At 42.8% G+C, this 45,866-nt stretch carries 34 protein-coding genes (1 of these 34 running past the window's edge); 16 read left to right on the top strand and 18 right to left on the bottom strand.

Going from position 1 to position 45,866, the window contains the following annotated elements:
• Positions 1–980 precede the first annotated feature (980 nt).
• From ACVW0P_RS08900 to ACVW0P_RS08890, 3 genes are read left to right on the top strand one after another with little or no spacing between them, the layout of a single operon-like run.
• Entirely contained in the window at positions 981–4,496 is a 3,516-nt protein-coding gene (locus ACVW0P_RS08900; RefSeq protein WP_457131754.1) for an RHS repeat domain-containing protein, read from the top strand.
• A gap of 5 nt (positions 4,497–4,501) precedes the next feature.
• Positions 4,502–8,236, top strand: a complete 3,735-nt coding sequence (locus ACVW0P_RS08895; RefSeq protein WP_457131753.1) for a DUF6443 domain-containing protein — start codon at positions 4,502–4,504, stop codon at positions 8,234–8,236.
• A 5-nt stretch (positions 8,237–8,241) separates the two neighbouring features.
• Complete coding sequence (locus ACVW0P_RS08890) at positions 8,242–8,727, top strand: hypothetical protein (protein WP_457131752.1); 486 nt, start codon at positions 8,242–8,244, stop codon at positions 8,725–8,727.
• A 363-nt stretch (positions 8,728–9,090) separates the two neighbouring features.
• Here ACVW0P_RS08890 and ACVW0P_RS08885 read toward each other — a convergent pair whose 3' ends face one another.
• The 3 genes from ACVW0P_RS08885 to ACVW0P_RS08875 all read right to left on the bottom strand — a co-directional run bounded on the left by ACVW0P_RS08885 (position 9,091) and on the right by ACVW0P_RS08875 (position 10,315).
• Positions 9,091–9,351, bottom strand: a complete 261-nt coding sequence (locus tag ACVW0P_RS08885) for a DUF6934 family protein (protein WP_457131751.1) — start codon at positions 9,349–9,351, stop codon at positions 9,091–9,093.
• 331 nt (positions 9,352–9,682) lie between these two features.
• Positions 9,683–9,889 (bottom strand): hypothetical protein, encoded by a 207-nt coding sequence (locus ACVW0P_RS08880; protein ID WP_354432076.1) that lies wholly within the window; start codon positions 9,887–9,889, stop codon positions 9,683–9,685.
• A 180-nt stretch (positions 9,890–10,069) separates the two neighbouring features.
• Positions 10,070–10,315 carry a hypothetical protein gene (locus ACVW0P_RS08875; protein WP_457131750.1) on the bottom strand — a complete coding sequence of 82 codons (246 nt, stop codon included), beginning with the start codon at positions 10,313–10,315 and terminating at the stop codon, positions 10,070–10,072.
• Positions 10,316–10,506: 191 nt separating this feature from the next.
• On the opposite strand from ACVW0P_RS08875, the gene ACVW0P_RS08870 reads away from it, so the two are divergent.
• Positions 10,507–11,253: an HAD-IIB family hydrolase gene (locus ACVW0P_RS08870; RefSeq protein ID WP_457131749.1), complete on the top strand. Its 747-nt coding sequence runs from the start codon at positions 10,507–10,509 to the stop codon at positions 11,251–11,253.
• A gap of 190 nt (positions 11,254–11,443) precedes the next feature.
• Complete coding sequence (locus tag ACVW0P_RS08865; RefSeq protein WP_457131748.1) at positions 11,444–11,599, top strand: hypothetical protein; 156 nt, start codon at positions 11,444–11,446, stop codon at positions 11,597–11,599.
• Positions 11,600–11,738: 139 nt separating this feature from the next.
• Here ACVW0P_RS08865 and ACVW0P_RS08860 read toward each other — a convergent pair whose 3' ends face one another.
• Complete coding sequence (locus tag ACVW0P_RS08860; protein WP_457131747.1) at positions 11,739–13,043, bottom strand: hypothetical protein; 1,305 nt, start codon at positions 13,041–13,043, stop codon at positions 11,739–11,741.
• Between the two features lie 347 nt (positions 13,044–13,390).
• On the opposite strand from ACVW0P_RS08860, the gene ACVW0P_RS08855 reads away from it, so the two are divergent.
• The 3 genes from ACVW0P_RS08855 to ACVW0P_RS08845 all read left to right on the top strand — a co-directional run bounded on the left by ACVW0P_RS08855 (position 13,391) and on the right by ACVW0P_RS08845 (position 15,842).
• Complete coding sequence (locus ACVW0P_RS08855) at positions 13,391–14,236, top strand: metallophosphoesterase family protein (RefSeq protein ID WP_457131746.1); 846 nt, start codon at positions 13,391–13,393, stop codon at positions 14,234–14,236.
• Between the two features lie 221 nt (positions 14,237–14,457).
• Positions 14,458–14,616, top strand: a complete 159-nt coding sequence (locus ACVW0P_RS08850; RefSeq protein ID WP_354432072.1) for a hypothetical protein — start codon at positions 14,458–14,460, stop codon at positions 14,614–14,616.
• A gap of 44 nt (positions 14,617–14,660) precedes the next feature.
• A complete protein-coding gene (locus tag ACVW0P_RS08845; RefSeq protein WP_354432071.1) occupies positions 14,661–15,842 on the top strand; it encodes a glycosyltransferase in 1,182 nt (393 codons plus the stop codon).
• Here the strand turns inward: ACVW0P_RS08845 and ACVW0P_RS08840 are convergent.
• Positions 15,832–17,877 (bottom strand): tetratricopeptide repeat-containing sensor histidine kinase, encoded by a 2,046-nt coding sequence (locus tag ACVW0P_RS08840; RefSeq protein ID WP_457131745.1) that lies wholly within the window; start codon positions 17,875–17,877, stop codon positions 15,832–15,834. The genes ACVW0P_RS08845 and ACVW0P_RS08840 overlap by 11 nt on opposite strands.
• 177 nt (positions 17,878–18,054) lie before the next feature.
• On the opposite strand from ACVW0P_RS08840, the gene ACVW0P_RS08835 reads away from it, so the two are divergent.
• From ACVW0P_RS08835 to ACVW0P_RS08805, 7 genes are all read left to right on the top strand, one after another.
• A complete protein-coding gene (locus tag ACVW0P_RS08835) occupies positions 18,055–18,819 on the top strand; it encodes a hypothetical protein (RefSeq protein ID WP_457131744.1) in 765 nt (254 codons plus the stop codon).
• Between the two features lie 123 nt (positions 18,820–18,942).
• Positions 18,943–19,584, top strand: coding sequence for a hypothetical protein (locus ACVW0P_RS08830; RefSeq protein WP_457131743.1), 642 nt, complete (start codon positions 18,943–18,945; stop codon positions 19,582–19,584).
• A gap of 62 nt (positions 19,585–19,646) precedes the next feature.
• Positions 19,647–20,375 carry a LytR/AlgR family response regulator transcription factor gene (locus ACVW0P_RS08825; RefSeq protein WP_457131742.1) on the top strand — a complete coding sequence of 243 codons (729 nt, stop codon included), beginning with the start codon at positions 19,647–19,649 and terminating at the stop codon, positions 20,373–20,375.
• Between the two features lie 66 nt (positions 20,376–20,441).
• Positions 20,442–22,055, top strand: a complete 1,614-nt coding sequence (locus ACVW0P_RS08820) for a tetratricopeptide repeat protein (protein WP_457131741.1) — start codon at positions 20,442–20,444, stop codon at positions 22,053–22,055.
• A gap of 263 nt (positions 22,056–22,318) precedes the next feature.
• Positions 22,319–25,096, top strand: a complete 2,778-nt coding sequence (locus ACVW0P_RS08815) for a TonB-dependent receptor domain-containing protein (RefSeq protein ID WP_457131740.1) — start codon at positions 22,319–22,321, stop codon at positions 25,094–25,096.
• 35 nt (positions 25,097–25,131) lie between these two features.
• Positions 25,132–26,397 (top strand): right-handed parallel beta-helix repeat-containing protein, encoded by a 1,266-nt coding sequence (locus ACVW0P_RS08810; RefSeq protein WP_457131739.1) that lies wholly within the window; start codon positions 25,132–25,134, stop codon positions 26,395–26,397.
• A gap of 5 nt (positions 26,398–26,402) precedes the next feature.
• Positions 26,403–27,464 carry a phytase gene (locus tag ACVW0P_RS08805; RefSeq protein WP_457131738.1) on the top strand — a complete coding sequence of 354 codons (1,062 nt, stop codon included), beginning with the start codon at positions 26,403–26,405 and terminating at the stop codon, positions 27,462–27,464.
• Between the two features lie 104 nt (positions 27,465–27,568).
• Here ACVW0P_RS08805 and ACVW0P_RS08800 read toward each other — a convergent pair whose 3' ends face one another.
• From ACVW0P_RS08800 to ACVW0P_RS08780, 5 genes are all read right to left on the bottom strand, one after another.
• Positions 27,569–28,600 carry a cytochrome d ubiquinol oxidase subunit II gene (locus ACVW0P_RS08800; RefSeq protein WP_457131737.1) on the bottom strand — a complete coding sequence of 344 codons (1,032 nt, stop codon included), beginning with the start codon at positions 28,598–28,600 and terminating at the stop codon, positions 27,569–27,571.
• Entirely contained in the window at positions 28,597–29,922 is a 1,326-nt protein-coding gene (locus tag ACVW0P_RS08795; RefSeq protein WP_457131736.1) for a cytochrome ubiquinol oxidase subunit I, read from the bottom strand. Before ACVW0P_RS08795 ends, ACVW0P_RS08800 begins: the two co-directional genes overlap by 4 nt.
• Positions 29,923–30,150: 228 nt before the next feature.
• Positions 30,151–30,456: a phosphoribosylpyrophosphate synthetase gene (locus ACVW0P_RS08790; protein WP_457131735.1), complete on the bottom strand. Its 306-nt coding sequence runs from the start codon at positions 30,454–30,456 to the stop codon at positions 30,151–30,153.
• Positions 30,419–30,937, bottom strand: a complete 519-nt coding sequence (locus ACVW0P_RS08785) for a DoxX family protein (RefSeq protein ID WP_457131734.1) — start codon at positions 30,935–30,937, stop codon at positions 30,419–30,421. The genes ACVW0P_RS08790 and ACVW0P_RS08785 overlap by 38 nt, the downstream gene beginning before the upstream one ends.
• A gap of 166 nt (positions 30,938–31,103) precedes the next feature.
• Positions 31,104–32,747 carry a PAS domain S-box protein gene (locus tag ACVW0P_RS08780; RefSeq protein WP_457131733.1) on the bottom strand — a complete coding sequence of 548 codons (1,644 nt, stop codon included), beginning with the start codon at positions 32,745–32,747 and terminating at the stop codon, positions 31,104–31,106.
• Between the two features lie 313 nt (positions 32,748–33,060).
• Between ACVW0P_RS08780 and ACVW0P_RS08775 the strand changes: the two genes are divergently transcribed.
• A complete protein-coding gene (locus tag ACVW0P_RS08775) occupies positions 33,061–33,498 on the top strand; it encodes a hypothetical protein (protein WP_457131732.1) in 438 nt (145 codons plus the stop codon).
• 293 nt (positions 33,499–33,791) lie between these two features.
• Here ACVW0P_RS08775 and ACVW0P_RS08770 read toward each other — a convergent pair whose 3' ends face one another.
• From ACVW0P_RS08770 to ACVW0P_RS08735, 8 genes are all read right to left on the bottom strand, one after another.
• Positions 33,792–35,204, bottom strand: coding sequence for an efflux transporter outer membrane subunit (locus tag ACVW0P_RS08770; RefSeq protein ID WP_457131731.1), 1,413 nt, complete (start codon positions 35,202–35,204; stop codon positions 33,792–33,794).
• A gap of 219 nt (positions 35,205–35,423) precedes the next feature.
• Positions 35,424–38,624: an efflux RND transporter permease subunit gene (locus tag ACVW0P_RS08765; protein ID WP_457131730.1), complete on the bottom strand. Its 3,201-nt coding sequence runs from the start codon at positions 38,622–38,624 to the stop codon at positions 35,424–35,426.
• A 118-nt stretch (positions 38,625–38,742) separates the two neighbouring features.
• A complete protein-coding gene (locus ACVW0P_RS08760) occupies positions 38,743–39,879 on the bottom strand; it encodes an efflux RND transporter periplasmic adaptor subunit (protein WP_354432053.1) in 1,137 nt (378 codons plus the stop codon).
• A 321-nt stretch (positions 39,880–40,200) separates the two neighbouring features.
• Complete coding sequence (locus ACVW0P_RS08755; protein WP_457131729.1) at positions 40,201–40,803, bottom strand: TetR/AcrR family transcriptional regulator; 603 nt, start codon at positions 40,801–40,803, stop codon at positions 40,201–40,203.
• 115 nt (positions 40,804–40,918) lie between these two features.
• Entirely contained in the window at positions 40,919–41,386 is a 468-nt protein-coding gene (locus ACVW0P_RS08750; protein WP_354432051.1) for a MarR family winged helix-turn-helix transcriptional regulator, read from the bottom strand.
• A gap of 50 nt (positions 41,387–41,436) precedes the next feature.
• Positions 41,437–44,007 (bottom strand): DUF5686 family protein, encoded by a 2,571-nt coding sequence (locus tag ACVW0P_RS08745; RefSeq protein ID WP_457131728.1) that lies wholly within the window; start codon positions 44,005–44,007, stop codon positions 41,437–41,439.
• Positions 44,008–44,019: 12 nt separating this feature from the next.
• Positions 44,020–44,325: a hypothetical protein gene (locus ACVW0P_RS08740; RefSeq protein ID WP_457131727.1), complete on the bottom strand. Its 306-nt coding sequence runs from the start codon at positions 44,323–44,325 to the stop codon at positions 44,020–44,022.
• Positions 44,326–44,535: 210 nt separating this feature from the next.
• Positions 44,536–45,866, bottom strand: the 3' portion of a protein-coding gene (locus ACVW0P_RS08735) for a BamA/TamA family outer membrane protein (RefSeq protein WP_457131726.1). It continues 1,243 nt past the right edge of the window; the window shows 1,331 of its 2,574 coding nt (coding positions 1,244–2,574); its start codon lies off the right edge, out of view; it ends in the stop codon at positions 44,536–44,538.

Below are 45,866 nucleotides of genomic sequence, written 5' to 3'. Positions count from 1 at the left end.
GGGTCAGTTTGCCCCGAAATACCATGGTCAGTTTGCCCCGAAACAGTGGGTCAGCTTGCGCCGAAATGGTGTGGTCTCATTCATCATAATCTCCACTTAGGTACGTGAAATACTATCAATTGAAAACCCCATCAGTAAATATTACTACTAATTCTGCAATGATGTAATTATCATAAACTCCAAAAAGTGATTTTTCAAAATTTATCGCCATAATTTCCCGCTCATTCCCTGATTGACTTATATCAATAAATTGCGATTTAGTAATCAACTATATTCGTTCCAAGCTTTCCAGCTCAATTAAATCATTTTTTAAATATCCTACGCTTCCATTTTTCCCACATCGATGAATTTTTGCCGAAATAAAGATTCGACGATATACAAATTTTATCATTTCCTGGGGCATAGTTGGGTCAGCATAAAGTTTACAACTTTTTGTTGCCCCAATAGCCCCGGAACGTGTAAAATCCCACAAATGTTAGTGTAATTGCTGTGTTAATTATATAGTTTTCTGGCGCTAAATCTCAGATTGCGATACCTTCTACCGCATAAGGCTACATCATTGCTTCGAGATCAGGCAGGAACCGATGCCCCTTCTGGAGCTTGGAAAATAATAATTTATTATTAATCATCCACCATTGTCTGTCGCTCCAAATATATTGTTTGAATAACTATTAGGATTTGTTGGATTTTATAGGAGAATCGCTGACGCCGATATAAATGCGACTGCTAATTTACCTTATTAATTTTATTGCAAATGCTCCAACTCAGATAACGACTTTATTTTTTGTTTGATTATCATATGATAACATTAGGTTAATTTAAAATTATTCATCCTAATCTATCTTTGTAGACACCTGAAGTTATCATATGGATCCAACCTTACTTTTTGAGAACGTTTTCTTCCTAATTCCGAATATATACCTTAGTGAACATTCCTGTGTAACCAGTCTGTTAATTTACACCTAAATTTTATTGTCACAATGAAAAAAAGATCCCTGCTTATCTTAAGCGTGTTTTTATCGCTTGCGCATGTTTTATCAGCTCAAAGTATTGAGGCTGAACTGCAACAGGATATAGCCCGCAAAGCATCCAATCCTACATCACCTGCAGAAGCCAGTTTAGGTATGTTTGGTGGAAATAGTGTTGATAATTTTGTCGGTGTTCCCGCGATTCAAGTGCCCGTGTATGAGATCAAACTGAAAGGTCTAACAGTACCAATTGTCTTAAAATATAATAATTCTGGTATTAAAGTAAATGATGAGGCTAGTTGGGTTGGGTTGGGCTGGAGGTTAGAGGCCGGTGGAGTGATAACACGATCTAAAAGGGGGCTGCCCGATGACCTTTGGAGGGCGCAACCACCAACCTACAAAGAGTTCGGTTTTTTGTTGGATCACGGACAGGCTGCTAACGATTTTACGGATGTTGGTAAATCACAGGATGAAATAAGAAACCAGTTTAGTGTATACGATGGATTGTTAATAAAAGATGGCCCCAATCACTGGTCAAGTCCCCGAATGGCTGGCCAGGAAGGCAGGAAGTCTGATACCCAGCCAGATCTGTTTCAATTTACCTTTGCAGGTAAATCCGGAAAATTCGTTTTTGGAACGGACCAAAAACCAAAGTTATTTAGTTATGAACCATTTATTTTCGACTATACTTTGAACCAAGACGGTAACCCAGGTTGGGTCGATAATTATGGCTCACCTTATCTTTCCAAAGGGATAACTTCTTTTTACGTAACTGATGAATCGGGTAATAAGTATACCTTTTCGGAACTTGAAGTTTCAGAATATGTCACGCGAGGCCATAGAGTGCGGACTAACTGTGATATTGGCCCCGATGGAGAGAATTTTTATCAGTATTTTCCATTTACAACGGCCTGGTATCTCACTAGCATCGAAACTGCGGTAGGCGAGATTGTTTCGTTTAATTATCAAAATGAAGCCCTTGAAACCTACCAGGTTGAAGAAACGGTTAAAAATCCAACTTCATTTTCCGATGGTAACCTTTATCGTTCGGGTTTTAGTACCACTCAAAGTAAAGTTATCAATAAACGTTTGTCTTCGATTGAAACCCCGTACGAAACAATAACTTTTGTAGCAGGCGTAGGACGAGTTGATTTACCTTCTTCCAAAACTTTATCAGATATTCAGATAATTTCTAAGTTTAATAACAAGCTTATTAAACAAACGCATTTTTCGTACGACTATTTTCAAAGTCCGGTAAATTCGGTAAGTGACGGCGCACTAAAGGTAACATACTATGCAAATTCTTATTATCGTTTAAAGCTTAGATCCGTGCAAACAACCGTGCCGGGTGATCTGCATATTGGGAAATACGACTTTTTTTATGATGAACAATCTACTTTGCCCGCCAAATATTCTAGGCAGCAAGACTTTTGGGGATATTACAATGCCAATAATGCAAGTCATCTGTTTCCAAAGCTATATATAAGTCCTGCACTGACGGGCCCGGACAGATTTTCGGTATTTCAATTAAGAGATCTAACGGATCCACAGTACTTTGTACTTGACGGCGCTGATCGTAATTGCAATCCTTCGACTGTTTCATCCGGAACTTTAAATCGAATCGTATACCCAACGGGTGGTTACACTATTTACGAATACGAACCACACGATTTTTTATACAGGGGGCGCAAATTTAGCGGGGGGGGACTCCGTGTGAAAAAAATCACAGATTATGACGGGCTATCTCACAATAAAGATATTACAAAGGTTTATAAATATTTGCAATCCTCGGATACTACAAAAACTTCCGGTGTGCTTTTTAACCTGCCAATTTTTGCGTATAAAGAAAATGATTGCTCGAGTGATGGATTATCGTCAAGCAAGATACCTATTGATTATGCCAACAACAGCTTGCTAAATTTCAAAAGTAACACGATTAGGATGACTAACCCCATGTCCATTATGGGATTGGGAGATGAAATTACAGTGGGATACTCGGATGTCAGGGAGACAATTACCAATTCGGGTTATACCTGGCTTAAATACGCCACCCCTTTAAGGTACGGAGATCAAAATGATTTGTCAGGTGCCGGGTGCAATATAAGTGAGGTTAGCTTTTGTGATGGAATTTATTCTACTCCAATGATAAAAACAGGACGTTCTTTCACATTTTCCATCTCCGAGCCCCCTATTGGCCCTGATTTTACCAATCAGGATCTTTCGCCAAACAGTTATCCATTTATACAAAACAGTAATTATGATTGGAATCGCGGTTTGCTGATGAGCAAAGAAGTTTATGATGTAAATAATGTTTTAAAACGGAAAACGGATTATTCTTACAACCTATTCTCACCGGAAACAGGGATTTACAATGTCACTGGATTTTTGTATACCCATGGGTTTAATTTTAATATTGGAATTTATGCTGGTGCTAACGCAGGGCCAGTTGTTGCCCAATCACTCGTGTATTACAATAAATATAAGATTATTACGAACGTTAACAAATTGCCGGCGACCGTTACTCAAACAGATTATCTTGCGGGAGGAAAGGTTATTTCCAGCAGCACCCTCACCTATTCGAAACGAAAGTTCTTAAAATCAAAAGATATTATGGATAGCCAAGGTATGATCAATAGAACCACATATCGATATCCATTTGACTATGGCGTGATTACTAATTCAGTGTTAACGGAATTTAATGCGATTTCATCGTTGGTCAAAAAGAATATCATATCGGTTCCTTTAGAAACAGTCCAAACGATAATAAAAAATGGGTCTGGAAAAATAACCGGAGCAAAAACGACAATTATGAATTTTTACGGAAATAATGTACTCCCGAGTAAAGAAATATATCTCAACTTACAAGCGCCTATCAGTGAGAATCAGTATACTAATGCGAATGTAACTTTTGAAGAAGGTTGGGAGACGCCCGTTATCGATCCATTTATGTCCGGGAAAGTTTATTTTTCCAAGTATGACGACATGGGGAATGTATTAGAGTTCAGTGATGAACGGGGCGTTCCAAATGCAGTCACCTGGGGTTATAATAGGCTTTATCCTACTAGCAGTACGCACAATGCCAAATGGTCGGATGCGTATCACGAAAATTTTGAAGAGTTCATGGGTAGCGGGTTAAGTATTTTAAACGATTGTAGAACAGGCCATTTCAGTAAAGCAAATGGCTTTTCAAAAACACTTACTGGTATTACGAACAAAAAATATGTTTTGACCTACTGGAAAAAAACAAGTAATAAATGGGAATATGTTTCGATTAAAAATATTGACATTTCCAATAACAGCTATACGATTAGCATAAACGGGACTTACCAAGTAGATGATATTTGCTTCTATCCACAAGAGGCGCAAATGACGACCAGTACATACGAACCACTGGTAGGGCTCACCAGCGTTACAAACCCAAATGGCATTACAGTTTATTATGAGTACGATGATTTCAATCGTCTTAAATGCGTTAAAGATGAATCGGGAAACATTGTCAAATTGATGGATTATAATTTAAGAAACTAAAACCTATGAAAATTAAATTATATCGTACACATTTAGCTTTGATACCAGCGTTTCTATTAATCTTATTTCACACAAAAACATCTTCAGGTCAGTCGACAGATCAGAATTATGTCATGGTTCGGGCGCCAAACCGTGAAATAAAAACAGAGGAAAAATTTGCATTGCTTTCTGGAAACCGTGATTCGGTACAAACTGTTATATCCTATAAAGATGGTTTAGGTAGACCGCTACAAACGATTTTGAAACAAGCATCGCCCTCTTCTAAAGATGTTGTGCAACAAAATGTTTACGATGCAATTGGTAGAGAAGCCAAGCATTTCCTTCCTTTCGTTTATAGCGGGGTTGCAGACGGTTCCTATAAAATTGACGCGCTTTCGCGTCAGGCCTTGTTCTATAATCCCGCGGGTTCATCAGGCACGCAGCAAACGAACGGTGTTGTTCGTACTTCATATCCTTTTTCGGAAACAGGGTTCGATTCATCACCGTTAAGCAGGGCTGTTGAGCAGGCTACTGTTGGTGACTCATGGCAGTTACCCGTTACCGGTGTAGGTAATTCCAACAGCATGGGCCATACTTTAAAGTCGATCTATGCAACCAATGACCAGCTGGTTTTTAATGCAGGGTTATTAACCAATAATCCTGGTTATCATCAAGTTGCCTTTTTTAGTATAGATATCAACAGTGATCAAAGCCGTACACTAACCAGAGCTAATAATAATACCGCAGCATATGAAACAGGTTCGCTTTTCCTGTCGATAAAACGTGGAGAAAATTGGAAACCCGGCGACGGCTGTATCGGAACTACTGAAGATTATCAGGATAAAGCCGGACGGGCTATTTTGAAACGCATTTATAATCTCAAGGGCGCTACTGTGGAGTGCATCTCTACATATTTTGTGTATGATGATTTTGGCAACCTCTGTTTTATTATTCCACAGCTGGCCAATCCTGATAATGCAGGTACGCCAATAAGCGCTGCTTTTATGACACAGTATTGTTACCAATACCGGTATGATGAACTGCAACGCCCGACCCAATCTAAAGTGCCCGGGAGCGGATGGGTATATACGATTTATAACAATTTAGACCAGCCTGTGGGAAACCAGGATTCGGTTCAGCGGATGAAGTCGCCCCAGGAATGGACTTTTATCAAATATGATGTTCTAGGCAGGCCAATTATTGCAGGTGTATTTCAGCATATAGGTAGTAACCCGGGAATCGACCAGCGGGCAATTTTGCAGGCCACATTAACCTATCCTTACACTTTTTATGGTGAAAGCAGGACGTCCGCCATCACTGCTACCGGCTACACCAATACCACCTGGCCAACATCCTGGAGTAGTTTATTATCTACAAATTATTATGATGACTATGCCAATATTCCAGGTTTCCCACTGCCTTATGACAAACAAAGCAATCCTAGCTTTAACAAGAACATTAAAGGGAAAATTACGGTAAGTAAAATTGGCGTGCTTGGCAGTACTACAATGTTATGGTCTGTAGCTTATTATGATAATAAAGGAAGATCTCTACTAACCTATAAGCAACATCTTTTAGGCGGAACGTCAGGTTATAGCCTTTATAATTTTGATACAGACAGCACCCTATACGCTTTTGACGACCAGGTTATGTCCAATATTCGTAAGCATTATTCAAAAAACAGCACGAACAATGGCGCTGTTGTACAGCTTACCGCAATAGATTACCTTTCTTACGATTATCTTGGCAGGCCTGTACGGCGCCAGCAGTCTTTGCGGCATCTTAACCTGGCTGCACAACCTACCATAACTTTATCTCAACTTGAATATAACGAGATAGGTCAGGTAAGGAGTAAAAAATTACACAGCGTTAATGGCGGTAGCAGCTGGTTGCAGAATATTGATTACCGGTACAATCCGAGGGGTTGGCCGGTAAGTATCAATAACGCCGGGCTCATTGCCGATGGAGGAGTTACCAACAGCGATACGAATGACCAGTTTGGCCTGGAGCTGAGCTATGAAAATACAACAACAGGTAAACCGCAATACAACGGCAGCATATCTGCCGTAAAATGGAAAGCGGGCCCGGTGAACGGTACGGCACAGCCACAGCTCCGTTATGATTATAATTACGATGCCATAAACCGGCTTACCGCGGCCGAAAACCGGACGCCCGCAGAGAATTTTTATAGTGAGTATGTCGCTTATGATGTGATGGGCAATATCAAAGGCCTTGGCCGTTACGATAAAGTAGCAGGCGTACGGACAAAGATAGACACCCTGACCTACACTTATACCGGCAACCAGCATACAAGAATAGATGACGGAGCGGGAACATCGGGTTTTAACGACGCAGCAAAAGTTGCCAATGAATATACTTATGATGGCAACGGTAATGCTGTAAAGGATCTGAACAAGGGTATTAGCAGTATTATTTACAATGCGCTTAACCTGCCGCAAAATATTACAATTAGTGCCGGTACGGTTGCTTATACCTATGATGCTGCCGGCCGGAAACTAAGAAAAGTGCTTACAACAAGCACCAATACCTACTCTACAGACTATATAGACGGGATACAGTATACCGATGGCGCGATAGAATTTATCCAGACGGGGGAAGGAAGGGCAAGGAAAAGCGGAACAGCTTATATTTATGAGTATGACCTGAAAGACCATTTAGGGAATACACGGGTAACCATTAAGCCCGATGCTGTAAATGCTACTCTGGCTGTGATGTTACAGCAAAACAACTATTACGGTTTTGGGTCAGCCATTACATCGCTCAATTATACCGTTATGCCCAAAAATCAATATCTTTATAACGGTAAGGAATTACAGGAAGAAACAGGCGTGTATGATTACGACGCAAGGTTTTACGATCCTTTGATAGGCCGGTGGAATGTCATTGATCCATTGGCTGATAATTACGCGGGTACATCTCCGTATAATTATGCTTTTGATAATCCTTTGAGTTACGTCGACCCGACTGGTATGGGGCCTGAGGATTGGTATTTACCCGCTAGTGCTCATGGGGATTTGACGCAGGCGGAATGGTTCGCAGGCAACGGGGCAAAAAGTGGCTATACACATATCAACGCGCCGCAGGGGTTTGCAATAAACCCGACAACGGGCCAAACTGTGAATTTTGGTGCAGATGGTACGAAATCAGAGTATACACCTCAATACGCGCAGGGTATTACCATAACAGCAACAAGAATAGGGCCGTCAGCAGGTGCAAAAGCATTAGACATTGCTACGGATTTCATACCGATAGTTGGCCCGAGTAAGGATATTTATAAGGGTGTTAGAGATGGTAACTATTGGCAGGCGAGTATGGGGGCGGCCTTTTTAGTATTTGACTTAGCCACACTTGGCGAAGCAAGTGCGGCTAAAGGGGTTATAACAGCCGCAATTAAAGAGAGTACTGAAATTGTGGCTCGGGAAGGTGCTGAAATTGCGATTAGGCAAACAGAAAAATCAATTGTTATCGGGGAGGGGATGAGTAGGGTAAAAACAGCAGCAAAATCTTTGGATGCGAAGTGGTATCAGGCTTGGTCAAAAAATTTCCCTAATAGAGCAATGACTGAAATAGAAATGAGCGCTGCAAAGGCAAGAAACGCAAGATGGCTTAAGTCAAAAATCAAACAGGGTTACAAAGTATATGATATAGGTATTGATGCGACGCGAACAGCAAGAAGTCCGTTTTATCAGATCGAAAAGGAAATTGTTCAGAAAATGGGCACATCAGTTATTGCATTATAGCGAATATGAATAAACATTTAAAGACTGTTATCAAAGAGAAATTCAAATTTTTGGAAAAGGAATTTGATTTCGAGCTGACCAAGAGTAAGCGTGAATCTTGGGGTTTTGAATCGCTGTATATTAATGCTACAACAGCAGTAAAAATATCCTATGAAACACGTGAATCGTACCTTTTCATAATGTTGTATAAACTTGTCAATGGTGATTTTATAGAGAATCCGGTTATGATTAAAATTAGTACTGATTTATATGGTTATGGACTCGACGATATTCTTCTAATAAAAGATCCCTCTGCTTTACTTCTTCCAATGTATAAATATGCAGACGGAACGCCTTACCAGAACCGTGATTATGGTTTATCGATTTATATAAATGATTTTGCAGTTAATCTTAAGAAGTTTGCGGGTGATATATTAAAGGGAGATTTTGAAATTTTCCCAAAGCTGGATAAAGTAGTGAAAGAGCGGCTTTTAGCTAATAATGACAAATAAAAATAATTTCAGTATCTATTGTATAACCCATTGATAATCTTTAAATAATCATTATTTCTCCAATTAAAATAGGCAACCACTATTCTTTACTCTGTATAAATTTACTAAATCACTAATCGGGTTGTAAAACATTAGGATTAACACAATCTAAGAAGCTTATAATATTTTGATGGATATGTGATCGGCATGAACTTTTTAAATGTAAACTCTTTTAAGTTGCCGTAACGACAAAAGGATCTGTGTCATAACTTTTAACCTGGCCGCTTACTATAGCAGGGCCAAATCCCTTTTCTTTTGCTCCGCGTTTTATTGTTGTTGACATAATTCTCCTTTCCTAATTCAAATATAACCAATCACCTTATTTTAACCAAAATGCATCATAATTGATGGTATTGGCAACGGTCGCCAAGACAATATCCCTGTCTGATTGTTACTGTTAGCAGCATCATCCAAAACTCCCGTAACAGTATGTGCATCACCGAATGCCAGGGTATATATTGGTGGCTCCGTGTCTGGGATTTTTAAAAAAATAACCAATTCTCTTATTCTACCTTTAGGGCCTTCGCTGTAAAATTTATAGGCTTGATAGTCATTTGTAAAGTAATCATATCGCTCTAAATTCATTTGTAAAATATTGCCTACTGTTTGTAAAATGCAAATATAACTGCTTTAGTTTTCTATAAAATCGTATATTTGTATAGTCGTTAGGGCGTGTTACCTATGTAACTACCTTAAACGAGAAAAGCTTTACAACTGTTTGATTTTCAGTTGATCTAAGGATTAGGTTCGAGCCCAGGTGGGCGCACAAGCAAAAAGCCGCTTCTTTATTGAAGTGGCTTTTTTGTTTTGGTAGCCGGGTAATTACGCTGCAAACTTAGCCCAATCATGTTTTACACGGGTCGTATTTGATTTATTGTCTGATAAGCTTGAACGCTCAACTGGTATTAAAGTAGACTTACAGCCCCTTAAAGCCCGATTTTATCCTGTTTCTTTTCTTTTGCAGGTAGTCTGTCGCGTGGTCTGTGAGTTCAGCTGCAACAGTATCTATTTCGCTTTTATTGCGACTGTAAAAATATTTGGCGGCGCCTGCCACCAAAGCCCCAAGGGCCACCCCAATAATTAAGAGCCCTTTTTTATTATCTTTTTTTAATGGATCTTCCATGTTATGTAAACTTAAGTTTATATACAGCCGTTAATACTTAGCAATTTAACTGCTTTTGTGCTTTTAATACAACTGTTAAAAATAATAATTGTTTAAAGGAGAGGGGTAAGGTGAAAGCATAATATATTTGGGTCGAAGTTAAAAACGTCGACCGATAGAGATAAAGATTAGAGATACCAATTAAGATCGGTCTTTATGACTATTCAGTCTGTTATCATCTTTTGCGACGTAATAAAAAATAGAACCGAAGAGTAACATCACCCCGCCAAAATAAGCCGGTATCTTTACAGACCATCCACCTTTAAAAGTTGTAATACTTGCAGAACCGCCGCTATCATCAGCGTTTTGATGGTTTTTATAAAGGACATTACCCAAAATGATCAATAACAAACCTGCCACGATCAAAAAAATGCTAACTTTTTTCATAATACTTCTTAATTAAATCCTGAGAGGAAGTACCGGCGAGACATTATTGAATGGGTACTTACGGAGAGGGTATTATTACTACAAGCCAAAATGGATTGTGTTTCAGATCATAAAAAACAATTGAAAAAATCTTTGGTTCAAATTGAAAGGAACATTTTTTTGTTCCCGGCACTCCTTCTTAAAAGTGAACGATGAAAAAATTAATTGTATTTGATTTAGACGGCACCCTGGCCGAAAGTAAAGCCGCCATTGATGAAGAGATGGCTAACTTGTTTAGCGAGCTTTTAACCGTAGCTAAGGTAGCCATTATATCTGGCGGCGATTGGCCCCAGTTCCAAAAGCAGGTTATAGGCCAGCTGCCTGCAGGCAGCGACTTGAGCAACCTATCTATATTGCCTACCTGCGGCACTAAGTTTTACGCGTTTGACGAGACCGGATGGAAAAAGCTATATGCCGAGGATTTTACTGATGGCGAGAAGCAGAAGATAATTACATCCCTTCAAAAAGCGGTAGCTCAATCGGGTTTCCAGGCTGCTAAAACCTGGGGCGAACAGGTGGAAGACAGGCAAAGCCAGATCACCTTTTCGGCATTGGGCCAAAATGCCCCGCTCGAACCCAAAAAGGCTTGGGACCCCGATTTTGAAAAGCGGAAAAAGATCAGGAAAATACTTGTAGGGATGATTCCCGAGTTTGCGATAAACCTGGGTGGCGCAACTTCTATAGACGTGACCAAGCCCGGTATTGATAAAGCTTACGGGATGCGCAAATTGAGGGATATCCTGAAAATAAACGTTGCACAAATGCTTTTTATGGGCGATGCGCTTTTTGAAGGGGGCAACGATTTCCCGGCCCGTGCATCGGGTGCCGATTGTATCCAGGTACGCGACCCTATAGAAACTAAAAGAATAATAGAAGCAATTATATCCTGCCAAAAATAGTATGAAGGCAGGCGGGCCGCATGTGTCTTAATATAGCCGATAAATCCGATTATGGGGTAAGCTGAAAGCCTAATGTACCTTGGGCAAGGTAGAAAGTTAGGCCAGTGGTAGGGACGCTTACAGAATGATTGTCTAAAAATTGCAGATTATTTGAAAATGGTGTATATTTAAATGTTGTAATATAAACGCGATGAAACCAATTAAAAAGTTTAAGACATTCGAAGAGTTAAAAGCGGATGAAAAGCAAGCGGCAGATAATTCGTTAAGTTTAAAAAAACACAACGCCTTTGAACAATTTGTTAAATCTGTCAGGGCTCCCTGGGCAATTAATGACCATTCTAAGTAACAGATGAAGGATAGCCTTACAAATAGCTTGTTGACTATTTGTAAATTACTGAAAAAGTTTGATGTTCAATACCTGCTTATTGGCGGAACAGCCGTTACACTAAATGGGTATTATAGACTTTCCGTAAATGGGCGAGATGTTAAAAATCTATGTGATCGTACTTCTTATCCTTTTTGAAGTTAGGTAGATAAATTGACCCATACATTTCAAACGTATCCGTTTGTATCGGAAGTGTTTCCTTTAGTAAATTATTTTTTATCTCGTCATTATATCGAAAGTAACTTTCTAAATCTTCTTTACTAAATCCAATATTAACAGGCAGTTTTCTGCGGAGCTCAATTGCCCGATTTCTTGGCTCAGGATGGGTTGTAAATGTGCTTTTTGGTGGATTGAAAAAGTTGTGGCATGTGTCATATATATCTAAATATAAAAAGAACGCAAATCCTGAACATGCCAATTCATGCCTTTTTTCTAAACTAATAATAGGAGCCATTATAGAATTATAATCAGCTTCAAGTTCGTCAAGATGCCTGTAACTGTAAAATGGACTATTATCTTCAAAAGGTGAACGATTATCTGACTTAGCGTTAATCGTTAATCTATCGTCTGATAAATGGCCGAGATAATGATGCGCAAATTCATGACCAATTACAAATTCTAACTGAGAGTTCGTTAAAAAATTAAGGTGTTTATTCAATTTACCTGGTAATCTACCTCTGCTGTCAAGTTCAAAGTCAAAAGTTTCCTTACCCATCATTGTTCTCACACCAATCATTAATGCTGTATGCAAATCTTCGATAGCGACACCGTGACCAGAACCATAATAAAATAAGTTCATATAATATAGAAAATATTTCAATCCAATTGATACAGTGATAACATTACCAAATTTAGTTTTTCTGCATACTCCATTTGCTTCATTAATACTGATTAATCCATAGGAGGTAAGTTTGCATATTTTTGATTTGTCATCTGGTAAGCTGTTTAAATAATTTTTAAATAATTTTGAATTGAAAAAATTACTGAAGTTCCATTTGTCTTTATAATATTTTCTTAATTGAAAAAAAACTTTATTTAATCTAACATTAAATACCACCTCAGACGCCCGTAATATAAGAAGCATATCGTCTAAATTCCGAGGGTTCGATATTCGCGCAATCTCAGCTTTGTTGCATATTGGATAAAATTCTATTTCATCATCTGTTAGATTGGTTATTTCCGAAAGAGGTGTTTTACACAATATTCTCAATATAGAATTGGTTTCAGGATCCAATAAATAATTTTCTTTAATCTCCTCATAAAGTGGATGATTATATAATTGTGTTTGAAAGTCTTCAAAATAATCCTGTGGAGTGTCTTTTATTAATTCAATATTGAGGAGAAACTTTTTATATAATTCAGTTTCTAAAAGCTTGGTTTGAAGTGGATGAAGTTTAGGTGTCATGGAACAATGATTGCGTTATCTCCTAAGGTATATTATTTGCTTCTTAAAATATATACAACTAATATATTTATTTCATGCTCGGCGGTTTTCTATAAATATTTTCTTCATATCCTCATTACCGCAAGCCTCCCGCTTGTGGTAACTGCACAACCCCATGTAAACTAAACCCGATTGCACGAAAAGCCGCTTCTATCATTGGCTTGGAGTAAAGCAGTGAAACTTGAACCTATTACCACTGCCTATTTTCAAAATTTCAGCCTCCCCACCTCAAACCATAACATTCCCTTAACCCAAAAGCCCTAAACACCTCATACCTTTGTAAGCAAATACAAAGTACGTTTACCAGCATGTTTAACCGCCGAAAGTTTATTGCTACCAGCACCACGGGTTTGGCAGGGGTGTTTTTGCTACCTGCTATCAACAGCTTCGCTAACGTAGGCAATGCCTATACCAAGAAGCCTGCAAAACTAAAACTGCGGTTCGCGCTGGCGTCTGATATCCATTATGGGCAGCCGGGTACCAACTTTGCCGAAAATACGGGCAATATGGTTAAATGGCTTAACGACGACCACGCCAAAAACCACCTGGACCTGGTGATCATCAACGGCGACCTGGTGCATAACCGCCCCGACCTGCTCCCCGAGATTAAAACCCAATACCTGGATAAGCTGAACGTGCCTTACCAAACCATCCCCGGCAACCACGATTTTGCCGATGCCGCCGTTTGGAAAAGCGTTTTTAATTACGAAGACCGCTACACGGTAGAGCATGGCGACATCGCCTTTGTATTAGCCAACACTGCCGATACCAAGGGCAAATACGTTTGCCCCGATAACGCGTTCATTAAAGCATCGTTGGATAAGTTTGCCAACAAAAAGATAGTGTTTGTGATCCTGCACATCCCGCCCGTTAAGTGGCAAAAAGACGAGGGCTTTTTAGACTGCCCCGAAACGGTGAACCTGCTGCACAGCTACCCAAATGTAAAGGCCACCTTCCACGGGCACGATCATTTGTTAGATGGGGTGCGCTACACGGGCAACAAGTTCCCGCACTTTTTCGATTCGCACATTGGCGGCGACTGGGGAACCGACTACCGTGGCTACCGTATTGTGGAGGTAACCGAGCAGGACGAAATTTTCACCTACCAGGTTAACGCCAGCCAAAACCCAAGGCTAAATTCAAATAAGCTTTAGCCTCACCCTGCCCTTGCCATAGGATGGGTTCAGAAAGATTTTTAAGTCCCTTGGAGAGAAGTTTGGGGAAAGGCTACTTGCCCATCATCCACCGCAACACTGCATTCGCATTCCCGCACCATCCACCCGCACCCTTCCCCAACTCTAATTTATTTAATAACACGCCCCTAACATTCCTGTTATACTAAGCCCGTAGCTTTATACTGTTAAACATAAAACAAATGGAAATGGGATATTCATCGCTTGATCTGGCAATGCTACTTATTGCGGCATTTGTAATATGGGCCGCATCGCGCGTTCCGGTAAAACGTACCGACGGGCCAAAAAGGCTGATGAGGCCGCGGCTAAAACAAAAGAACCAGCACCAGCACTCTATGTAGTTTTGCTGTTTGGGCGGGTAAGTTTATTGTGAAAAGGAGAACCTTTGAGAAAAATTAAGGTCGCGTTTTTTGCCGATATATTGGTGGAAGACTTTGATGGCGCCGTGCGCACCATTTATCAGCTGATAAAACGGATAGATACCACACGGTTCGAGTACCTGTTTATTTACGGTGCCGGGCCGGATAAAATATTAGGTTTTGATGGGTTCAAGGTACCCAGGGTATCGGTGCCGCTTAACGCCAGTTATTCGGTAGCCCTGCCTGTACTTGCTCAAAAAAAGCTGAACAATAAGTTAAAGGCCTTTGGTGCAGATGTTGTCCATCTCTCTACACCGTCGTTTTTAGGTAATTTTGGGCTGGATCACGCCAACCGGAATGGCCTGCCGGTCATCAGTATTTACCACACGCATTTTATATCCTACGTTGATTATTACTTTAAGTACACGCCTATATTTATCAAAGGGCTTAAACAGCGCATCGCTAAAGGCCACAAAAGCTTTTATAACCGTTGCGATAAGGTGTATGTACCGTCGGACAGTATCAAGGCCGAGCTTTGCGATATGGGTGTCTTCCCAACAAAAATGAAGATCTGGAAACGGGGGATAGATACGCGCCTGTTTTCGCCATACAAGCGGGGGCGCAACCTTATCCGGCGCTTAACGGGTAACACAAACCCTACCATCATTTTTGCCAGCAGGCTGGTTTGGGAAAAGAACCTCGAAACCCTTTTTAATATTTATGACCTGGTGCAGGAGCGGGGCGTACCTGTTAATTTTTTAATTGTGGGCGATGGCACCGCGCGCCAGGCCTGCGAAGAACGGATGCCTAAAGCAGCCTTTACGGGGAAGATAGAGCACCAGTACCTGTCGATATTGTATGCTTCCGCGGATGTGTTCCTGTTCCCTTCCGTGTCCGAAACTTATGGCAATGTGGTGGTAGAGGCCATGGCGTCGGGCCTGCCATGTGTAATTGCTGATGGCGGCGGCTCTAAAGATTTTATTGAGCAGGGCGTAAACGGTTTCAAGTGCAGCCCATACAACGCCGCCGACTACCTGGAGAAGATAGAACTGATATTGAATAACAAGATCCTCAGCATCCAGCTATCTGCCGAAGGTTTAAAAATAAGCCGCCAGCTTAGCTGGGAGCAATTGGTTTACACTTACTTTGATGATGTAAGCAACCTGGTGATAAAGCGCCCCGAGGGCTTGGAACTGGTTAAGGTATAAAGGTATTGCGGATAACCTTTGGCAGCGTTAAAATAGCGATGGTACCAAGCCCTTCCTCCGCTGTTTTCTTACGGATCTCGAACCCGGCTTTATGTGTTTTGCCCATTTCATTGATGATCTCGATCCTTTCGCGGATGGCGTTCAGGCCTATCGATTTGCTTTTGATAGATGAGTAAGTTTTAAACTTTTCCGATTCCTCCATTCCAATGCCGGTATCATCCACAGTAAAATAGATCTCGGTATCGGTTTGTTCAAGCCGTACGTTTAAGCTGCTTTTTTCTTCTGCCGAATTGCGCAGGCCGTGGTGTATCGAGTTTTCGATGAGTGGCTGTACCAGCATAGGGGGCAGCATCAGGGTGGCCAGGTCAAGCTCCGGGTCTACATAAAACGCATAGCTAAATTGGTTATTAAAGCGCATGGCCTCCAATTCGGTGTATAGCTTAAGGGCTTTCCATTCGCGCTCGGCTATCACCATACTTTGGGTGGAGTTTTCCAATATCAAACGGCTCAGCGTAGCAAATTTTTGCACCAGCCTGCTGGCCGTTTTTGAGTCGTTCTCCAACACGTACGATTCGATAGAGTTGAGCACGTTAAATATAAAGTGCGGATTCATCTGCGATCGGATGGCCTTCAGTTCGCTTTCAGATAATTTGTTTCGGTAGCTCAGTTCCTTGGCCTCTTGTTGTGCTTCCTGTTGTTGTAAGGTATGGTTCAGCCTCAGTTGCTTAATGCGGTAGCGATTTAAAAGAGAAAGCAGGATGCCCGTTAAAAGTACAATAAACAGGATACCGTAGATCCAAAGCTGCTTAACTTCCAGTTTGCGGTTAGCTATCTGTTTATCACGGATCGCTATCTCACGTTCGCCCTCCAGCGCGGCTATCTTGTTCTTGTTATCCTGGGAATACAACGAATCGTGCAGCGTAGTATAGCTTTTTAAGCTGGTTAGTGCCTCTTTATAATCTTTTTTATACTCGCTTAGGTCGGCATAATACTTTATAACTTGTACCAACAGGTCATTGTTGCCTGCTTTTCGGCTTTGTGCTATGCCTTTCTTCAGATAAGTCTCGGCGCCGGCAAGCAATTGTTCTTTAGTCATTCCAAGCTTTTCGTGTACAATTTTATAGGCAGTGGGGCTGGTCAAAATAGCATAATAGGTAGCCCCGTAATTAGCTGTATTTGCAATAGCGTTTAAGTTTTCGGGCGCGAATTTTTCCCAAAGTATTTGTGCTTTATTTAAATATTCTACCTGTTTTACCGGGTCATCGGCAGTGCAATTTACCAGTTGTGTGTATATGATGGCTTTGCCAAGTTCGTCGTTCTGGCTTTCGTAAAGTTTTAGTGCTTTCAAAAACAGGGGTATAGCCTGTTTAAATTTTGCAGCAAATACATAGCAAAGGCCATATATCTCCAGGTTTTTAGCCCTTTCGGATGGCTGGTTAAGATGCTGATAAAGTTCCTCTGCCCTCCGGGCATGTTTTATGCCCTGGTCAATGTTTTGCTGTTGCGCATATAAGGTGCCAATATTGGTTTCGCTTTGGGCAATTGCTTTATCATCTTTGTAACCTTCGGCAATTTTAAGGCCTTTAAAAAAGTAATTAGCCGCCATAGGGTAATTGCTGGTACGCTGATAAATTGCGCCTATGTTATTTAAACCGGCTATCATGCCGTATGTGTCGTTTATCTGTTCAGCTATTTCGTATGACAGTTTAAAATTAGCCAGTGCCAGGTCATTCTTGCCCAGATCCATCTGGATAGCACCCATCAGCCTGGCCGAATTTGTCACACCTTGTTTATAGTTCAGTTTCTGCGCCAGTGCCAGGGCTTGCTCGGCATATTTTATTGCGCTATCTGAACTAAAGCCCGAGGTAATCAGCGCGAGGCTATCCAGCAGTTTAACCCTGTTGATGTCGGGTTTAGATTTTTTAAGCGTAATCAGCATAGAATCAACCGCTGCCTTGCCTTGCTTTTGGGCATAAGCATTAATGGCAAAACAAGTTATAAACACGATGAGTATTAAAAAAATCCTCTTAGTCATATTACGGGGTGGTTGAATTATTATAAATATATTCAAATTAAAGCATAATCATTTTTATTAAAGGTAGCACACGCTAAGCAGAACCCTGCATTCACTCGGTAAAAATGCCTGTTCAATAGGTTGGTGCTTTTCGGGCGATTTTTTACTCCTTCTTTGAGGAAACAAATACAGAGAGAAATGAAAAACTACCTACTTATCGCTTCACTGTTGCTATTGGCGGCATGCGGCAAAAAAAATGAATCCAATCCCAATAACCCGGATAACGGCAATGTGCAGCCACCGCAACAGGTGGGGGGCATATCGCAAAAAACAGAAACCAATAACGGCATTACCTACCGTGTTTTTACCAAAGATGGCGCGGCTAATTTTAAAGGCATCCTAGTAGTGGGCAGCGGTAACAACGAAAATGACCCGTCGCCGGGCAGCCTTGATGGTGGTGCCGAAACCGACTTTTGCCAAACCGCTGCTAAAGATGGCTATGTAACCGCCATTGTACAATACCGTAAAACCGCAGGCAACGCCGATTGGAACAACAGCGCCGCGCAAATAGCGCAGGACTATGATAAATGTATCACAGCCTTATCAGAAAAATATGGGGTGGCTAAATCAAAATCGGCAGTGGCGGGCTTTTCTTACGCCAGCTTTATGCTGCTTACCGATATTACCGTGAACAATACGCTGGCCTATACCAAGGGTGTATTAGCTGCCTGTGGAGGTGCCGATACCTGGAAAGCCGAGCATTTTAAAGTGCCCGTATTCAGCATTAATTGCAAAGGCAATAACGAAGGTGATTTTAACGGCAAAGCATTGTATGATATGATTCCGGCCAACTCGGCCATCAAAGCCCAAAGCGGTGGCGTTACCGATAACAGCTGCGAAACCCATTGCGGCGGCAACTGGACACAGCAAATGAACGCCAAATTTAAAACCTGGGTACAATAGCAAGGCTTACCCGGTAAAAGGGCTTGTTCGCTCATTGCCGGTTCGGGGTAACTCGTTATCAAAGAACGGCTTAAGGGATGCTGCTACTTTAACATTAACAAAAGCAATTAAACATCAACCATCATGAAAAAAATACTATTTATACTGCTTGTGCTACCATTTTGCATGGCGGGCTGCCGTAAAGATGCATCAAATAAAGGCGGCGATTCGAAAGATTATGTGGGTTACATCATCCAGGGGAAAATGAAAAATACCATTGTTACCGATGGAGGCGCGGAGCACCCTTACGTACTTACGCTCATGGCCGGCAACAAAGCCAAACTGCTAAACCTTAACGGCGAAAGTACTTTGAACTTCCACGTAGAAAAAGATAAGATTGTATTGGACGATAACGGCTATTTTAACCTGAAAGACGGCCAGATAACCGACTGGCTTATCGCCGGCCTAAACTTTACATCGGCAAATTTAAGCCCGCAACCCGGGGCGAGTTTATTAAGGGGCACAAAGTTTAAAGGGGTCATCCATTACCCCAATTTTAACCTTGATTTTACTGCTGAAATAGATTTTGAAGCCGCCACGGATCAGTTGTTTTTTGCCGGTGATACACAAAAATATACTTACACCCCTGGTGGGAACATAGCGGCTTACGTTTATGACACACCAAGCAAATCAAGCCTGTTTTTGATTGTACAGAACGGCAAGCTTAACTATGAAAGCTATTCGGCCGCCGATGGGATAATCACCGCGACGCTTGATCCGAAATAAGAAAATTCAAATCAGCCAAATAACCCTATATTAGTTTACCATCAAATTTATACCATCTACCAATGTTAAAAGCAGTAATATTAGATGACGAGGAGCGGGGCAGCAGCTTGCTTAACCGCAAACTGGAATCGTTTGAGGACGACCTGGAAGTTGCCGCCGTATTTAATGACCCCTATAAGGCCTTGTCGAAAATTGTGGTCCTTAATCCGGATGTGCTTTTTTTAGATGTGGAGATGCCGGGACTTAACGGGTTCCAGTTTTTAGAGAAGCTTGGCGCGTTCAATTTCCAGGTGATATTTACCACGGCTTATGACACCTATACCCTGGAAGCATTGCGCCTTAGCGCAGTAGATTATCTTTTGAAACCTATAGACGAGGAGGAGCTGCACACAGCCATTTATCGCCTAAAAAAGCGCTTTGCTGAGCAGGATAAACAGCAAATTAAAATATCAGATAAACCATCGCGCAACCGCATTGCCCTGCCAACTGCCGAGGGGGTGTATCTTATAGATAAAGCCAACATTGTACGCGTAGAAGCCATGAGCAACTACAGTACCTTTTACCTTGCCGATCGTAAAAAGATAGTGGTATCAAAAACCCTTAAAGAATACGAGAACGTACTTGCGGATGCTTTCTTTCTGCGGATAAACCGCTCCGTAATTGTTAACCTGGATTATATTGTAAAATACCGCAAGGGTGATGGTGGTACACTGGAAATGAGCGATGGCACCGAGGTGGAGGTATCCGCATCGCGTAAAGAGGCTCTGGTAGAGAAGCTGTTTGGTGGTTGATGGCTTAACATTAACTTAATATTAAAATAGTTCATTTGTATAGTTGCTGCTACGCAACACGCACAAATGGCTAAACGTTTATTCCTATTTGTTTTTACTTCCTGTATTTCAGTCTGCTGCTTTAACCTTAAAGCACAGGACAAGGAATTGCTTTCCACACGCTCGCTTAGCCAGAAGCATCCCGATTCGGCACTTATCATCCTTAAAAAGCTTCATGCGCAGGCAATAGATAAGAACGACCCGCTTACCGAAGGCATCTGCCTGCAGCAAATGGGGCAGATTTGTTATAACCAGGGCCACTATGCCCAGGCGCTCGATTTTTATTTACACGCCGATAAGATCTTTAGCGCGGGCAACAACCGCGACAGGCTGGCCGCCAATACCGGCGAAATGGGGGTGCTGTATTACTACAATAAACAGCTGGACAGATCGCGCGCTATGTATAACAAAGCGTTAAGCATCTACAAAGAGAATAATAACCTGAAAGGCCAGGCCGAGATTTTTGGTAATATCGGCCACCTTTACGAAAAAAGCCATCGGTATGATAGCGCGTTCTATTACCAAAACCTCGCATTAAAAAACTATACCCAAGCCAATTATAAACAGGGTGCCGCCAAAATATACGAGAACCTGGGCAGCATTTACGAGGACCTGGCTAAATACGACAGTGCCTACATCAGCTTTAACCACTCGCTGCAACTTTATAAAGAGGATCATAATGACATTGGCACTATAGAAGTAATAAACAACCTGGGCGATATATTGCGCAAAACGGGTAAGTATCCCGAGAGCATCGTGGAATCTCGCAGGGCGATGGCGATGGCACAGCAAACCGGTAATATTTACCAGCTGGCATCCTGTAGTAAAGACCTGGGCAAGGCTTATGAGTTAATGAACCGAATGGATAGCGCCTATCATTACGCCGAACTTAGCCGCAAGTATTCATTAGAAGTATATTCAAAAGATGGGGTTAACCAAACCGCGTTTTTACAGGTGCTATACGATATTAATAAAAAGAGCGACGAGATTACCCGCCTAAATAACATTCGCAAAATAAATCGCATTATAGGTGTGGCCGTATTTGTGGTAATTGTGTTATTGGTGATATTGGGAATGGTGATCTTTAGCCGCCAACGCTTAAAAATTAAAGATCAGCGTGCTTTGGCAAAACAAAAGGAAGCCGAGCATGAGTTAACGCAGTTGGAACTTAAGAACCGGCATTTAGAGGAAGATAGCCTTAAACAGCAGCTGGATATTAAAAGCCGGGAGCTATCTACCCACACCCTCAACCTGATCAAGAACAACCAGTTTTTGGAGCATTTGCGTGGCAGCTTACAGGCTATGGTAAAAGAGGATAAGCGCGACCAAAAGAAACAAATGCAGCAGCTTATAGTCCAGATAAACGGAAGCTTTAACCACGAGCAACACTGGAAAGAGTTTACCACCGCCTTTGAACAGGTGCACCAGCAGTTTTTTGATAGTATCAAGAAGCATAGCACCGAACTTACCTCGGCAGATATGAGGTTGATAGCCCTGCTCCGCATCAACCTCGACTCGCACGACATTGCCACTTTATTAGGAATTTCTACCGATAGCCTCCGCGTATCGCGTTACAGGCTGCGCAAAAAGCTGAATATCCCGCAGGGCGATAACCTTACGGCGTTTATACAAACGTTGTAAAGCGTTACAAGGCTGCTCATTCAAACCCATTTTGTGGTTATTTTAACGACTTAACATTATGGTAATGTAACGGTAATGAAATGGTAACGGAGGTTTCCATTTATGATATATAATTGAAAATCAATAAGTTGAATTTGGTTGTTGCCTTTTGATATATAGGCTTTGTAACGCTGTTGCCTTTCGGTAACGCTGAGAATTTTTTTTGTGACAGGATGTAACACAACTTTACATCGTCAAATAAAAATGGACGTTATCACACAGCAATGAATAAACTTTTACAAGTACTGTTGCCACTTCTCTTTTGTGCAACAATAGCCGGTGCCGCTAAAATTAAAGGCCACGTTTACGATAAACATTCGGGCGAAGCCTTGGTAGGCGCCACCATTTTTTTAGATGGGACAGGCCAAGCCACCAGCACCGGGCTGGATGGTTCATTCGAAATTAAGGGTGTACCTGCCGGGGTAGCAACACTTCGCATCAGCTACATTACCTATAAAACGGTTACCCGGCAAATTACCGTATTGGAAAAAGCTAACGACCATATTAAAATTTACATGGAAAGTGCAGCTAAAGACCTGGGCGAGGTTACTGTGCGTGCTACAGCAAGCGGTTCTACCGACCGCGATGCCTGCCGTATCGAGCAAAATGCTACGCAGGTGATGAACATTGTATCGGGCCGTGCCATTGAGGTATCTCCGGATTTGACCGTTGCCAATGTTATGCAGCGTGTATCGGGTGTATCCATAGAGCGTAACAGTAACGGCGACGGCCAGTTTGCTACCATACGTGGTATGGACAAACGGTACAACTATACATTGGTTAATGGCGTCAAGATCCCGAGCCCGGATAACAAATACCGCTACGTACCGCTGGATCTTTTCCCGTCGGATTTGTTAGACCGTTTAGAGATCTACAAAACCCTTACGCCAAACCTCGAGGGTGACGCGATAGGTGGTGCCGTAAACATGGTGATGAAAAACGCGCCCGATCATTTCCAGATCAACGCCAACATCGCTACCGGTTACAGCCAGTTATTTTTCGACCGTAACTTTACCAGCTTTGATGCATCGGGCATCAACCATAAATCGCCTTACGAAATAAATGGCCGTGCCTACAACGCCACCCAAGCCGATTTTCCTAAAGGGGTGTTTGACTATACCTCAAAAAAACCTGCGCCAAACGTTATTGGCAGTATTTCTATCGGTCAGCGGTTTTTAGATGGCAAACTGGGTGTAATTGTAGCAGGCAGCTACCAAAACAACTATCGCGGCAGCAATAGTACCTTATATGGTTCTACAGTAAGCGGTACTGATGAGTACAGCACCATTACCAACAAAAGCGAGCGCCAGATATCTGACCACCAAACCCGTTTAGGTTTGCACGGTAAAGTTGATTACGTGTTTGACAAGAACAATAAGATCAGTCTGTACAACATGTACGTAAACCTTAAGAGCCAGCAGCTCCGCGAGGCGCTAATAACCAATTATAACGGCGTATATGACCCCGCCAATGGTAACGCCGAGCTTGTTTACAACACCCGCAGCCGATTGACCGAACAGCAGATCTACAACAGCACCCTGCATGGCGATCACAAATTTTTTAATGATAAGTTTAAAGTGCAGTGGTCGGCAGTGTATTCATCGGCATTAAATGAGGTGCCTCAAAATACCAATATTGAATTGAACGGCCTGCGCCAGAATAACGTTGACACACGTACTTCGCTGGTAAATACGTCACCGGTAGAGAGCCGCTGGGAACGCAATACAGATGAGGACAAGGCAGGTTACCTGGACCTTACCTATAACATCTTTAGAGGCGTTAAAAATTTAGACATCAGCATTGGTGGTTTATACCGCGATAAGCAGCGAAGCAGCTTTTATAATAACTACTCGTTATCGCCATCTGCCGCTAACGCGGGCTTGCTTTATGGTGTGGATTTTCAAAAATATACCGACTTGAACCTGGTTGTTAATAACCCTACAGGTGGTGTAGCCAACCCGCTTACTTACGATGCATCAGAAAAAACCAGCGCAGGCTACGGTATGTTTAGCTACCGAAACGAAAAGTTTGAATTAACAGGGGGCGCGCGTGTAGAGCATACCAACCAGGGCTATAATATGTTGTTCCCGCAGGGCGAAACAAGGCCTACAGGCAACCAGGTATATACCGATGTGCTGCCAAGTTTGATAGCCAAATACCATTTGACAGATAAGGCACAATTACATGCATCATACTACAGGGCAGTTAATCGCCCCGGCTTTTTTGAGCTGATACCGGGCGGTGTGCCGGGTGATGATTACGATGAAAGGGGTAACCCCGATCTTAAACGTGCCCTTGCAGATAATTATGACCTGCGGTACGAGTTGTTCCCGGGTGCATCCGAGCAGTTACTTGTAGGCGCGTTTTATAAAAACATAAAAGACCCTATCGAATTTACCTTCGAGTCTGATGGATCTGCGCACAATAATATTTATTACATACCGGGCAACTTTGGCACAGCCAAAAACTACGGTGCCGAGATAGATTACGTTAAATTTTTTAACAAAATTGGTTTCAAGGCAAACTATACTTACACCCATTCGCGCATTACCACTACAAAAAATAAACGCCAGATAAACGGTACAACCGGCGATATCGAAACGGTTGAAGTTAACCAGACCAGGCCGCTTTTTGGGCAGTCGGAGCACATTGCAAACTTGTCGTTATTATATAAAGACACTAAAAAAGGCTGGGATGTACAGATAGCCGGCGCTTACACAGGCCCCCGCATCAATACGGTATCGCAGTTTGTAAATAACGATTTTTGGCAAACGGGCTTTATCCAGATGGATGCCTCGGCCGAGAAAAGGTTTAAAAGCGGCATAAGCGTATTCGCGAAAGCCGGTAACCTGCTTAATACACCATTTAAACTTTACATAAAGGGTGTTAACGCCGAAAACGATAAGCTACAGGAAAACCTGGTAACCAACGGCCACACGCTTATCCGTAATGATCTGTACGGCCAAACTTACCTGATAGGGGTTAGGTATAAATTCAATTAATTAAAAGTATAACAGCATTTCAAATATAAATTAAGATGAAATTAAAGCAGATTTTAACGGCCCTGGCCTTAAGCACACTGGTATTTACCGGTTGCCAAAAAGCTAACAAAGATGTTGATACCACACCGCAAAACGGTTCGGCAATTGGCGAAGTATCGGGCGTGTGGGCAAAGGGCAGCGTGCACGAAATTAAGGGTGATATTATTATCCCCGAAGGACAATCGCTTACCATTGAAGAAGGTGTAACCGTTTTGATGGATGTTACTGCCAAACCAGAAATAGTAGTAAAAGGTAACCTGTACTCGTTGGGTACTGATGCTAACCCGGTAAAATTTACCGTAAGCGATGGTTACCGTACTGCCGAAAATAAATTTGGTAAGCTTTGGGGTGGTATATTAGCCGGCCCAACCTGTGCCGAACTCGTGCTTGACCATACCATTCTTGAATACGGCGGAGCAACAACTTCAGATGCATCTACATCAGTAAAAATGGGCTTATACAAAGCGGTAGCAGGTGAGAACCTGCCTGCGCTTTGGTTCTCGAACGTGAACGGTAAACTGATCGTGCAAAACAGCATCATCCGTAACTTCCAGGAAGATTGTACTTACATCGAGGGTGGTAAGATCATTTTTGCTAACAACGTATTTTATACAACTGGCGTAACAGGCGGCGAGGCCATGAACTTTAAATCGGGCTGTTTGGCCGATGTGGCAAATAACCTGGTTTACAGCTGTAATACTAACGCGCTTAAGCTATCCAACAGCGGCGACCGCACCCCACAGGCATACATTATAGCCTACAACAATACCATGGTGAACACAGGTTGGAGAAGGCCTACCGCCAAGGGTGGTTCGGTTTGGTTAGAGGCGACTGTGCGTGCCGAACTTTATAACAACCTGTTTGCCAACACCCGTTTTGGTATTAAACACGACCCTAAAAAACTGGAAGACAACCGTTCTAAAAATGATTACAACTGGTACTATGGTAACGAACAGGCAACTGTAGACCAGTTCCAGGTTGGTAAAAACGATGTGGTAACCGGTGGTGCAAATGATGTAAGAGGAACCGCAGCGGGCGATAACGACCCTAAGTTTGTAAGCTTCCCGCTTAACAACCCGGTATTGAGCCCTGACTTTAACACCGCGTGGGATTTTCACCTGCAAGGTAATTCACCTGCGTTAGCAAAAGGAACTACCACCTTTACGCGTCACCATAAGGCGGGTATCACGATGTTAAATGGCATTACCTATGTATCTCCCGAGCCATCTGTGTACATTGGCGCTTACGGTGTTAAATTGTAATTGGGATGAAGAGAGTTAAAATATATTCATTTACGCCGTTGGCTTTACTGGCACTAATGTCTTGCAAGCCGGCGGTTGATACCAATGCCATTAAACCGGTTGTGATTACCGAGGCGGTTAAGTATGATACCGACGATCCTGCCATTTGGGTAAACAAAGCGGACCCGGCCAAAAGCCTGGTGATAGGCACGGATAAAGATGCCGATGGTGCTTTGTATGTGTTCGATCTGCAGGGGAAGATAATTAAAGATAAAGTGGTGCGCGGCCTACATCGCCCAAACAATGTAGACCTTGCTTACGGTTTAATACTGAATGGTAAACCAACTGATATCGCTATTACAACCGAACGTATCAGCCATAAGCTGCGTATTTATTCGTTACCGGATATGAAACCCGTTGACAAAGGCGGCATCGATATGTTTGTTGGCGAAATAGGCATGGAGTACCGCGATTTGATGGGTATTTCTATTTACACCGGTAAGGACGGCAAGATGTACGCTATAGTTGGCCGCAAAAATGGCCCTAAAACAGGCGGCTACATCTGGCAGTATTTACTGGGCGATGATGGCACAGGAAATGTAAAAGCTACACTTGTGCGCAAATTTGGCGAGTACAGCGGCAAAAAAGAGATAGAATCCATAGCGGTGGATAACGAACTGGGGTATATCTATTACTCGGACGAGCAGGTTGGCGTTCGCCAATACTACGCCGACCCTGCAAAAGGGAACCAGCAGCTGGCCATATTTGGCACCACAGGTTTTAAAGCCGACCACGAGGGCATTTCGATATACAAGCTGACAGATACTACAGGTTACATTTTGGTATCAGACCAGGGGGCAAACCGTTTCCAGATCTTTAGCCGCGAAGGCACAAACCAAAACCCGTTTCAGCATAAGTTACTGAAGGTTGCCAACGTACAGGCTACCCAAAGCGATGGTTCTGATGTAGTGAATATGCCCTTAAATGACACCTTTAAACACGGCTTGTTCGTGGTGATGAGCGATGACCGTACATTTCATTATTACCGTTGGGAACATATCGCCGGTAAGGAGTTGAAGGTTAAATAGGTTTTGAGTCGGAAAGTCCGAAAGTCAGAAAAGTCCGGAAGTCCGAAAGATTCTCTGCGAAATTTATCTTCCGGACTTTCGGACTTCACCGACTTTCGGACTTTTTAATGCCCATGCATTTCCTCATCAACCTGCTCCGGTTTATACTGGAAACTCCATATCAAATAAAACAGCGCGGGCAGGATAAATAAACTGCCAACCAATAAAGCTACACCTAAGGCCTGGATGGCTTTCTCGGCACCCTGATCTTCGATGAGGGAAAGGTGGCCGCCGTTTTTAAGGATGATGATATTGGGGTAGTGTTTATAGGTAGTGGTTAATAATATCATGGTTACCTGGAAGCCTGCCAGTACCCGGATAATAAAGCGTTTGCCTTTGGCGATAAGGTACCATAAAGCGATGAGCGAAATGGTTGCCGCGCTAACTGCCGCTATACCTATAACGTTACCAAACACCCATTGCACCAGCGGGATGTTTTCTTGTACCGACGCGATAAATACCAACGAGCCTGCCACCACAGCCGCCACATTCATCAGTTTGGCCTTACGGATAAAACTCTTGCGTTCGGCCTCGTCCCTGGTTTCGCCGATGAGGTAGATGGCTGCTAAAAATCCGCATAGCGCAACGGTGAAAAAACCGATAGCGATAGAGAACGAGTTGAACCAGCTGTAGATGTAGGCATCCATAAAGTTGGTGGCTTGCAGATCTACCCGGCCGGATACCGCGCTGCCCGCTATAATGCCCAAAAATAAAGGCGTGATAAAGCTGGAGTACACAAAGATCTTGTTATAAACCTTCTGCATATTATCATGCACCGCATCATAATTACGGAAGGTAAGGGCAGTGCCGCGCGCGATGATCCCCATTAGCATCACCGTAAGCGGGATATGCAGATAGGTAGACATGGTGGCATAGATCACCGGGAAACCAACGAACAAGATCACAATAGCGATGATAAGCCACATGTGGTTAGCCTCCCATATCGGCCCTATGGCATTATACATGATCTTCCGCGTGCGCGATTTATTTTTGTTAGACGTAAACATCTCTATGATGCCCGCCCCAAAATCGGCCCCACCCATTACAAGGTACAGCAGGAGCGCCACCCATAAAAAAACGATCACAACGTATATCATGCTTTTGCGGGGTTAGGGTTATCGTAAATTTCGGGCACCATTTTAATTTGCCTGTATAGGAGGAATATCACTGCCAAACTCAGCGTAAAATAAACCGCCGTAAACAAGTAGAACGAATAGCTGATGCCCGGCATTGGCGTAACGGCATCTGCCGTGCGCATAACGCCTTGTATTATCCAGGGCTGGCGGCCAACTTCGGTAACGGTCCACCCGGCCTCTACGGCGATAAAACCGATAGGGGTGGCCAAAATGAATAGCTTGAGGAACCAGCGCTTATCAAACCAGGTATTCTTCTTCCAAAGGGCTATCAGGTATATCACGCCAAGGCCCATCATCAGCATACCCAGGGCCACCATGATCTGGAAAGCGAAATGCGTTACCGCGATAGGTGGCTGATCCTTGATGGGGATTTGGTCGAGGCCTTTTACGGGTGTCTTAAAGTCGTCATGTATCATAAAACTGAGCATGCCGGGCAGCTCTATAGCGTAATTAACCTTTTTATTTTTTACATCGGGGATGCCGCCGATGATCAACGGCGAATATGATTTAGTTTCGAAATGCGCTTCCATTGCGGCAAGCTTGGCGGGTTGCCTTTTTGCTACCATCTTAGCAGATATATCGCCGCTTAGCGGTTGCAATATGGCTGCCACCACGCCAAATATGGCCGCGATTTTAAAGGCCCGCATGTGGAAGTTTATATTCTGTTTACGCAATATCATCAGCGCGTGTACGCCCGCCACCGCGAAGCCCGTTGCCGCGAACGCCGCTACCGACATGTGCAGGGCTTGCGAGAACCAGGCCGGGTTAAACATCGCTTTTATTGGGTCGATGTTGGTGTACTTGCCATCTATCAGGTCGAAGCCGGCGGGGCTGTTCATCCAGGCATTGGCTGCCACCACCAGTATGCCCGATAAAAGGCCGCTGATGCCTACTACAACGCCCGTAAACCAATGGAACCAGCGGTTAAACCTGTTCCATCCGTAAAGGAAAAACCCTAAAGCGATGGCTTCGATAAAGAATGCTGTTCCCTCTAACGAAAATGGCATACCGAATATAGGCCCGGCGTGTTTCATAAACGTTGGCCAAAGCAGGCCTAACTCGAACGAGAGCACTGTCCCCGATACCGCGCCCGTAGCGAAGAAGATGGCAACGCCTTTGCTCCATGCCTTGGTTACATTTTGGTAAACAGGGTTGCCCGTTCGCAGCCATAAAAAGTGCGACACGGCCATAAAAAATGGCATCACCATGCCAATGCACGAAAATACTATGTGAAAGCCCAGGGACAATGCCATTTGCGACCTGGCGGCCATAAAATTATCCATGCCGGCAATTTAGATACTATGTTTAAGTAACCGAATTTTTTAGCTTATTTATAGTGAAAATAAATTGTGAAACTCACAGCTAATATATTGTATATCAATTAAGAATGTGTTATGAGGCACAGCCGCGCACGCTTGCCTGCGCCTCACTTTTGGCTTGGGTTACCCCATCAGATAGCAAAACCCGTAACCGGTAATGTAGCTAAAATAAGGCTTGCCGAAAATGCCAGTTTAGTGTGTGCGCAATTTCTCAACCAATGCAGCTGGCATTTCTTCGGCCGAGATCCCGTAACCGTTTACCAGCGTGCCTTTAGTGCCATCTTTTTTTGATGATATGGCGTAAAGTACGGCCTCGTCGTCGGGGTTCGATTCTCCCTCAAAACGGAACACGCTGTCTATTTCAAAATCGTTTGGCGATAGTTGGGTATTGCTGGTTTGGCACAAAAGGCCCTCTTCGTGGATGTTAAAATCTAAGGTGTAGCCTTCTTCTTTTAAGCCGTTAATAGTTTGCGATAGGGTGCCGTAGTCTGTTTTCATGATGTGTTAGATGTAGGGCCAATATCGGGTTTTTAATGCGTTTTTTGTTCACCGGGGATAAAAGCTTGTTAAGCGATATGGGCCCGGAGCCAATAACGGCGAAGATGCCCAGCAGCACACAGGCAAAAATAGAAAGCCACAGATCGGAGTTTGGGGCCGATTTAAAAATGTTGATCAGAAAAATCGCCCCGATAACGATGGGTAATTGCAAGATGGAGGATAATCGCGTTAGCAAACCAAGGGCAATTAACACTCCGCCGGCAAGGTGTACAAAAGTGATATAGTACATCAAAACTTCCAAAGCCGTTGACGATAGGTCTATTAACCTTTGATCTTCGATGGTATATTGCAAAAAAGCCATGTTGTGAAAAAACGCGTAACCCTTCATGAACAAAAAAATGCCTAAAGTTATCCGCAGCAGGTCAAGAATAGCGGGGTGATGTGCATCGCCCCAATGCTCGAGTTTATGTATCGCATTCATAATTGGTTATTTTAATTTAACAATTAAAACATGGGTGTTGCAGCCTGGCAGCTGTCAAAATGCGCCCTTGTATAAATATAGGGAATTTTTGAGGATTTTGTTATCGATGAATTTATTTTTTGGGAGCAGATAAATTGATGCTTCAAGTATAAATGCCATTTTTACCTTAGGTAATTTTAACCGGCTTTTTGAAGGACCGTTTTTTGGCTACGATTTTTTTGATGCCTTTGCATGTCGCATCTTCAGCCATTTCAATAATTATCTTATCTAAAGCGATCAACTCTTTTTCGATATGAACCAAAACTTCGCTATCTAAATTATCGTCCTTCAAGAGGCCGGTAAGGCCCTGTAGGTTGGCTAACGGGCGGCGGATCATATGCGATTGTTTCCAGGCAAGCCCTTGTATGGTTTTTACGTGGTTTTCAATATCCTTGTATGCAGCTTTAAGGTTTATTTCTGCATTTTTGCGGTTGGTTATATCTTCAAATTGGCTAACAAAGTAAATTGCGCCACCTTTTTTGTTGTTAACCGCCGCGGTATTTACAGATATCCATACGATAGATTTGTCTTTACATTTATAGCGCCTTTCAATTTTGCCGGGATTGCTAAAAATGGCTGACAGCTCATTTTCCTGATGTGGATCAACCATCCGGTTATCGCCGTAAATACTATCGATTGACATGGTAAGCAGTTCTTGTTCTTTGTAACCCATCATATCACATAAACTTCTGTTTACCTGAAACCACTTGCCTTTTAAGGTTACCAAAGCTGTCCCTATGGCAGAATGTTCAAAAGCAGCCTTAAATTTAGCTTCAGTTTCGCGGTATTTTGCCATCAGGATGGTTAATTTGTCTGACCGTTGTTTCACCCTAAGTTCAAGCTGATCATTCATCAACGCTACCTCTGTTTCGGCATCACGGCGCCCCGTATCAAGTTTGTTCATCCACCGGGCCATGTTCCAAACCATCACAAATCCCGCGCATATAAAACCAATAATGAGTAAACTCATACCATTCTTAAAAGAAAACAACTTAAAATGCCTGCCTATTAAACTTAGAATTCCAAAAAATAGGATTATAAAAACAGCAATAATAAGAACCCTTTTAGCCATGACATTGCCTACAAGCTTACCGGCGAATAATTCATTTATCCCTATAGAGGGCTGAAGCCAGCTTGCGGTAAGCGATATTAAAAACAATAAGAACGCGGTATGTATAGGTATTGAACCAGCATAGCTAATGCTGTAAAATGACGATAAGCCGTATAAATATCCTATTATGGCCACAGCAGAAATGGCTGTTACAAAGTTTAAGCAGTATTGAGAAATGATATGATTAATATTCGACTTAGTTGTAAAACCCCAAAACGAGCAGCCCAGCAAAATAAAACAAACAGCAGTTATTGGAGACATCCGCCCGGGGTAAGATAAGTGTTGGTTAACAGCAGCTGTATCAGCAAAAAATAGTTCGTCTATACCTAAATTAAATCGGAATATACTCTCAATTAACGAAGCAAAGCCGATCACAATAACAGTTAAATACAAGATACGCGCGATGATCAGGTGGCTTTTCCTGATTTTGAATTGTGTAACCAGCAAGGCAAACCCCACTAAAATGAATTCGATAGCTGTATTAACCTTCATTGAAACAAACTTTGGTAACACAGCTTGTAAAATAGCTATGTGGAATATCCAGCCGGTTAATACTAAAGAGCCTATGGTGATACTTATAAAACCCGTTATGGTTATAGATCTTAATTTTCCGGGTAAAGGGGCCGGGCTGTAAAGTGAAGTAATTATCGGGTTTTGCATCGCTAAAATTTTTTGGAAGGAAGTATTAAACGATCTTTAATATATTTAAGATCGTGGCATAGCGGTGAAAAGAATAGTTGCGTAACATTATGTAATAACTTGTTAATTATAAATATATTCAATTAAGTACCCGTCTATTAAACAATAGTAATATCGTAATAATATCTTTAATTAAAAATAAATTGCAGTTTATGAACTAATTATAATATGCTGACCTGTGTTTAGACTTTTGGCACTTAATAATATGTACGCGCTAACCTTTATTATGCCATCGCCATTAAAATGATATAAATTTATACCATCTAATAATTCAATGGAAATCCAGCAGGAACAACAGGTAGCCGAAGCAGTTATAAAACCCAGGGTGTTTAGCACAACGCAGATCCGTTTTGGTACATTTTTAGGCGGGCCAATTGTGGCGGGTTACTATTTTGCCGAAAACTACAAAGCTTTTGGCGACAAGGGTAGGGCCAGGGCTTCCTGGATCTACGGGATTGCAGCTACAATTATAATAACCGGCGGTATTGTTGCAATACCTGCTGACGTTAAAATCCCTAACTATATTTTTCCGTTAGCATACGGTTGGGCCGCCTATTACATGGCAGATCATTTTCAGGGAAGCCAAATTATAGCTTACACCGCAGGTGGCGAAGGTTTATTTGGATGGGGAAGGGTTATCCTGGTGGCTTTTATTGGCGTAGCAATTACTTTTTTATGCCTGTACCTGGCCGTAATTATTGCTGATAGATAATCAAAACGAACGGGTGTACCACGGTGTCCCGTCCTGTACCGTTTTTTGATAAATGAGAGATCCTATATAAAATGTATAAATAATTGATATACATATATTTATATATTTTATATGAAGTGATTGTTTTATTTTTTGATGAATTTATAAAAAATTAATCTATTGTATATCATGGTGTTACGTAAGTGTCCCACACGTTGGTCACAAAAACGGGACAGTACAAAATAACAAAGCCGCTCACCAGGGGGGAACCCCGGTAAAGCGGCTTATCACTCATCACTCATCAATGGGTATTTTTATCTCCAGCCACCGCCTAAAGAGCGGTACAGGTTGGAGACGGCGCTGAGTTGCGCACGTTTGATGGACGCCAGTTCCAATTCGCTTTGCAGTACGTTACCCTGTGCGGTTATCACCTCCAGGTAAGTTGCCAAACCATTTTTGAATAACATATTGGCATTGCCGGTTGCCTGCTGCAGGGTAGTTACCCTGTTAGCTGCTATGGTTTGCTGTGTTTTTAATTTTTCGATAGATACCAAAGCATCAGATACTTCGCCAACGGCGTTCAATACCGACTGGCGGAATTGTATTACTGTTTTTTCGCGATCTATTTTCGCAACTTCGTATTGTGTCCTCAACCTTTTTTTGTTGAACAATGGCTGGGTTAAACCACCCAAAACGGAACCAAATAACGAAGCCGGGATGTTAAACCAGTTGCTTGCTTTAAAGCTATTAACCCCACCGGATGCGCTGATAGTTAATGCCGGGTACATATTAGCTTTTGTGATGCCAACGTTTGCGTTAGAGATGTTCAAAGCTAACTCGGCAGATCTTACATCGGGCCTGCGGCTAACAATGGCCGATGGTAAGCCCGATGGCAGGTTATCGGCAATTTGCAGGTTGCTTAGGGTATTGCTGCGTTCTATCCTATCTGGCAGTGTACCTGTTAAAATACGCAATGCGTTTTCCTGAATGGTGATATTCTGCTCAAACTGGGGTACCAATTGGGCTGCTGCCTGGCGTTGCGCGTCGGCTTGTTGCACTGCTAATGAAGTTACCTGGCCTGCATCAAACTGCAAACGGATAATGCGCAGTGTGCTATCGTTCAGCTTTACATTCTTTTGGGCGATAGTCAATTGCTCGTCCAGCATCAGCAGGTTATAGTACCCTTGCGATACACCGGCTACGATGTTGGTCTGGATGGCTTTTTTAGCCTCGGCAGTTTGCAAATATTGCACTAAAGCGGCTTTGTTTTGGTTGCGGATCTTACCCCAGATATCAGCTTCCCACGATAAATCAAGGTTGGCCGAGTAATCTTCGATATGTTTAGTGCCTACGCCAAATGCGCCCAGGCTTAAACCGTTCAGGCTGTTGTCGCTTGGGCGGCTGGTGCTTGCCGTAACGTTAAGGTTTACGGTAGGGGTATAGTTCCATTTTACCTGGGCAAATAGTAATCGCGAGGACTCAATGTTTTTTACCGCTATCTGCATATCGTAATTGTTTACAATAGCAGTATCTATCAACTTTTGCAGGGTAGCATCAGTAAAAAAGCTTTTCCACTGTATATCTGCAATGCTGGTAGTATCGGTAGTAGCTGCATTCCTGAATGCCACGGGCAATGCAGGTTTGGGCGTTTCAATATCTTTTGAAACCTTACATGCGCTTAATGCCATTAACAGCATAAAGACGAATGTGTTGATGTATCTTTTCATTGTGTTGTGTTTTTAGCCTTTCCCCAACCCCTCTCCAGGGGAGAGGGGTATACGGATCGGTTGTTATTGAATGTTTTCTACTCTGCGATTTACTCACCCGGTCATTGCTTCGCTTGACCACCCTCTCTCCGTAAGCGGAAAGAGGACTTGACTTTTTCACCCTCTTTGCAAAGCAGAGAGGGTCGACCAGCGAAGCGTAGTCGGGGTGAGTAAGACCTTTTAATGTGCTTCTGCTATTTCTGTAGGCTTAGCATCCGGGTTGTAATTTTTATCCAGATGGCGTGATAACGGTGTGCCGCTAACTTTTTCCTGCAAATGCTGGAAGATCACAAACAGTACCGGGATAATTAATAACCCTAATATTACACCAGATACCATACCGCCGGCAGCACCGATACTGATAGAGTGGTTACCCTGTGCAGACGGCCCTGTTGCTATACTCATTGGAAATAACCCGAATACGAAGGCAAGTGATGTCATCACAATAGGGCGGATCCTTAATCTTGCAGCTTCGATGGCTGAATTGACCAGGCTCATACCCGACTTGCGTTTCTGCACCGCGAACTCTATGATAAGGATGGCATTCTTGGCCAGCAAACCGATAAGCATGATAAGCGCTACCTGTACGTAGATGTTGTTTTCTATACCGGTTAATCCAAGTACGGCAAACACACCAAACAAACCTGTAGGGATAGAAAGGATCACAGCCAATGGCAGGATGTAACTTTCGTACTGCGCAGATAACAGGAAGTAAACGAACACTAAACACAGCAGGAATACCACGGTAGACTGCCCGCCTGATGAGATCTCCTCACGGGTTTGGCCCGAGAACTCGTACGCGTAACCCTCCGGCAATTCTTCTTTTGCTGTCTGCCTGATAGCCTCAATAGCATCACCCGAGCTGTAGCCCGGTTTAGGGATAGCGTTCACCTCGATAGAGTTGAACAGGTTATAACGCGATGCGGTTTCTGAACCATACACACGGGTTAATTTAACCAGGGTGTTGATAGGCACGGTTTCGCCTGCTTTGTTTTTTACAAACACACGGTCGATAGTTGTAGGGTCGGTACGGTCGGCGATATCAGCTTGCACAACCACACGGTAATATTTACCAAAGCGGTTAAAGTCTGACGCTTGCGCGGTACCGAAGTAGGCCTGCATAGTTGATAAGATATCTTTAACACTTACACCAAGCTGGTTGGCCTTTTCGTCGTCAATTTCTAATTGCAATTGCGGGTAGTCGGCTTTGTATGATGTAAAGGCGTAGGCAACTGCCGGTTTCTGCATCACCTTGGCGATGAAGTTGTTGGCAATGCCGCTAAACTTATCCAGTTTACCGTTGGTTTTATCCTGCAGCATCACATCCAAAGCTTCCACATTACTAAAGCCCGGTACGGTTGGAAAACTGAACACGAAGAATGTTCCGCCCGGTACAGCACCTAATTTGCCACGTACAATGTTTTGGATCTCGTCGATATTTTTTACATCGCCACGTTCATGCGTAGGTTTTAATAACAGGAAGATAACACCTGCCGACGGGCTGCTTGACTGTGTTAAGAAGTTGAAACCCGATAGCGCGGTAACAAACCTTGCAGACGGCAGTGTTTTTAACTGTTCTTCGGCTTGTTTGAAGATCTTGTTAGTACCGTTTAACGATGTACCCGATGGGGTTGAAACCGCTATGGCTACAAAGCCCTGATCTTCGGTAGGTATAAAGCCGGTTTTTGTGCGGCCCACCATAAATACGGTGGCAACAATAACCAACCCAAGGCCGGCCATGCTTATCCATTTATTTTTGATAAGTAATTTTAACCCGCCAACATACCTGTTGGTGATGAAGTTGAAACCACCGTTAAAACCTGCATAAAACTTATCTACAAAACCTTTTTTTGGTGCGTTGTGCCCATCAGCAGTGTGCTTGTTCTTTAAGAAAAGCGCAGCCAAAGCAGGGCTTAAGGTTAAAGCGTTAACAGCCGATATGATAATGGCTATGGCCATGGTCAACGCAAACTGTTTGTAGAAGATACCGGCAGAACCGCTCATGAAACTTACAGGCAGGAACACTGCAGCCATTACCAGCGTGATTGATATAATAGCACCGGTTATTTCGTGCATTGCTTCGGTAGTTGCCTTTTTAGGGCTGAGGCTTGGGTCGTGCTCCATTTTGGCGTGCACGGCCTCGACAACCACAATGGCATCATCCACCACAATACCAATAGCGAGTACCAGCGCGAACAACGTTAACAGGTTAATAGAGAACCCAAACAATTGCATAAAGAAGAACGTACCAATAATAGCCACCGGGACGGCAATTGCCGGGATAAGGGTAGAACGGAAATCCTGAAGGAATATGAATACTACGATGAATACAAGCACAAAGGCTTCTATTAACGTATGCTCTACCTGGGTTATAGATTCGTCCAGGTCTGTTTTGGTACGATAGAACTGGTTGTATTTGATGCCGATAGGGAAGCTCTTAGCGGCTTTCTCCATCAGTTTATCAATTTGGATCTGGATTTCATTCGCGTTAGAACCAGATAACTGGATGATACCGATAATAACACCATCCTTGCCGTTTAGGTTGCTATAACTGTTGTATGAGTATGCACCCAATTCAACACGCGCTACATCTTTTAAGTGCAATACCGAACCATCTGCGTTAGAACGGATGGCAATATTCTGGTATTCCTCGGGTTTGGTGAGTTTACCTTTATACTTAATTACGTACTCGAATGATTTGTCACTGCGCTCGCCAAAACGGCCGGGGGCAGCTTCAACGTTTTTATCCTGAATGGCGGCCATAACTTCGGCAGGGGTAATTTTATAAGTCGCCATTTGTGCCGGGTTTAACCACACACGCATACTGTAATCTTTTACACCGCCAAATACTTGTGCCGAACCTACGCCCGGGATACGTTTTATTTCGGGTACTATGTTGATCTGCGCGTAGTTGGCAACAAAGGTTGCGTCATATTTTTTTGGATCATCGGTATAAATGGCCATCGCACCAATAAAGCTATTTTGCTGTTTAGTGGTGGTGATACCATACTGCACAACCTCGGCAGGTAATTGGCTTGTAGCCTGCGAAACGCGGTTTTGCACGTTTACGGCTGCCTGATCTGGGTTAGTGCCTTGTTTAAAGTAAACGGTGATACCAAGTGAACCGTCGTTACTGGCGGTAGATGTCATGTAGGTCATGCCTTCTACACCGTTAATTGCTTCTTCCAGGGAAGGTGTTACCGACCGTAATATCGTTTCGGCATTTGCGCCCGGGTAAACAGCGGTTACCAATACGGCCGGCGGGGCAATATTTGGGAAACGCTCTAAGGGCAATTTGGTTAGGCCAAGTATACCTACTATCACCAACAATATGGAGATAACGGTTGATAATACCGGCCTTTCTATGAATTTCTTAAACATGATATTTTTATTTAGAGTGGCAGGATATAAGAAAGCAGGAGACAAGACACCCTATGGCATCACCCCAATTCCTCATATCTTGTTTCTTGATTCTTAAATTCTTGTGTCTATTCTCAGATTAGTTTTTAGCTACGGCAACTGCTTTGTCTGCAGATTTTTGCGGGGCTATAACCATTCCTTCCTGCAATTTGTCGATACCGCTTAGCACTATCTGGTCGCCGGCTTTAACGCCATCTTTAACCAGGTAGTTTTCGCCGCTTGTGCCTTCAATCGTAATAGGTAATTTTTTAACCTTGTTGCTATCTGCCAATGCAAATACGAAGATCTTATCCTGCATTTCGATGGTAGCCGATTGAGGTATTATCAATGTGTTTGGATGCGGCAGGCTTAACCTAACCTTACCTGTGTTTCCCGAGCGTAATAAGCCTTGGGGGTTTGCAAAGGTTGCCCTTACTGTAATGGCGCCGGTATTTTTATCAAACTGACCGTCTATTACATCTATTTTACCTGCTTTGGCGTATTCGCTGCCATCGGCTAATAGTAAGCTTACTGCTGGCAGGTGTTTAAGTTTATCCTTAATGGTGCTGCCTTCGTACCGGTCTTTAAAGCCTACAAAGTCTTTTTCGCCAAGGGCGAAATAAACGTGTACTTCGTGCACGTCAGACAGTTGGGTTAACGCTTCAACATCCTGTGGTGAAACCAGGCTGCCTTGTTTTTTTAACAAACGGCCAATGTAACCGCTAACCGGTGCTTTTATTAGGGTATAACCTAAGTTGATCTGCGCGGTTGCAACGTTGGCTTTGGCCGATTCGATATTGGCTTTTGCTACCTGGTAGGTCGCTTTCGCTGTTTTCAACTGGTATTCTGATATTACTTTGTTTGCAACAAGGGGGGTAAGTTTATCAACCTCTATCTGGGCGTTACCCTGTGATGCTTCTGCGGCGTGTAAACTTGCTAACGCGTTGTTTAAGGCAGCGCGGAACGGTTGTTCGTTTATTTTAAATATCGGTTGGCCTGCGCTTACAAAAGCGCCTTCGTCAACAAATACTTTATCTAATGAACCGCTTACCTGTGGGCGAACTTCAACGTTTACGGTACCTTCTATAGATGCAGGGTATTCCTGGTAAGTTGTTTGGTTACCTGTTGTTACTGCCGCTACGGGTAATGCCGGTGGGGGTGGTGCCTGTGGCGCCTGCTGCTTTGGCCCGCAACTGAATATGGAAATGGCGATGATCGCTGCTAAGATAATTTTCATGATGATTAGTTTTGATGGTGAGTTAATGGGAGTGAGTGCAGCCCGGAGGCTGTTAATATATATGGTGTCTGTTGTTTTTGTTGTATTGTACATGCTTATAAGTATTGTTGTATCCGATATTATATGTTTGAGTTTTCGGTTAATTATCACCGTAGCTAACGGCAACAAAAATTAGTTATTAACATTGGTAGATTATTTAACACTGTTAAGTGCCTTAATGTCGAGGTGATTGTAGTTTCCATGTGACGTGAGTTTTATATTTGTTAACGTTAATTTAACATCGTTAGATAATTTAACGATGTTTAAATATTTAGAAAAAAATTAAGGGGTGATAGACCTTATTATGCCGGTGATAGCATCCCTTAACACTTGTCTGTTTATTTTATCAGAGTCGCCACGGTCCAGCAAGTTAATAGAAACTAACCCATGTACTACCGACCAAAAAGTATAGTACTTGGTACAAATGATATCCGAATCCATATCCTGAATATTCATCAAATCGCCAATAGATGCCGAAATAATATCCCATGGTAATTCTGCCTCGGGCAGTTCGTTCACCATTTTACAGGCGCAGCTGGTTGTGATGCCAAACATACCTTGATAAAGCTCTTTGTTTGCAAAGGCAAAATTCCAATAGCTAAGCCACATTTCTTCCAGCTGGTTTGCCGGTGAGGTGTGTTTGTCTTTAGCTTCCTGTAATTGCTTTGATAATTTTAAATAACCCTGGCGGTTAAGTTCTAAAAGTATTGCCTCTTTGTTGGCGAAGTATTCGTAAATAATAGGGGCGGTATATTCAATAACGTCTGCTATTTTACGCATACTCAGGGCCTGCCATCCTTCTGCTTTAACAATTTGCAAAGCGGCCTCCAGGATGTTCACCCTGGTTTCCTCTTTCAATCGTAATATCCTATCCTTGCTGGCCATTTTATTTACCCCTATTAGATTATTTAACAGTGTTAAGCAAATGTACAACGGTAAATAATAAACCGTTTCATCCTAATGTCATTTGCTTATTAAATTCCTAATTAATTTATGATTATTAACCTGTGCAGTTATTGTCTTCATGAAACTTTACAAGTTTCAGCATCACTTCAATAGCAATTTCGTAATTTTTGGTACCTGCAACTTTTTTATACTGATCTTCCAGGTCGGCAACCTGTTTCTTTAAGTTATAATAGAATGCCTCGCCTTCGGTGGTAAAATACAACATCACTACACGGGCATCATCAATGCTTTTCTCGCTGCGTACCATATTAATGGCTTCCAGCTCTTTTACCATTTTACTGGTGGCTTGTTTGCTCACGTTCATTTTGGCGGCCAGCTCGTTATTGGAGATCCCCGTTTTGCCTATGCTCATAAACAGTGGCAAATGCGCGCTGTTAAAACCCGGCTGGTCTATACGGCAAAGCTTTTTGCTCATCCACTCGTCCAAAAGGCGCTTAAGCAGGTACACCAACTTTGGGGCAACCTTTTTTGTTTCTTCGGTCATTACACAAGTTTCTGCCATGATAGTACTATTAACAATTAAATGTCAACCTGGTTTACGAATATATATAATTAAAAGTCAAATTTGACAAAGAACCTCACACCGTATCTTGGTGCACCCGGGTTATCCAGGTAGGTAAACCTCTTTACAAAATCTACACGTAGCAATTTAAATATGTTACCTACACCTATGCTGCCCTCAACATAGGGTGTGCTGCCTAAGGCATAAGTGCCCGCACCGCCATTTAATGCACCCGGGAAACGCAGTAACGATGGGTCGCTGTTAGGGTTGTTTTCGGTACGTACACCGCCCCAAAGGCTTTTTACATCTATTATCTCGCGCAGTTTCAGTTTCTTCAACAATGGGATGCGGTTAAACAAAAAGCCGTTAAAGTTATGGTCGATAGCGATGCTGGCGTAGTGGTCGCTCACAAATTCCTGGAAGTTCATTAAGTTATATGATTGCAGTTGGAACGCGTAGGTTTGGTTGGCGTGGTGGATATCCAATAACGGGAATGGCACCTTGCCAAACACAACACCACCCTCGGTAGTAACATCGGTGAAACCTAACTGCGAAAGGTAAAAACGTTTGCTGATGTTACCCATTACGTTTTGGTAATTGTATTCGCCACCAAATACACCTTTAATACCTTGAGTATAGTTCAAGATAAACACGGGATATTTGTCAGGTATTGGGGTGCGGTAAAGTTTACCCTGGTAAAATTTTTCATGTGGTGCCCAACGGATTTGTGCCGATAACTCGGTGGTCTGGATCAGGTCTACATTGTTTAAAGCGCCATTTGGCAACAGGTTTTGATATTGTAAAGCACCTGCAGGTGTCTGGTTCCATTTTTTGAAACCTAATGTGTACGATAAGTGGTTGGTAAACTCGTGCACATAATCAAACCTCAAAATGTCGTTATACAACCATATATCATTTGCACCGCGTTTAAATGATAGCAGGAAGTTGCTTTCCTGTACAAATTGCAGTTCCTGGCCCGGTATTTTGGTATCGTGCTGGAAACTTGCCCTTACGTAGTTTTGCGGGAACGAATAGATAGATTTGTTGTTAAGTGAGTAAGTACTGCTTAAAAAGTATTTGAATTTTTCGTCGCGCACACCGTAAGCACCGTACGTTTCAAAGTAAACACGTTTACTAAGGGTAGGGGTGGTACGGCCGCCTAAACGAACGCGGAAACCTTCTACGGGGTTAAAGCTGTAGAATGTATTGGCAGGGCCAACTTCAAATGTGCCATAGTTTTTGTAACCGGCTAATACCAGTGTTGCAATATCCATTGTTTTTTTGAACGATGGGATGGTTTGCAGGCTATCAATGTTCTTATAGATACTTGCCGATGCCGCGTCTAAAGTATCGGGGCGGGTCATTTGCCAGTAGGTATCGTCTTTGTCCTCTGCGTTTAGCGCTATAACTTGTGCAGGGCCTTTATAGGTATCGTTGGTACGCGCGTTGTTGATCACAAAGTTGCTCACCGTAACCAGGCGTTCGCCATATATACCGCCGCCTTTTTCTTTGTTGATACCAAACTCGATCTTCAGGTCGCTTTGGTTAAGGTGGTAACGGCCGTCGTTGTTCTTCTCGAAAGAGAGGTCGGCCTGCATTTGCCTTACAAAGTTAAGGTTGATGTTTTTATTAACGGTTAAGTGCGCGTTTTGAACGGCGTAGTTGCCATCCATCGTGATATATATTTTACCCTCGAATAAAAGGTTGTTGGTGTTGCGTGGTGTAAAGCTTAGCTCGATAAGGTTCGGCTGTACATCTTTAAGTGTATCAGTAATAAAGAACTTGTAAAATTCGGGAGAGCCGTTAGCGATAGGGCTTAACAACTGGTTGCTTAACAGTGATACGTTGTTATCATAGATGTTGATATCCTGGTACATACGGTTAAAGTATGCGGTAAGGCCCTGGTTATCTACAAAATTCTCGTCGTATTTTACTTGTTTGTTGGCGGTGATGATCTGCTTTTTAGCGAATGGCGCCTTGCGGAAGTAGTTGTCAGATGTTTTTTCTTCCTGGTACATCGGCAGCAATGTTTTGCCACCTATAGCGGTAGAATCCTGCTCGCGGAACAGGAACTGATAGTTCTTAAAGATCTTTTTACTGCGGAATTTATCGCTTAGGTTACTTAACGAAAAGTTCATGCGTTCGTACTGTTTGTACTCGGCATAGTTATAATTCTCGACCTGGTTTTGTGCTTTGTGGGCAATTACCTGGCGGATCAGTTCGACGGCGGGGTTATTCTTATTGGTGTATTTTTTCTTTTTGGCCGATTTTACAACCACCTCGCTTAACGAGTGGTTGTCTTCGGTAAGTGCGATGTTAATGGTTTGGTCCTGGCCGGGGGTTATAGCACGTGTAGCGGTGCGGTAACCTACAAAAGATACCTTGATCTGGTTGATGCTTGCATCGGTAGTGGAGATACTGTAATGGCCCTGGCCATTGGTGCCTGCGCCTTGTGTGGTGCCTGCAAAAGTTACGGTTACGTAACTCATTGGCTGTTTTGTTTTGGCATCTGTTATCACACCGCGCACAATGGTTTGTGCATGTAGCGCCGTAACCGACGAAAGCAGCACCAAAAGCAGCACTGCAATTTTATTAACTATTTGAGTAAAAAGTGTTTTCATTTTATTGTGAGATTAGATAGAGGTTTGGTTGATGTTTTGTTGTTTGGCAGGTTTAGCCGTCATTTTGCGGATAGCTTTAACCGTTGATGTTGCATAGCTGCGAACAGTAAGGGTTAAAAACTCCATATCAATATCAGCACCTAAAAAGTTTTGTTTAAACCCTTCTTCCAACGCGCTGATGATGTACTGGCTTGCAGACATGCTGTTTTTGCTGCCTAAAGTTGAGGTAGATACGGTGTTTTGTGAAACAGCGGTATGGTCAGTATTTCTTTTGAAAAGATTGCTGATGCTTTGCTGAGGTAGGGTTAACGTTTTCATTGCTGTGATTAATAACACAACAAAGGTAAACCAAGTTGACGAATATCGTCAACCAAATTTACTATTTAACTTTGGCATGACAAAAGTCAGTAGTTGAGATAGTGGTATGACAAAAGCGCCCGTTTAGCTATAAACGGGGCGCTGCGCAAATAGTGTATTTTAAACACTTAGCTGGCCGTGATTTGTCGTAAAATGATAAATTATTAATTATTAAATTCTAAAGTTTAGTGAAACGTATGGGTACCAACCCTCGGTAGAATGGCCCGCTAAAACCTGTAAAATAGTTAAGCCGCCCGGCGAAAAATATAGGCCGCCGCCAACGCCATGGTGCCATTTGTCAGATCTGTCGTCATCGACCCAAACACGGCCTGTATCGTAAAAGCCGCTTAGGCCCAATTGACCCGGCACTATGTAGCTGGCTATATCAAATAGTTTTACCCTTGCCTGCAGATTATTATAAACCATGTGTTTGCCTGCGAAACGGTATTGCAGATAGCCCAGTAAATTGCCCTGCCCACCCAAAAACATTGACTGGTAAAAGGCAGGTTTACCCACGCTGATACCACCACCAATCCGGTCTGATAATACCACCGATGCATTGCCGGTAAGCTTTTGATAGAAAGTAAATTCCGGGCGGATCTGCAGGTAATCTGCCGAGTAATTGTTTAGGCCGGTATAACCTTGCAAACTAATGTTAATGTAATAACCACCCCTTGGCAAAATACCGCCAACACGCTGGTTGCTGTTAAAGTTTAATGACAGGCCAACGTGCGCCTTGTCTCTATCAACGGTAACACTATCATAAGAGCCAATTAGCGAGCTGTTACTAATTAACCTGCCCGCGTTATCTTCTAAATTTAAATGATAAAACTGGAACGAAGGGCCGGCACTTAGTGTGCTGTTTTTACCGGTATGCCACCGCAGTGCGGGGTCAACCTCGTAGATATCAAAACGGGCGCGGTAAAACCTGCGGTACTTTGGCTGTACCTTATCAAGCGTTGTTTCGTTACCTAATCCAAAAAAGTTGGCGGTATTATCCGGTGCTTGCGCGTTTATCCTTAAAACAAGGTCGGCTTTGCCAATGGCTTCTATCCATTCGCCTGTATAATTAATACGAAAGGCATCTGTAGCAAAGGCATGCGTCAACATAAAACTTTGCGAACTGGTGTATGGCAGCTTACGGAAGCCATTATTTTTGATGTATTTGAACCCCGCACCAATCAGTAAGCCATCATCGGCATTTAATGCACCGTTTATAAGTGGCATCCATAAATTGTATGGGTTTGTGCGCACAAAGCGGGTGTTGCTGGTATCGGCCGAGATATGTTTGCTCAGCCTGTTGTCCAAACCCTCAAACTTAGCCGTGTGGGTATCATAAACGCGTACCTTATTGGCCGATTGTACCACGTTATAAACCTTATTTCCGTCATTACCGCCTATAACCCGCAAACTTATAGGTGAGGTGGTGTTATCGATGGTGATTTTGTCGTCACCACCGGATGCATAAAGCCTGATTTCTTTAGTGTATTTTGGCTCGTAGG

This window comes from Mucilaginibacter sp. UYNi724, assembly GCF_054057495.1.
This window is presented reverse-complemented; position numbering and strand designations above follow the sequence as displayed.

Bases quoted from the DNA above. Each gene is read 5' to 3' on its own strand.
- ACVW0P_RS08900 (WP_457131754.1), top strand. From the start codon at position 981: ATGAAAAAAAGATCCCTGCTTATCTTAAGCGTGTTTTTATCGCTTGCG.
- ACVW0P_RS08895 (WP_457131753.1), top strand. From the start codon at position 4,502: ATGAAAATTAAATTATATCGTACACATTTAGCTTTGATACCAGCGTTT.
- ACVW0P_RS08890 (WP_457131752.1), top strand. From the start codon at position 8,242: ATGAATAAACATTTAAAGACTGTTATCAAAGAGAAATTCAAATTTTTG.
- ACVW0P_RS08885 (WP_457131751.1), bottom strand. From the start codon at position 9,351: ATGAATTTAGAGCGATATGATTACTTTACAAATGACTATCAAGCCTAT.
- ACVW0P_RS08880 (WP_354432076.1), bottom strand. From the start codon at position 9,889: ATGGAAGATCCATTAAAAAAAGATAATAAAAAAGGGCTCTTAATTATT.
- ACVW0P_RS08875 (WP_457131750.1), bottom strand. From the start codon at position 10,315: ATGAAAAAAGTTAGCATTTTTTTGATCGTGGCAGGTTTGTTATTGATC.
- ACVW0P_RS08870 (WP_457131749.1), top strand. From the start codon at position 10,507: ATGAAAAAATTAATTGTATTTGATTTAGACGGCACCCTGGCCGAAAGT.
- ACVW0P_RS08865 (WP_457131748.1), top strand. From the start codon at position 11,444: ATGAAACCAATTAAAAAGTTTAAGACATTCGAAGAGTTAAAAGCGGAT.
- ACVW0P_RS08860 (WP_457131747.1), bottom strand. From the start codon at position 13,043: ATGACACCTAAACTTCATCCACTTCAAACCAAGCTTTTAGAAACTGAA.
- ACVW0P_RS08855 (WP_457131746.1), top strand. From the start codon at position 13,391: ATGTTTAACCGCCGAAAGTTTATTGCTACCAGCACCACGGGTTTGGCA.
- ACVW0P_RS08850 (WP_354432072.1), top strand. From the start codon at position 14,458: ATGGAAATGGGATATTCATCGCTTGATCTGGCAATGCTACTTATTGCG.
- ACVW0P_RS08840 (WP_457131745.1), bottom strand. From the start codon at position 17,877: ATGACTAAGAGGATTTTTTTAATACTCATCGTGTTTATAACTTGTTTT.
- ACVW0P_RS08835 (WP_457131744.1), top strand. From the start codon at position 18,055: ATGAAAAACTACCTACTTATCGCTTCACTGTTGCTATTGGCGGCATGC.
- ACVW0P_RS08830 (WP_457131743.1), top strand. From the start codon at position 18,943: ATGAAAAAAATACTATTTATACTGCTTGTGCTACCATTTTGCATGGCG.
- ACVW0P_RS08825 (WP_457131742.1), top strand. From the start codon at position 19,647: ATGTTAAAAGCAGTAATATTAGATGACGAGGAGCGGGGCAGCAGCTTG.
- ACVW0P_RS08820 (WP_457131741.1), top strand. From the start codon at position 20,442: ATGGCTAAACGTTTATTCCTATTTGTTTTTACTTCCTGTATTTCAGTC.
- ACVW0P_RS08815 (WP_457131740.1), top strand. From the start codon at position 22,319: ATGAATAAACTTTTACAAGTACTGTTGCCACTTCTCTTTTGTGCAACA.
- ACVW0P_RS08810 (WP_457131739.1), top strand. From the start codon at position 25,132: ATGAAATTAAAGCAGATTTTAACGGCCCTGGCCTTAAGCACACTGGTA.
- ACVW0P_RS08805 (WP_457131738.1), top strand. From the start codon at position 26,403: ATGAAGAGAGTTAAAATATATTCATTTACGCCGTTGGCTTTACTGGCA.
- ACVW0P_RS08800 (WP_457131737.1), bottom strand. From the start codon at position 28,600: ATGATATACGTTGTGATCGTTTTTTTATGGGTGGCGCTCCTGCTGTAC.
- ACVW0P_RS08795 (WP_457131736.1), bottom strand. From the start codon at position 29,922: ATGGATAATTTTATGGCCGCCAGGTCGCAAATGGCATTGTCCCTGGGC.
- ACVW0P_RS08790 (WP_457131735.1), bottom strand. From the start codon at position 30,456: ATGAAAACAGACTACGGCACCCTATCGCAAACTATTAACGGCTTAAAA.
- ACVW0P_RS08785 (WP_457131734.1), bottom strand. From the start codon at position 30,937: ATGAATGCGATACATAAACTCGAGCATTGGGGCGATGCACATCACCCC.
- ACVW0P_RS08780 (WP_457131733.1), bottom strand. From the start codon at position 32,747: ATGCAAAACCCGATAATTACTTCACTTTACAGCCCGGCCCCTTTACCC.
- ACVW0P_RS08775 (WP_457131732.1), top strand. From the start codon at position 33,061: ATGGAAATCCAGCAGGAACAACAGGTAGCCGAAGCAGTTATAAAACCC.
- ACVW0P_RS08770 (WP_457131731.1), bottom strand. From the start codon at position 35,204: ATGAAAAGATACATCAACACATTCGTCTTTATGCTGTTAATGGCATTA.
- ACVW0P_RS08765 (WP_457131730.1), bottom strand. From the start codon at position 38,624: ATGTTTAAGAAATTCATAGAAAGGCCGGTATTATCAACCGTTATCTCC.
- ACVW0P_RS08760 (WP_354432053.1), bottom strand. From the start codon at position 39,879: ATGAAAATTATCTTAGCAGCGATCATCGCCATTTCCATATTCAGTTGC.
- ACVW0P_RS08755 (WP_457131729.1), bottom strand. From the start codon at position 40,803: ATGGCCAGCAAGGATAGGATATTACGATTGAAAGAGGAAACCAGGGTG.
- ACVW0P_RS08750 (WP_354432051.1), bottom strand. From the start codon at position 41,386: ATGGCAGAAACTTGTGTAATGACCGAAGAAACAAAAAAGGTTGCCCCA.
- ACVW0P_RS08745 (WP_457131728.1), bottom strand. From the start codon at position 44,007: ATGAAAACACTTTTTACTCAAATAGTTAATAAAATTGCAGTGCTGCTT.
- ACVW0P_RS08740 (WP_457131727.1), bottom strand. From the start codon at position 44,325: ATGAAAACGTTAACCCTACCTCAGCAAAGCATCAGCAATCTTTTCAAA.